The 57,671-nt window shown below is 61.2% G+C and carries 49 protein-coding genes and 1 pseudogene (2 of these 50 only partly in view); 33 read left to right on the forward strand and 17 right to left on the reverse strand.

The genetic code is table 11. From position 1 onward, the window contains the following. The 5 genes from K8U54_RS18295 to K8U54_RS18315 all read left to right on the forward strand — a co-directional run. Positions 1 to 157, forward strand: the final stretch of a protein-coding gene (locus K8U54_RS18295) for a biotin-independent malonate decarboxylase subunit beta (RefSeq protein WP_249907150.1). 695 nt of this gene lie to the left of the window's left edge; 157 of the gene's 852 nt are visible here — the last part of the coding sequence; its start codon lies off the left edge, out of view; its stop codon occupies positions 155 to 157. Positions 158 to 159: 2 nt separating this feature from the next. Then, positions 160 to 966: a biotin-independent malonate decarboxylase subunit gamma gene (gene mdcE / locus K8U54_RS18300; protein ID WP_249907151.1), complete on the forward strand. Its 807-nt coding sequence runs from the start codon at positions 160 to 162 to the stop codon at positions 964 to 966. 9 nt (positions 967 to 975) lie between these two features. Further along, positions 976 to 1,608 carry a malonate decarboxylase holo-ACP synthase gene (locus K8U54_RS18305; protein WP_249907152.1) on the forward strand — a complete coding sequence of 211 codons (633 nt, stop codon included), beginning with the start codon at positions 976 to 978 and terminating at the stop codon, positions 1,606 to 1,608. Continuing rightward, a complete protein-coding gene (gene mdcH, locus K8U54_RS18310; RefSeq protein ID WP_249907153.1) occupies positions 1,605 to 2,540 on the forward strand; it encodes a malonate decarboxylase subunit epsilon in 936 nt (311 codons plus the stop codon). Before K8U54_RS18305 ends, mdcH begins: the two co-directional genes overlap by 4 nt. A 254-nt stretch (positions 2,541 to 2,794) precedes the next feature. After that, on the forward strand, positions 2,795 to 4,141 hold the full coding sequence (locus K8U54_RS18315) for an SLC13 family permease (protein ID WP_249907154.1): 1,347 nt from the start codon (positions 2,795 to 2,797) through the stop codon (positions 4,139 to 4,141). A gap of 49 nt (positions 4,142 to 4,190) precedes the next feature. Here the strand turns inward: K8U54_RS18315 and K8U54_RS18320 are convergent, their stop codons facing one another. Together K8U54_RS18320 and K8U54_RS18325 are read right to left on the reverse strand one after the other, a co-directional pair. Continuing rightward, positions 4,191 to 5,108, reverse strand: coding sequence for a LysR family transcriptional regulator (locus K8U54_RS18320; RefSeq protein WP_249907155.1), 918 nt, complete (start codon positions 5,106 to 5,108; stop codon positions 4,191 to 4,193). A gap of 70 nt (positions 5,109 to 5,178) precedes the next feature. Then, positions 5,179 to 5,490, reverse strand: a complete 312-nt coding sequence (locus K8U54_RS18325) for an I78 family peptidase inhibitor (protein WP_249907156.1) — start codon at positions 5,488 to 5,490, stop codon at positions 5,179 to 5,181. Positions 5,491 to 5,740: 250 nt separating this feature from the next. Between K8U54_RS18325 and K8U54_RS18330 the strand changes: the two genes are divergently transcribed. The 5 genes from K8U54_RS18330 to K8U54_RS18350 all read left to right on the forward strand — a co-directional run bounded on the left by K8U54_RS18330 (position 5,741) and on the right by K8U54_RS18350 (position 8,859). Then, complete coding sequence (locus tag K8U54_RS18330; protein WP_249907157.1) at positions 5,741 to 6,667, forward strand: ABC transporter ATP-binding protein; 927 nt, start codon at positions 5,741 to 5,743, stop codon at positions 6,665 to 6,667. After that, positions 6,664 to 7,425 carry an ABC transporter permease gene (locus K8U54_RS18335; RefSeq protein WP_249907158.1) on the forward strand — a complete coding sequence of 254 codons (762 nt, stop codon included), beginning with the start codon at positions 6,664 to 6,666 and terminating at the stop codon, positions 7,423 to 7,425. Before K8U54_RS18330 ends, K8U54_RS18335 begins: the two co-directional genes overlap by 4 nt. A 93-nt stretch (positions 7,426 to 7,518) precedes the next feature. Then, a complete protein-coding gene (locus K8U54_RS18340; protein ID WP_249907159.1) occupies positions 7,519 to 8,121 on the forward strand; it encodes a CoA pyrophosphatase in 603 nt (200 codons plus the stop codon). Between the two features lie 22 nt (positions 8,122 to 8,143). Then, positions 8,144 to 8,668, forward strand: coding sequence for a gamma carbonic anhydrase family protein (locus K8U54_RS18345; RefSeq protein WP_249907160.1), 525 nt, complete (start codon positions 8,144 to 8,146; stop codon positions 8,666 to 8,668). Beyond that, positions 8,668 to 8,859 (forward strand): DUF1289 domain-containing protein, encoded by a 192-nt coding sequence (locus K8U54_RS18350; RefSeq protein WP_075961352.1) that lies wholly within the window; start codon positions 8,668 to 8,670, stop codon positions 8,857 to 8,859. Before K8U54_RS18345 ends, K8U54_RS18350 begins: the two co-directional genes overlap by 1 nt. 3 nt (positions 8,860 to 8,862) lie before the next feature. Here K8U54_RS18350 and K8U54_RS18355 read toward each other — a convergent pair whose 3' ends face one another. Beyond that, the gene (locus K8U54_RS18355; protein ID WP_249907161.1) at positions 8,863 to 9,534 is read right to left on the reverse strand and encodes a COG3650 family protein; all 672 of its coding nucleotides are present in this window, start codon (positions 9,532 to 9,534) and stop codon (positions 8,863 to 8,865) included. 65 nt (positions 9,535 to 9,599) lie between these two features. Here K8U54_RS18355 and K8U54_RS18360 point away from each other — a divergent pair, with 65 nt between their 5' ends. Then, positions 9,600 to 9,995, forward strand: a complete 396-nt coding sequence (locus tag K8U54_RS18360) for a DUF488 domain-containing protein (protein WP_249907162.1) — start codon at positions 9,600 to 9,602, stop codon at positions 9,993 to 9,995. Positions 9,996 to 10,342: 347 nt separating this feature from the next. On the opposite strand, the gene K8U54_RS18365 is transcribed toward K8U54_RS18360, so the two are convergent. The 3 genes from K8U54_RS18365 to K8U54_RS18375 are packed head-to-tail and all read right to left on the reverse strand — an operon-like array spanning position 10,343 to position 11,854. After that, positions 10,343 to 10,657 carry an NIPSNAP family protein gene (locus tag K8U54_RS18365; protein ID WP_249907163.1) on the reverse strand — a complete coding sequence of 105 codons (315 nt, stop codon included), beginning with the start codon at positions 10,655 to 10,657 and terminating at the stop codon, positions 10,343 to 10,345. A gap of 57 nt (positions 10,658 to 10,714) precedes the next feature. Next, positions 10,715 to 10,966, reverse strand: a complete 252-nt coding sequence (locus K8U54_RS18370; protein WP_249907164.1) for a hypothetical protein — start codon at positions 10,964 to 10,966, stop codon at positions 10,715 to 10,717. A gap of 12 nt (positions 10,967 to 10,978) precedes the next feature. Beyond that, positions 10,979 to 11,854, reverse strand: a complete 876-nt coding sequence (locus K8U54_RS18375; protein ID WP_249907165.1) for a LysR family transcriptional regulator — start codon at positions 11,852 to 11,854, stop codon at positions 10,979 to 10,981. 85 nt (positions 11,855 to 11,939) lie between these two features. On the opposite strand from K8U54_RS18375, the gene K8U54_RS18380 reads away from it, so the two are divergent. The 4 genes from K8U54_RS18380 to guaA all read left to right on the forward strand — a co-directional run bounded on the left by K8U54_RS18380 (position 11,940) and on the right by guaA (position 16,381). After that, positions 11,940 to 12,401 carry a multidrug/biocide efflux PACE transporter gene (locus K8U54_RS18380; protein WP_249907166.1) on the forward strand — a complete coding sequence of 154 codons (462 nt, stop codon included), beginning with the start codon at positions 11,940 to 11,942 and terminating at the stop codon, positions 12,399 to 12,401. A 90-nt stretch (positions 12,402 to 12,491) separates the two neighbouring features. Beyond that, positions 12,492 to 13,028: a sugar ABC transporter ATPase gene (locus K8U54_RS18385; protein WP_249907167.1), complete on the forward strand. Its 537-nt coding sequence runs from the start codon at positions 12,492 to 12,494 to the stop codon at positions 13,026 to 13,028. A 222-nt stretch (positions 13,029 to 13,250) separates the two neighbouring features. Next, positions 13,251 to 14,720, forward strand: a complete 1,470-nt coding sequence (guaB, locus tag K8U54_RS18390; protein WP_249907168.1) for an IMP dehydrogenase — start codon at positions 13,251 to 13,253, stop codon at positions 14,718 to 14,720. A gap of 83 nt (positions 14,721 to 14,803) precedes the next feature. Beyond that, on the forward strand, positions 14,804 to 16,381 hold the full coding sequence (gene guaA, locus K8U54_RS18395; RefSeq protein ID WP_249907169.1) for a glutamine-hydrolyzing GMP synthase: 1,578 nt from the start codon (positions 14,804 to 14,806) through the stop codon (positions 16,379 to 16,381). Positions 16,382 to 17,462: 1,081 nt separating this feature from the next. On the opposite strand, the gene K8U54_RS18400 is transcribed toward guaA, so the two are convergent. Further along, positions 17,463 to 18,185: a DUF4198 domain-containing protein gene (locus tag K8U54_RS18400; protein WP_249907170.1), complete on the reverse strand. Its 723-nt coding sequence runs from the start codon at positions 18,183 to 18,185 to the stop codon at positions 17,463 to 17,465. Positions 18,186 to 18,355: 170 nt separating this feature from the next. On the opposite strand from K8U54_RS18400, the gene K8U54_RS18405 reads away from it, so the two are divergent. Then, positions 18,356 to 20,461, forward strand: a complete 2,106-nt coding sequence (locus tag K8U54_RS18405) for a TonB-dependent receptor (RefSeq protein WP_249907171.1) — start codon at positions 18,356 to 18,358, stop codon at positions 20,459 to 20,461. Positions 20,462 to 20,643: 182 nt separating this feature from the next. Here the strand turns inward: K8U54_RS18405 and K8U54_RS18410 are convergent, their stop codons facing one another. Further along, on the reverse strand, positions 20,644 to 21,990 hold the full coding sequence (locus K8U54_RS18410; protein WP_249907172.1) for a 2-hydroxycarboxylate transporter family protein: 1,347 nt from the start codon (positions 21,988 to 21,990) through the stop codon (positions 20,644 to 20,646). 112 nt (positions 21,991 to 22,102) lie between these two features. Here K8U54_RS18410 and K8U54_RS18415 point away from each other — a divergent pair, with 112 nt between their 5' ends. Then, positions 22,103 to 23,032 (forward strand): LysR substrate-binding domain-containing protein, encoded by a 930-nt coding sequence (locus K8U54_RS18415; protein ID WP_249907173.1) that lies wholly within the window; start codon positions 22,103 to 22,105, stop codon positions 23,030 to 23,032. On the opposite strand, the gene K8U54_RS18420 is transcribed toward K8U54_RS18415, so the two are convergent. From K8U54_RS18420 to K8U54_RS18445, 6 genes are all read right to left on the reverse strand, one after another. Next, on the reverse strand, positions 23,033 to 23,728 hold the full coding sequence (locus K8U54_RS18420) for an RraA family protein (protein ID WP_249907174.1): 696 nt from the start codon (positions 23,726 to 23,728) through the stop codon (positions 23,033 to 23,035). 51 nt (positions 23,729 to 23,779) lie between these two features. Beyond that, complete coding sequence (gene leuD / locus K8U54_RS18425) at positions 23,780 to 24,388, reverse strand: 3-isopropylmalate dehydratase small subunit (protein WP_249907175.1); 609 nt, start codon at positions 24,386 to 24,388, stop codon at positions 23,780 to 23,782. 1 nt (position 24,389) lies between these two features. After that, positions 24,390 to 25,811, reverse strand: coding sequence for a 3-isopropylmalate dehydratase large subunit (gene leuC / locus K8U54_RS18430; protein ID WP_249907176.1), 1,422 nt, complete (start codon positions 25,809 to 25,811; stop codon positions 24,390 to 24,392). A gap of 381 nt (positions 25,812 to 26,192) precedes the next feature. After that, positions 26,193 to 27,230, reverse strand: a complete 1,038-nt coding sequence (locus K8U54_RS18435; protein WP_249907177.1) for an AraC family transcriptional regulator — start codon at positions 27,228 to 27,230, stop codon at positions 26,193 to 26,195. After that, positions 27,227 to 28,141: a GGDEF domain-containing protein gene (locus K8U54_RS18440; protein WP_249907178.1), complete on the reverse strand. Its 915-nt coding sequence runs from the start codon at positions 28,139 to 28,141 to the stop codon at positions 27,227 to 27,229. Before K8U54_RS18440 ends, K8U54_RS18435 begins: the two co-directional genes overlap by 4 nt. A 71-nt stretch (positions 28,142 to 28,212) precedes the next feature. Beyond that, positions 28,213 to 29,613 carry a purple acid phosphatase family protein gene (locus K8U54_RS18445; protein ID WP_249907179.1) on the reverse strand — a complete coding sequence of 467 codons (1,401 nt, stop codon included), beginning with the start codon at positions 29,611 to 29,613 and terminating at the stop codon, positions 28,213 to 28,215. A gap of 437 nt (positions 29,614 to 30,050) precedes the next feature. On the opposite strand from K8U54_RS18445, the gene K8U54_RS18450 reads away from it, so the two are divergent. The 12 genes and pseudogenes from K8U54_RS18450 (at position 30,051) to K8U54_RS18505 (ending at position 48,397) form a co-directional block, all read left to right on the forward strand. Continuing rightward, positions 30,051 to 32,525 carry a TonB-dependent receptor gene (locus K8U54_RS18450; RefSeq protein WP_249907180.1) on the forward strand — a complete coding sequence of 825 codons (2,475 nt, stop codon included), beginning with the start codon at positions 30,051 to 30,053 and terminating at the stop codon, positions 32,523 to 32,525. A gap of 80 nt (positions 32,526 to 32,605) precedes the next feature. Next, complete coding sequence (locus tag K8U54_RS18455; RefSeq protein ID WP_249907181.1) at positions 32,606 to 34,519, forward strand: phytase; 1,914 nt, start codon at positions 32,606 to 32,608, stop codon at positions 34,517 to 34,519. 89 nt (positions 34,520 to 34,608) lie between these two features. Then, on the forward strand, positions 34,609 to 35,325 hold the full coding sequence (gene tolQ, locus K8U54_RS18460) for a protein TolQ (protein WP_249907182.1): 717 nt from the start codon (positions 34,609 to 34,611) through the stop codon (positions 35,323 to 35,325). 13 nt (positions 35,326 to 35,338) lie between these two features. Next, positions 35,339 to 35,782 (forward strand): protein TolR, encoded by a 444-nt coding sequence (tolR, locus tag K8U54_RS18465; RefSeq protein ID WP_192291102.1) that lies wholly within the window; start codon positions 35,339 to 35,341, stop codon positions 35,780 to 35,782. Position 35,783: 1 nt separating this feature from the next. Then, positions 35,784 to 36,605: an energy transducer TonB gene (locus K8U54_RS18470; protein ID WP_249907183.1), complete on the forward strand. Its 822-nt coding sequence runs from the start codon at positions 35,784 to 35,786 to the stop codon at positions 36,603 to 36,605. 170 nt (positions 36,606 to 36,775) lie between these two features. Continuing rightward, positions 36,776 to 37,339 (forward strand): LemA family protein, encoded by a 564-nt coding sequence (locus tag K8U54_RS18475; protein ID WP_249907184.1) that lies wholly within the window; start codon positions 36,776 to 36,778, stop codon positions 37,337 to 37,339. 1 nt (position 37,340) lies between these two features. Next, positions 37,341 to 39,293 carry a DUF2207 domain-containing protein gene (locus K8U54_RS18480; protein ID WP_249907185.1) on the forward strand — a complete coding sequence of 651 codons (1,953 nt, stop codon included), beginning with the start codon at positions 37,341 to 37,343 and terminating at the stop codon, positions 39,291 to 39,293. A gap of 265 nt (positions 39,294 to 39,558) precedes the next feature. Further along, positions 39,559 to 39,738, forward strand: a pseudogene (locus tag K8U54_RS25390) (ATP-binding protein); the annotation flags it as partial. A gap of 182 nt (positions 39,739 to 39,920) precedes the next feature. Beyond that, on the forward strand, positions 39,921 to 40,436 hold the full coding sequence (locus K8U54_RS18490; protein WP_249907186.1) for an RNA polymerase sigma factor: 516 nt from the start codon (positions 39,921 to 39,923) through the stop codon (positions 40,434 to 40,436). A 2-nt stretch (positions 40,437 to 40,438) separates the two neighbouring features. After that, the gene (locus K8U54_RS18495; RefSeq protein ID WP_249907187.1) at positions 40,439 to 41,359 is read left to right on the forward strand and encodes a FecR family protein; all 921 of its coding nucleotides are present in this window, start codon (positions 40,439 to 40,441) and stop codon (positions 41,357 to 41,359) included. 93 nt (positions 41,360 to 41,452) lie between these two features. Then, positions 41,453 to 43,876 carry a TonB-dependent siderophore receptor gene (locus K8U54_RS18500; protein ID WP_249907188.1) on the forward strand — a complete coding sequence of 808 codons (2,424 nt, stop codon included), beginning with the start codon at positions 41,453 to 41,455 and terminating at the stop codon, positions 43,874 to 43,876. 867 nt (positions 43,877 to 44,743) lie between these two features. After that, positions 44,744 to 48,397 (forward strand): DNA-binding protein, encoded by a 3,654-nt coding sequence (locus K8U54_RS18505; protein WP_249907189.1) that lies wholly within the window; start codon positions 44,744 to 44,746, stop codon positions 48,395 to 48,397. A gap of 368 nt (positions 48,398 to 48,765) precedes the next feature. Here the strand turns inward: K8U54_RS18505 and K8U54_RS18510 are convergent, their stop codons facing one another. Next, a complete protein-coding gene (locus K8U54_RS18510; RefSeq protein WP_249907190.1) occupies positions 48,766 to 50,712 on the reverse strand; it encodes a putative bifunctional diguanylate cyclase/phosphodiesterase in 1,947 nt (648 codons plus the stop codon). Between the two features lie 543 nt (positions 50,713 to 51,255). Between K8U54_RS18510 and K8U54_RS18515 the strand changes: the two genes are divergently transcribed. Continuing rightward, positions 51,256 to 53,406: a TonB-dependent siderophore receptor gene (locus K8U54_RS18515; RefSeq protein ID WP_249907191.1), complete on the forward strand. Its 2,151-nt coding sequence runs from the start codon at positions 51,256 to 51,258 to the stop codon at positions 53,404 to 53,406. A gap of 167 nt (positions 53,407 to 53,573) precedes the next feature. Here the strand turns inward: K8U54_RS18515 and K8U54_RS18520 are convergent, their stop codons facing one another. After that, positions 53,574 to 53,945: a PH domain-containing protein gene (locus K8U54_RS18520; protein ID WP_249907192.1), complete on the reverse strand. Its 372-nt coding sequence runs from the start codon at positions 53,943 to 53,945 to the stop codon at positions 53,574 to 53,576. An 89-nt stretch (positions 53,946 to 54,034) separates the two neighbouring features. Then, on the reverse strand, positions 54,035 to 54,601 hold the full coding sequence (locus K8U54_RS18525) for a TetR/AcrR family transcriptional regulator (protein ID WP_249907193.1): 567 nt from the start codon (positions 54,599 to 54,601) through the stop codon (positions 54,035 to 54,037). A 154-nt stretch (positions 54,602 to 54,755) separates the two neighbouring features. Between K8U54_RS18525 and K8U54_RS18530 the strand changes: the two genes are divergently transcribed. The 3 genes from K8U54_RS18530 to K8U54_RS18540 form a co-directional block, all read left to right on the forward strand. Next, entirely contained in the window at positions 54,756 to 55,769 is a 1,014-nt protein-coding gene (locus K8U54_RS18530; protein ID WP_249907194.1) for an NAD(P)-dependent oxidoreductase, read from the forward strand. Positions 55,770 to 55,924: 155 nt separating this feature from the next. Further along, a complete protein-coding gene (locus tag K8U54_RS18535) occupies positions 55,925 to 56,944 on the forward strand; it encodes an extracellular solute-binding protein (protein ID WP_249907195.1) in 1,020 nt (339 codons plus the stop codon). A gap of 2 nt (positions 56,945 to 56,946) precedes the next feature. Continuing rightward, a protein-coding gene (locus tag K8U54_RS18540; protein WP_249907196.1) for an ABC transporter permease crosses the window boundary here: on the forward strand, positions 56,947 to 57,671 show its start. It continues 850 nt past the right edge of the window; only the first 725 of its 1,575 coding nucleotides appear in the window; its start codon is at positions 56,947 to 56,949; the stop codon falls past the right edge of the window.

The following is a 57,671-nucleotide window of genomic DNA, read 5'->3' on the forward strand; positions in this document are numbered from 1 at the left end:
GGCCATTCGCCGCGAGCTGCATGGGCTGTTCGCCAAGGGCAAACCGGCCCAGGAACGCAGCCGTCGCCACGCCTGGTTCCTCGAGCGCCTGCGGGCCGTCGACACCGCCGTTCAGGCCGATGCCGCTGCCGTACGCAGCGCCTACCAGGGAGCATGAGCATGACAACTGCACAGCAACAACGCGGCCTGCACTGGTTCCAGGCCCTGGCGGGCGATGCCCAGCCGCTGGGCGGCCTGCCTGCTTCATTGCGGGTCGCCGACGCGGAGCTGGCCGGCCAGCCAGTGCGCTATATCGCGGTGATCGCCGACGCCAGCAACCCGTTTCCCCGGGCCCGTAATGGCGAGGTCGGCCTGCTCGAGGGCTGGGGCCTGGCCCAGGCCGTGGATGAGGCCATCGAGGCGGATCGCGACTCCCCGAACAAGCGCGCGCTGGTCGCCATCGTCGACGTGCCGAGCCAGGCCTACGGGCGCCGCGAGGAAGCCTATGGCATTCACCAGGCCCTGGCCGGCGCTGTGGACGCCTATGCCCGTGCCCGCCTGGCCGGCCATGGGGTGATCGGCCTGCTGGTTGGCAAGGCCATGTCCGGCGCCTTTCTCGCCCACGGCTACCAGGCCAACCGGCTGATCGCCCTGCGCGATGCCGGGGTGATGGTGCATGCCATGGGCAAGGCCGCCGCCGCGCGCATCACCCTGCGCAGCGTCGACGAGCTGGAGGCGCTGGCCGCCAGCGTGCCGCCGATGGCCTATGACCTGGATAACTACGCCTCGCTCGGCCTGCTGGCGGAGGTGCTGGATGTCGAACAGGCCGCGCAGCCGACCGCTGCTGACCTGGCTCGTGTGCAGGACGCCCTGGGCCGTGCCCTGGCCGATCTGGCCAGCAGCCCGCGGGACCTGCGCAACCGCTTGGGCGCCGCCAATCGCGCGGCCTCCGCCCAGGTGCGTGAACTGCTGCGCGCGCAGTGGTAGGAGCCGGTCATGCAGCCTCCCCATCCACATGACCTGCTCTGGGGCCTGCGCCCCGAGCAGCTGCCAGAGGAGGCGCCAGCCTGGGCGCGCGCCGCTCTGGGCGAACAGGTGCCGGTGGTGGTGCGGCGAGCCCCGGCCGAGGCCGGCTGGGTGGCGGTGGGGGTTCGCGGCAGCGCCCGTGAACACCGCTATGGCACCTGGATGCGCCTGGGCGAGATCAGCCGCCTGGTCAGCCCACAGGCTATCGCCAGGGCAGGGCGCTGGCGCAACCATAGCCAGCCGCACTGGCCGGCGCTGCGCGCCCTGAGCGGGCTGGCACCATGTTTCGATGCCCTGGGCCTGGCCTGGGGCATCACCGGCAGCCTGGGTTTTGAACTGGCCAGTGGCATTGCCGCCGCGCACCCGGACAGTGATCTCGATCTGTCGCTGCGTGCACCCCGGCACCTGCCACGCGATTGGGCACGGTCGCTTTGCCGTTCGCTGGACGAGGCGCCGGCGCGTATCGATCTGCAACTGGAAACACCCAATGGCGCCGTGGCCCTGCGCGAATGGGCCGGCACGGCGCCACGTGTGCTGTTGAAAACTCAGGATGGCCCATTGCTGGTCAGCGATCCCTGGCAACTGCAGCAGGTGGCGGCGTGAGTACGCTCTGGGCCTTTCCCGGCCAGGGCGCGCAGCAGCCCGGCATGCTGCATGACCTGCCGGCTGACCCCGTCGTTCAGGCATGCCTGGCGGAAGCCGAGGGTCTGCTCGGCGAGCCGCTCGCCGGCCTGGATTCTGCCGAGGCGCTGCAAGGCACACGCGCCGTGCAACTGTGCCTGCTGATTGCCGGGGTGGCCGGTGCCCGTCTGTTGAAAGCCCGTGGCCTGGCGCCCGATTACGTTGCGGGCCTCTCGATCGGCGCCTATGCCGCGGCGGTCGTCGCCGATGCGCTGAGTTTCACCGATGCACTGCGCCTGGTCGCCCTGCGCGGCCAGCTGATGCAGCAGGCCTATCCCCAGGGCCACGGCATGACGGCGGTCCTCGGTCTCGACCTGAATACCCTCGAGGGCTTGCTGGCTGAGGTGAATGGCCCGCAGTCGCCCGTGTTCCTGGCCAATATCAATGCCGAAAACCAGCTGGTGATCGCCGGTAGCCACCCGGCGATGCAGGCGGTCGGTGAGCGTGCCCGGGCCGCTGGCGCGGGAGCGGTAAAGCCGCTGGCGGTCAGTGTGCCTTCCCATTGCGTGCTGCTTGCCGAGCCGGCGGCAAGGCTCGGCGAAGCGTTTGCCAGCGTGACCCTGCGGCGCCCCGCGGTGCGTTATCTGAGTGGCAATACCGCGCGGCTGTTGAGCGAGCCTGAGGCCCTGCGGGACGACCTGGCCAACAACATGTGCCGGGTCGTGAACTGGTCCGGCGTTCTACACGTCGCTTTTGAACGGGGCGTGCGGCTGCACCTCGAACTGCCGCCCGGCAGCGTGCTCAGTGGCCTGGCGCGGCGTGTGTTCGAGCCGGCAATGGTCGTCGCCTTTCAGGGCGCGCGCCTGGATACGTTGGAGGCGCTGCTGCGTCAGGAGGTGAACCAGAGCCGATAACGACGTCCGATTGCCGAAGCACAAGAACAATAACTTCGATGCGTCAACGAGGATAAAAGCAATGATCACCTACCGACGGATTTCACTCGCCATCCTTACCCTGGACTGCTTCAGCCGGCCGCCGGCCGGTGTGCAACGGGCGGCAATTGCCTGGGTGCGCCCATGAGCGGGCGCGCAGCATCGCAAGGCCAGGCAGTACCCATGGATGGCGCCTCGCCATCGGATGAAACCAACCAGCTGTTGGGGGAGGGTGTATGAGTCCGGAAATCGCAACGATCATCGGTCTGGTGATCATGTTCATCGTGGCCACGGCACTGCCCATCAACATGGGCGCCGTCGGCTTTGCCCTGGCCTTTATCGTCGGCGGTATCTGGGTCGGCATGGGGGGTAAGGAGGTTCTTGCGGGGTTCCCCGCCGATCTGTTCCTGACCCTGGTCGGCATCACCTATCTGTTCGCCATCGCCCAGAAGAACGGCACCATCGACCTGCTGGTGCATTGGGCGGTGAAGGGTGTGCGCGGTCATATCGTGGCCATTCCGTGGGTGATGTTCGTCGTCACCGCCGTGCTCACCGCCTTTGGCGCACTGGGCCCGGCGGCGGTGGCGATCATCGGCCCGGTGGCGCTGCGTTTTGCCAAGCAGTACCAGATCAACCCGCTGATGATGGGCCTGCTGGTGATCCACGGCGCCCAGGCGGGCGGCTTCTCGCCGATCAGCGTGTACGGCGGCATCACCAACCAAGTGGTGCAGAAGGCCGGGCTGGACGTCACGGAAATGGCCGTGTTCCTCACCAGCCTGGGCTTTAACCTGCTGATGGCCTTTATCTGCTTCTTCGCCTTCGGTGGCATCGCCCTGCTGCGCCGTGGTCGTGCGGTGGCCGATGAGCCCTTGATCGCCGGCGTGCAGGCGTCGTCCCGGCAGTTTGCCATCGAGGGCCATGGCGCGGTGGTCAGTGCCGGCGGCGGCACGTTGTCCAATAACCCGCAGGCGCTGGATGAGGTGCGCATCAACCGCGATCACCTGATCACCCTGGCCGGCCTGCTGGGCCTGGGCATCGCCGCGCTGGTGTACGACCTCAACGTCGGCCTGGTGGCGATCACCGTCGCCGTCGCCATCGCAGTGATCTCGCCGTCCGCGCAAAAGGGCGCGGTGGACGGCATCAGCTGGTCCACGGTGCTGTTGATCAGCGGCGTGGTGACCTATGTGGCCGTGCTGCAGAAGGCCGGTGCGGTCGACTTCGTCGGCCACGGCGTCAGTGCCATCGGTATTCCGCTGCTGGGGGCGCTGCTGGTCTGCTATGTCGGCGGCATCGTTTCCGCCTTCGCGTCGTCGGCGGCGGTGCTGGGCGCCACCATCCCCCTGGCAGTGCCGTTCCTGATGCAGGGCCAGCTCGGTGCGGCAGGCGTGATCTGCGCGCTGGCGGTGTCTTCTACTGTGGTGGACGTCAGCCCGTTCTCCACCAACGGCGCCTTGGTGGTGGCCTCGGCGGCGAAGGAAGAGCGCGAAGCCCTGTTCCGCCGCTTCCTGGTCTACAGCGGCCTGGTGGTGGCCTTCGGCCCGCTGCTGGCCTGGCTGCTGTTCGTGGTGCCGGGCTGGATGTAAGCCCGGCGCGGGTGGCGAACGTGGCTCGTCACCTGCCGAGCGCCCGGCCTCAGGCCGTCTGCCCCAGGCTGTACATGCGGCATTCTGCCAGCAGCGCGAGCAGGTTGGGGTCGCGCTCCTTGGCTTTCAGGAACACCACGCCGATATGTTGCTGCAGGTGATACTTGGCCTGCAGCGCAATCAGTTTCACGCGGTTCTCGTACACCGCCGCGATGCGCCCGGGCAGCAGCGCGTAGCCCACGCCGGAACTGACCATGCTGAGCAGGGTGAAGATGTCGTTCACCTGCATCGCCACGTTGGGCTCGAAGCCCGCCTGTTCGAATACCCGCACGCCGTCCTGATGGGTGGCGAAACCCTGGGTCAGGGTGATGAAGGTGGATTCGCGCAGGTCGGCCAGATCCACTTCGGCCTGCTCGGCAAAGGGCGAATCCACCGGCACGGCGAGAAAGATGTCGTCGGAGAACAGCGGCAACTGCTCGCAGTCGGGGTGCGGTTCGGCATCGTTGAGGGCGACCAGAATGGCGTCCAGCTCCATGTTCCTGAGCTTGTACATCAGGTCGACGTTGGAGCCCAGGATCAGGTCGATATTGAGTTCGCTGCGCCGCAGCTTCAGGCCCATGATCAGTTGCGGCACGGTCTTGACCGTCAGCGAGTAGAGCGAGCCGAGCTTGAAGCGCTCGGCACCGAAACCCGCGGCCTCACGGGCCAGGCGCACCATGTCCTGGGCGTCCTGGATCAGCTTCTGGGCTTTCTCTTCCAGCACGTAGGCGCTTTCCAGCGGGATCAGGTTGCGGCCCTGGTGCTTGAACAGCGGGCAACGCAGGGCATTTTCCAGGGAGTGGATGGCGCGGTGCACGCTGACGTTACTGGTGTTGAGTTCACTGGCCGCACGGGCCAGGTTGCCGCTGCGCATGAAGGCCAGAAAGATTTCCAGCTTCTTGAGCGTCAGTTCCTCATCGATCTGCATGGGCCAGATCCAATCCTTGGTGAGACGGAAGTGGCCCGATTGTGCCGCAGATGATCGGCGCCGTGGCGAATCAGCCGCAGGCGATGCGCTCGATGACTTCGGCTTCGGTGATGTCGATGTTCAGGCGCTGGGAATCGTAGTCCAGGGTCACCATGTCGCCGGGCGACAGCACGCGGGCGGTGCGCGCGCCGGACTGTTCACGGGCCTGTTCGACGATTTCGGCGGTGGCCACCTGGCCGAGCAGGTTCTGCGCGGCTTCGGCACTGCATTTGCCGTTGCTGTTGGCGGGTTTCGACGCCTGGGTGGGTGCTGTGTCGGTCGAACTGCAGCCGGCGAGCAGGGCGAGCAGAGCGGCGCCGCCAATCAGGTGTTTGAAAGCCATTGCATGATCCTTGTGTGTGAAGGGTTCGCGGTGAAGTGCATGAGTGTGCCGTGTATCGGACTCGGTTGTCGTGCCCGTGTTCCGAATTTGGCCAATGGCGGCGTGAGCCTGCGTGCGCATGGTCGGCGTTTGTAACGCGCGCAGGCGGCAGCCGCTCGCGCATCGCCATGATCGCAGTCGTCAGGCGGCTCAGCGGGCCGGGCAACATTTCTTTACAATGGCCCGCTGTTTTCAGGATCGAGGCCTATCCGTGCAAGCGGTCATTTCCATTCAGCAGTTGAACAAGACCTACGCGTCCGGCCACCCGGCGCTCAAATCCATCGACCTGGACATCCGCCAGGGCGAGATCTTCGCGTTGCTCGGCCCCAATGGGGCGGGCAAGACCACGCTGATCAGCATCATCTGCGGCATCGTCAATCCGGGCAGCGGCTCGGTGACGGTGGCCGGCCACGACATCCTGCGCGACTACCGCGCGGCCCGCTCGAAGATCGGCCTGGTACCCCAGGAACTGTTCAACGAGGGCTTCGAGAGCGTGTGGGCGGCGGTGCGTTTCAGCCGCGGGCTGTTCGGCAAGGCGCCTGACGATGCCTACCTGGAGCAGCTGCTGCGCGACCTGTCGTTGTGGGAAAAGAAGGATGCGCGGATCTTCGAACTGTCCGGTGGCATGAAGCGCCGGGTGATGATCGCCAAGGCGCTGTCGCACCAGCCCGAGATCCTGTTTCTCGACGAGCCGACCGCCGGCGTCGACGTCGAGCTGCGCCGCAACATGTGGGACATGGTGCGCAAGCTGCGCGAGCGTGGGGTAACCATCATCCTCACCACCCACTACATCGAGGAAGCCGAGGAGATGGCCGACCGCATCGGCGTGATCCGCAAGGGCGAGATCATTCTGGTGCAGGACAAGGACACCCTCATGCGCCAGCTCGGCCAGAAGCAGCTGACCCTGCACCTGCAGCAACCATTGGGCGAACTGCCGCCTGCGTTGCAGCGCGATGACCTGCAGTTGCGCGACGACGGCCATGAGCTGGTCTACAGCTTCGATGGTCAGCAGGAGGACACCGGCATCGCCGAGCTGCTGCAGGTCTTGGCCCAGCACGGCATCGCCTTCAAGGATCTGCAGTCGAGCGAGAGCTCGCTGGAAGATATTTTCGTCAGTCTCGTGAAGGAGCAGGCATGAATTTCTACGCGATCCGCGCCATCTACCTGTTCGAGCTGGCGCGCACCTGGCGCACCCTGCTGCAGAGCATCGCCACCCCGGTGATCACCACCTCGCTGTACTTCGTGGTGTTCGGCTCGGCCATCGGCTCGAGCATGACCCAGGTGCATGGCGTCAGCTATGGCGCCTTCATCATTCCCGGGCTGATCATGCTGGCGCTGCTCACCGAGAGCATTTCCAACGCCTCGTTCGGCATCTACATGCCCAAGTACTCGGGCACCATCTACGAGGTGCTGTCGGCGCCGATTTCCTACCTGGAAATTCTCGTCGGCTATGTCGGTGCGGCGGCCACCAAGTCCATCGTGCTCGGTTTGATCATCCTCGCCACGGCGCGGCTGTTCGTCGACTTCGAGATTCTCCACCCCTTCTGGATGCTGGCCTTCCTGGTGCTCACGGCGCTGACCTTCAGCCTGTTCGGCTTCATCATCGGGGTGTGGGCCGATGGCTGGGAGAAGCTGCAGATCGTGCCGGCGCTGATCGTCACGCCGCTGACCTTTCTCGGCGGCAGCTTCTACTCGATCAGCATGCTGCCGCCGGTGTGGCAGACGGTGACCCTGTTCAACCCCGTGGTGTACCTGATCAGCGCGTTTCGCTGGAGCTTCTACGGCGTGTCGGACGTCAACGTGATGGTCAGCCTGGGCATGATCCTGGGCTTTCTGCTGGCTTGCATTCTCACCGTCGGGTGGATCTTTAAAACCGGCTACCGCCTCAAGAGCTGATGCCATGGCCCTGCGCTCGATCAGGCCGCGCAGGGTTGGGCAGCGCCCTGCTTTCATGCCATTATCCGGCGCAGAAGAATGCCGAGAATGCCCATGCTGGACGAGTTACTCCAACGCGTTCGTGGTTACAGCCCACGTTTCATGGAAACCCAGGAGGGCTTTCCCGAAGCCGCGGTGCTGGTGCCCATCACCCGCAGCGACGAGCCCGAGGTGGTGCTCACGCTGCGTGCCAGCGGCCTGTCCACCCATGGCGGCGAAGTCGCCTTTCCCGGCGGCCGCCGCGACCCGGAAGACCGCGATCTGGTCGAAACCGCGCTGCGTGAGGCCGATGAGGAAATCGGCCTGCCGCCGGGGCTGGTGGAAATCGTCGGGCCGCTCAGTACCCTGGTTTCCCGGCATGGCATTCAGGTCACGCCCTACGTCGGGGTGGTGCCGGATTTCGTCGACTACCAGGCCAACGACGGCGAGATCGCCGCGGTGTTCTCGGTGCCGCTGGCGTTCTTCCGCAACGACCCCCGCGAGGTCACCCACCGTATCGATTACCTCGGGCACAGCTGGTACGTGCCGAGCTATCGCTATGGCGAGTACAAGATCTGGGGGCTGACGGCGATCATGCTGGTGGAGCTGGTCAATCTGGTCTTTGATGCCGACATCGACATGCGCCGCCCGCCCGAACATTACGTTCATCTAAAGTGAACCCGCCTGCGAGACTCCCGTCATGAAATACCGCCTGGGCAATGCCCGCGTCGACCAGCACCCGCAGAGCTGGATCGCCCCCAACGCCACGGTGATCGGCAACGTGCGCCTCGACGAGGGCGCCAGCGTGTGGTTCGGCGCCGTGCTGCGTGGCGACAACGAACTCATTCATATCGGCGAGAACAGCAACGTGCAGGACGGCGCGGTGATGCACACCGACCCGGGCTCGCCGCTGACCCTGGGTACCGGGGTGACCGTCGGCCACAACGCCATGCTGCACGGCTGCACGGTGGGCGATTACAGCCTGGTCGGCATCAATGCGGTGGTGCTCAACGGTGCGCGCATCGGCAAGCACTGCATCATCGGCGCCAATGCGCTGATCGCCGAGGGCAAGGAGATTCCCGACGGCTCGCTGGTGGTGGGCTCGCCGGGCAAGGTGGTTCGCGAACTCAGCGAGCAGCAGAAGAAACTGCTCGAGGCCGGCGCCGCCCACTACGTGCAGAACGCCCGGCGCTACGCCGCCGAACTGAGTGAGCAGGACGACTGATGCAGACCCTCGAACGTCCGGTCGCCTCGCCCTGCGTGCACGTCTGTGCGCTGGACGAGGAGGACATCTGCATCGGTTGCCAGCGCAATGTCGACGAGATCACCCGCTGGAGCCGCATGGCAAACGACGAGCGCCGTCAGGTGCTGCAGCTGTGCCACGAGCGGGCCCGCGACAAGGGCATCCTGCTCTAACCGTCAGTCGTTGCGCGCGCCACCGAACGCCGCGCAGCCGCGCATCGGCTTGCCATTGAGGCGCAGCTGGGCGCTCATGTGCTGTACTGCACCGCTCATGCTGTCCACGCAACGCTGTGGCGCCAGCCACAGCTCCACGCGTTCGCCGTTGGCTTCGCTGGTCAGGTTGATACGGCCCTCGGGCAGTTGCTCTTCCATATAGGGCAATGCCAGCGGTTCACGGTCGGGCCCGCTGAGCACCATGCCCTGATTGCTCACCGTGACGCTCCAGAACGGCTCCTGGCCGGCAGCGCGAACCAGCGTGCGTTTGAAATTGGGGTCGTCGCAGCCGTGGCCTTCGGGTTGCAGGCGGTATACCCGGCCGACCTGCATTGCGCCGTCGGCGCCGCTGATCGGGGTCGAGCCCATGACCCCACGCAGATCGGCGAACAGCGCCGAGTGGCCATCGCCCAGCAGTTCGCTGGCATCCTGGGTGATGGTGGTGCTGCCCTCGGTGATCGCGAAGCGCCGTGGGTCTTCGCAGGGCTTGAGCCACAGCTGGCCATTCTCGCGGGTCAGTTCGCCCTGCAGGCGGGTCTGGGCTTTTTCCGCGTCCACGGGTTTGCCCGTATACACCGCGCAACTGGCGAACAGGGGCAGCAGGGTGAACACTAGGAGTTTACGGCTGATGTGCATGGGGCTCTCCGACTGGCGAGGGGCCACGTTACCGAGGCCGCCGGGCAATCTCAAGGAGACCAGCGATGATTTGCTGCAAGCGGGTGTATGAACCGCGTGAGGAGAGTGATGGCTATCGAGTGCTGGTCGATCGGCTATGGCCGAGGGGCTTAAGCAGGGAGCGACTGCAGTATGACGAGTGGTTGCGCGAGGTGGCGCCATCGACCGAGCTGCGCCGCGAGTTCGCCCATCGGGCCGAGGCGTTCGAGATGTTCAGCGAGGGTTACCGCCGCGAGCTGGCAGCACACCCGGAGTATTGGCAGGGTCTGCTGGCACGCGCCGCAGCAGGCACGCTGACGCTGCTGTACGCCGCCCGCGACAGGGAGCGCAACAATGCCCGCGTGCTGCAGGAGTTTCTCGAGGATGAACTGGATCGACGGGGCACGAGCAGCTCGCCGGTCTGTTACGCCGGCGAGCTGTAGGGCTAGCAGTTGTCTACGATCATTCGCGGTAATTGCGCATGTAGTGACTGCAACGTGGCGAAAGCGGCCATTTGCAGTGGTGGGCTAAAGCCCACCCTATAGATCGTGCCAGCCTCGTAGGGTGGGCTTCAGCCCACCAATATGAGCAGGTTTACGATGGCTCCCACGCTCCAGCGTGGTAGCCCAGGCGAAGGCGCTCTGCGCCTGCTCCGGTTGCGCGCGGCATGCAACAGCGGACGCAGAGCGCCCTCGGCGGCATTCCCATGCCGAGCGTGAGGAACGATCAGTTGAATCCGCCCCTTATCGCAGTCGATTCCGGATACAAGCTCCCAGACACCCAACGATCGTTAACGCGGCTCGACGCCAACCGGTCGCATAAAGCTGCGCTCGTAGCTGAGGATGCAGCGGTTCTGTTGGGCGTAGGCGAAGGCGGCCAGGCATTCTTCGTCCTTCATGGAGCGCTCCCGATAGTCCTCGTAGGCAGCCAGGCTGGGAAAGCTGAACAGCGCCAGGGCCACATTGTTGGCACCTTCGGAGGGCAGGAAGTAGCCGTGGTGCTGGCCGCCGAATTTCTCCACCAGGGGAATCCACAAGTTGGCGTAGTGCTCGAATTCGGCCAGCTGGTAAGGGTCGATGATGTAGCGCAGGTAACAGGTGATCATGGTCTTCTCCTTGACGGGGCGAGCAGCATAACGCCGTCCCCGAATGCACCGTGAGCATCAGCCGAAAATCTGGCCGAGGCCCTGCAGCGTTTCGTGAATGTTGCGCTGGATGCTGTCCTTGGCGATCAGCGCTCCATAGATCATCAGGCCGTTTACCAGCAGCAGAAAGCCGGCCAGCCAGAGGTTGTGGCTAAGCGCGATCAGCACATGGAGCGAGCCGCCAGCGACCAGTAGCGTCAGCAGAATGTATACGCAGCGCAGGCCCGTGAAGCTGCGGCGCTCGAGATCGATCGGCGTGAAGCTGTTCATGTCCAGCCTCCGTCAGGCGCTCAATAACCGTTCCAGCAGCCATGAGGCTGCCGGCCCCAGGGGCCTGACCCGAGACCAGACGACATCGACGGCTACCTGCTTCGGCCAGCCATTGACCGCCAGCTCATGCAGGCCCTGGTTACCGTGGCTCTGCACCAGCTGGCGGGGCAGGGCGGCCCAGCCGAAGCCCAGGGCGGCCATTTCCAGCAACAGCAGGTAGTCTGGCGCCGACCAGCAGCGCCCCCCGCTGCCGGGCAGGTCGTCCAGTTCGCCGGGGTGGTCCGCCACGCTGCTCAGGCGTAGCACGCGCCAGTGCATCAGGTCTTCGAGGGTGACGCGAGGCAGTCGGCTGAGCGGATGCCCCTTGGCGACGAACAGGCCGAAGTCCGCCGCGTCCGCCAGGCTCGCGTGGGCCAGCTCGGGCGGGTAGCTGGCCTGGGCGGCAAGCAGGCCCAGGTGGGCGCGGCCCTGGCCGACCAGATCCAGCACATCGGCGTGTTCGGCGAAGAAACACTCGAACTCCAGATCCGGGTAGCGCTCATCCAGCTCGCTCAGGCGCGCCTGGTACTGGCTGGCCTGATAGGCGTCGGAGAGTACCAGGGTCAGCTTGGGCTCCAGGCCCGCCGCCAGCTGGCTGGCCTGGCGCAGGAGGCGGTCCGAGGCGGCCAGTACGTCCTGCACGCGGCTCAGCAGGCTGCTGCCGGCTTCGGTCAGGGCCAGGTGCCGGGCGCCGCGCACGAACAGGGTGACGTCGAGGTCGACCTCGAGGCGCGAAATCGCCTCGCTGATCGTCGACTGGCTTTTGCCCAGACGCCGGGCCGCGGCGCTGAACGAGCCCGTGGCAGCTGCCTGGGCGAATGCCTGCAGGGATTCGGGAGAGAGATTCATATCGGTTTAGCCGATGGCTGTTAACTTTCAGCTGGCAGTTTTGCCGATGAGAATAGCGCCATCGATCCTACCTAGCGAGTCTGAAATGAAGCCGTCCACCATTGCCCGGCGCTCCATGAAAGAGCGCGTATTGCACGCCACCCTGTTCGAACTGATCGCCGTGGTGGTGTGCGCACCGCTGCTGGCCTGGGCGATGGGCAAGTCGCTGGCGCACATGGGCGCCCTGACCCTGATGTTCTCGGCCATCGCCATGCTCTGGAACATGATTTTCAACATCCTGTTCGATGCCGCGCAGCGGCGCATGGGTTTCGAGCGCGGCCTGTGGGCGCGAATCAGCCATGCGCTGCTGTTCGAGGCCGGCCTGATCCTGGTGCTGGTACCGCTGGCGGCCTGGTGGCTGTCGATCAGCCTGGTGGCGGCGTTCTTCCTGGATATCGGCCTGATCCTGTTCTTCCTGCCGTACACCCTGGGCTACAACCTGGCCTACGACAAACTGCGCGAGCGCTACTACAGCCGGCGTCAGGCCCGCCCATTGGCGTGTTCCTGACGGGCGAGCGGGGCCGTCAGTCCCGGCCGGCTTGTGGCCGGCTGGCGGCTGCCACTAAGCTGCGCGGTTTCGTTACCCCGAAGAGGCGGTATGGCCACGCAAAGCATCATCGTCCCGCGCATTTCCAGCTTTCCCGGTCACGAGCGCAAGGCGCAGCAGATCCTGCGCTGGCTGGCCAAGCGCGATATCGTCGAGGCGCTGCCGACCACCTGCGGGCGCAGCGGCATGGCCTACGCCATCGCGCCGGGGGCGAGCCGGGTGGTGGAGGCGGCTGGGCAGTTGCCATTCGCCCAGCCGGTCAACGGCCTGGAGGTCATCTACCGGCGCTGCATCTATACGCCCACCGAAGGGTTTCTCGAGGAAGCCGGTTGCCCGGAGTGCCGGCAGGAGATCGGCGAGGCGCTGTTCGAGAGCCTGGACGAGTGGATGCCCGGCGAAACCGACAACTTCGCCTGCCCGCTGTGTGGGCATGAAGACGACATCAACGGCTTTCTGTTCCTGCAGCCCTGCGGGTTTTCCAACCTGGGCTTCATCTTCAACGGCTGGGCGCAGGCGCGCTTCACGGCAAGCTTTCTCGAAGAGTTCGCCGAACGGCTGGGCTATCCGGTGGCCGTGGTAGAGGCTTGAGTGAGGCGTCTATCCCTCGTGGAGGGCGACCAGGGGAGAGAAGGGGAGCTCTTCCTTGAGCCTGAGATAATTCAGGCTACGCGAATGCGCTTCGGTTCCCCGCTCGCCGAGAATCATTTCGGTTAGACGCCGAACGGTCGATCGCCATTCTTTACATTGAGTGACAGGGGCTGACTCGGTATAATGGCGCGCTTCCAATTTTCCCGCCTGGGAGCCCCCGCCATGCTGCGTATCAGTCAAGAAGCCCTTACCTTCGACGACGTTCTTCTCATTCCCGGTTTCTCCGACGTTCTGCCGAAGGACGTAAGCCTCAAGACTCGCCTTACCCGCGGCATCGAGCTGAATATCCCGCTGCTTTCCGCGGCCATGGATACCGTCACCGAAGCCCGCCTGGCCATCGCCATGGCGCAGGAAGGTGGCATCGGCATCATCCACAAGAACATGACCATCGAGCAGCAGGCTGCCGAAGTGCGCAAGGTCAAGAAGTTCGAGTCCGGCGTGGTCAAGGACCCGATCACCATCGAGGCCGACGCCACCGTGCGTGACCTGTTCGAGCTGACCCGCCAGAACAACATCTCCGGTGTGCCGGTGCTGAGCAACGGCGACCTGGTCGGTATCGTCACCTCCCGCGACGTGCGTTTCGAGAATCGCCTGGACGCCCTGGTGCGTGAAGTGATGACCCCCAAGGAGCGCCTCGTCACCGTCAAGGAAGGCGCCGCCAAGGAAGCCGTTCGCGAAGTGCTGCACAAGCACCGTATCGAAAAAGTGCTGATCGTCGATGACGCCTTCACGCTGAAAGGCATGATGACCGTCAAGGACATCGAAAAGGCCAAGGCCTACCCGCTGGCCAGCAAGGACGACCAGGGTCGTCTGCGTGTTGGCGCCGCGGTCGGCACCGGCGCCGATACCGGCGACCGCGTTGCCGCCCTGGCCAATGCCGGCGTCGACGTGATCATCGTCGACACCGCCCACGGTCATTCCAAGGGCGTGATCGAGCGCGTGCGCTGGGTCAAGCAGAACTTCCCGGACATCCAGGTGATCGGCGGCAACATCGCCACCGGCGCTGCCGCACTGGCCCTGGCCGAAGCCGGCGCTGACGCGGTCAAGGTCGGCATCGGCCCGGGCTCGATCTGCACCACCCGTATCGTCGCCGGTGTCGGCGTGCCGCAGATCTCCGCGGTGGCCAACGTCGCCGCTGCGCTGGAAGGCACCGGTATCCCGCTGATCGCCGATGGCGGCATCCGCTTCTCCGGTGACCTGTCCAAGGCCATCGTCGCCGGCGCCTCCGCCGTGATGATCGGCTCCATGCTGGCCGGTACCGAAGAAGCGCCGGGCGAGATCGAGCTGTTCCAGGGCCGTTCCTACAAGGCCTACCGCGGCATGGGTTCGCTGGGCGCCATGTCCCAGGCCCAGGGTTCTTCGGATCGCTACTTCCAGGATTCTTCGGCCGGTGCCGAGAAGCTGGTACCGGAAGGCATCGAAGGCCGCGTGGCCTACAAGGGCGCCATGGGCTCCATCGTCCATCAGCTGATGGGCGGCCTGCGTGCCTCCATGGGGTACACCGGTTGCGCGACCATCGACGAGATGCGTACCAAGCCCGAGTTCGTGCGCATCACCGGTGCCGGCATGGCCGAATCCCACGTCCACGACGTGCAGATCACCAAAGAGGCCCCGAACTACCGGGTAGGCTGAAAATCGATTTTTGCACTGTATGAAGAACGGGGCTGTATCGACAGCCCCGCGTTGTTTCTGCTTCCACTGACGAGAACAGAGTCATGGCCCTCGACATTCACGCTCACCGTATCCTGATCCTCGATTTCGGTTCCCAGTACACCCAGCTGATCGCCCGCCGCGTGCGCGAGATCGGCGTGTTCTGCGAACTGCATCCCTGGGACATGTCCGACGAGGACATCCGGGCCTTCGCCCCACGTGGCATCATCCTGGCCGGCGGCCCCGAGTCGGTTCACGAAGCCAACAGCCCGCGCGCGCGTCAGGCCGTATTCGACCTCGGCGTACCGCTGCTGGGCATCTGCTACGGCATGCAGACCATGGCCGAGCAACTGGGCGGCAAGGTCGAAGGTTCCGACCTGCGCGAATTCGGCTACGCCCGGGTCGACGTGGTCGGCAAGAGCAAGCTGCTCGACGGCATCGAAGACCATGTCGACGCCGACGGCGTGCTGGGCCTGGACGTGTGGATGAGCCACGGCGACAAGGTCACCCAGCTGCCGGGCCAGTTCAACGTGCTGGCCAGCACCCCGAGCTGCCCGATCGCCGGCATGTTCGACGATGCCCGCGGCTACTACGGCGTGCAGTTCCACCCCGAAGTGACCCACACCAAGCAGGGTGGTCGCATCCTCACCCGCTTCGTGCAGGACATCTGCGGTTGCGAAGCGCTGTGGACGCCGTCCAACATCGTCGAAGACGCCATCGCCCAGGTGCGTGAGCAGGTCGGCGATGCCAACGTGCTGCTGGGCCTGTCCGGCGGCGTCGACAGCTCGGTGGTCGCCGCGCTGCTGCACAAAGCCATCGGCGACCAGCTGACCTGCGTGTTCGTCGACAACGGCCTGCTGCGCCTGCACGAAGGCGACCAGGTGATGGCCATGTTCAAAGAGAACATGGGCGTCAAGGTGATCCGCGCCGACGCCGAGAAGCAGTTCCTCGACAACCTGGCCGGCGAAGCCGACCCGGAGAAGAAGCGCAAGATCATCGGCCGCACCTTCATCGACGTGTTCGATGCCGAGGCCAGCAAGCTGCCGAACATCCAGTTCCTCGCCCAGGGCACCATCTACCCGGACGTGATCGAGTCGGCTGGCGCCAAGAGCGGCAAGGCCCACGTGATCAAGTCGCACCACAACGTCGGTGGCCTGCCTGAGGAAATGAACCTCAAGCTGGTCGAGCCATTGCGTGAACTGTTCAAGGACGAAGTGCGCAAGATTGGCCTGGAGTTGGGCCTGCCGTACGACATGGTCTACCGCCACCCGTTCCCGGGCCCGGGCCTGGGCGTGCGCATCCTCGGTGAAGTGAAGAAGGAATACGCCGACATCCTGCGCCGCGCCGACCATATCTTCATCGAAGAACTGCGCAAGGCCGACTGGTACCACAAGACCAGCCAGGCCTTCGTGGTGTTCCAGCCGGTGCGTTCGGTGGGCGTGGTCGGTGACGGCCGTCGCTACGCCTGGGTCGTCGCCCTGCGCGCCGTGGAAACCGTGGACTTCATGACCGCACGCTGGGCGCACCTGCCTTACGAGCTGCTGGAGACCGTGAGCGGCCGGATCATCAACGAAATCGACGGCATCTCCCGCGTCACCTACGACGTGTCGAGCAAGCCGCCAGCGACCATCGAGTGGGAGTGATACCGAGTCCTTTTGGGCTTTTTGAGACGTATCGGTAGCAAGTGCTAACGTATTGATTTTTAAGTTAGTCCGTTGCTTTTGCTATCGGGCCCTATCGCCACTAAGCAACGCGGGTTGGCGGTAGCGGCGACGGTAATAAATGGACGGTTGGTTAAGACCGTTCCGTTTACTATCCAGTCAGAACCGGTCTGTGACGGTAATTCACTCCTCGGGAAAGCTTGCTTGGTGCGGCTTTCCCGGCATCAACAGGTCTCCTGACCCTTGACGGTAAACGCCGTCATGAACAGGAGTAAAAACCTCGATGCTTAGTGATACCAAACTTCGCAAGCCCAAGTCCAAGCCATACGATATGGTTGTTAGTTGTTAGGCCATGGGGCCGCACAAGGGTGTGTGAATTGATATGTATCCACTTGGGAAAGTAATTATATCATTCACTTTATGCCCGGCGCTGGTTGCATTCGCCATTGCATTCGATTTCGCTAGGGTTGAGTTATCTTCGAAAAACTCAAGTATGAGCTTGTTGGAAATAGTAAGCGGCGCACTTTGGCTCAGTATGCTGGGGTCGCTGGCTAGCTTGCTCTTCTACGGATTGCCAGCGTTGATTCTATCAATCATATACGCGTCTTGCGGGCTTTACAGATGTGCTCTTCATATCTTTATCGTAACCATGGCTGGAGGTTTTGGCGCACTGGCTTGGGGTACGGTTCTACCTATGGATATAAATGAGACGTTCAACTTTTTATCAGGTGCAATAACCTCGCTCGTTATGGCTATGTATGCGCTTCCCAAGCAAATGATCCGTCATCGTACGGGCGGTCCGTAAGGGCGTCGAGCGAGCCAGGTTTGTAAAACAAAAAGAATTGCCGTTGCTGCTGGTTTTGAAATATTAGAGGCGAGTCTTCTTTGACGCTGACAGAATAAGGTGAACTACTCGCGCGCACAGGGTAGAGGCCTGGCTCTACTGCTGCGGTACCAGCCTCTGTGATTGTTCCGATCGCAACGTACGGCTCGCGTTCTAGTGCAACAGTCTTAGGTGACCACCCCAACTCGTCCGGGAGACCTCTACGATGCACCGACCTGTTTAATGGTGATGTGCTTCTCCGACGAACGTCAGGGATGTGAACAGGCTGCGCTCCGATACTTCATTCTCGCCGCTGGCCGGTACCCTGGCTTGGGCCGCGATAATGTTCAGTCCAGCGTTGCGGATGATGATGCTAGCGCGCCCCTTAGCATCGGTTTTGACGCTGCTTGCATCGAGCATTCCCCGGTAGTCGTCGAGAAGAGCGATATTCGCAGCTGGTTTGCCGTCGATGGTCACCACGACCGGGAGAGCGTTACCAACTCCTACTTCTGCTGGATCTTTCAACGGACGAATGACCATCGCAATCCCCAATTGATCAGGGATATGGGCATGCGGTGCCAAAATCGCCAAGCTGTACTTGTAGCTGTGACTGGCATTCACCGCGCCTGGTACCTCTGCCATAGGCGCGTTCACGGATTTTCCGTCTTTATCTTTGCTCCACACCCCGTTGTCGAGCGTAACTGTCAGGACGGAGGGGGAGGTTAACGGCATTAGTCGAACATGATCACTTAGTCGCTGAACCGTAACAGGCACCATTTTTCCGTTCTGATTGTATGCCCGCACGGCGCCAATTTTTTTCGGTTCATAAGCTTCATCCTCCGCGCCGTGTCCATATACAACCTCAAGCTGACCATATCTCGTTTCCGTCCAGATGCCATGGGCCTGGGCTGAACCAATGGTAATTGCGCCTGCTAGTGCGGCCAGCGAAAGTGCAAGCTTCATACGTTCTTCCTGATGTAGTGACTGGAGTGAGCAAGGCTTGAGATTCGGGCGTCGGACTGGTCGATGAAAAGCCAAAACGACAAATCAACACCTTGATCGTTATCCTTTTTGATATGATATAACGTATCTTTTACTGTGTCATAGATCAACACCTCAAGGAAATTTGGTTCATGTACGGACGTGCGAATCGCGGCAGTGGTTGGGTTTTTAATGGAGCGGCATTGCTCTGCGTTGTCTCGTGCGCCTCGGTTGCTGCTGCAGATCGAGAGGATGAGGGTGTCACCGAGCTAGGTGCGATTGAAGTTGTAGGTGAGAGAGGTACACAGGGTAGAGCTACTCCGCTGACGCGCAGCAATGTGAGCAATGCCCCCGAGAGCCTTCCGACGGCGGTCACCACCATCACCGACGAGGAACTCCGGACGCTCAACGTTGGCCGAGATATCTCCAACATCTACCGCCGGGTACCAGGTGTTGTTGCCAACAATATCGACCAAGGTGATACCGGCAATGGCTTTCGTATGCGCGGTTTCACCACAAACGGTACTCACGGTGCTGACGTGGCCGTGTACGTTGACGGCGTTCCGCAGAACATTCCGTCGAGTCAAGGTGGTGCCGGGCACGGCCCGGTTTTTCTGGAATGGCTGACGCCGCAGATGATCAAACGCGTCGACGTCATCAAAGGCCCTGTATCGGCGCTGCACGGCGACCAGAACCGTGCGGGCTCGGTGAACATCGAAACGCTTGATGGCGGCGATGTGGCCTCGAGCATAGGCTTGGACATCGCTAGCTTTGATGGGCGCCGAACCGATTTGGTGCTAGGCGGTGAGCATGAAGGACTCGAATCGTTGTTCGTGGCGGATATCTACAAGACCAACGGCTATCGCAAGGCAGCAGAGACCAGGCGCGACAACTACTTCTGGAAGCTCTCTAAAGTGATCGGTGAGGCAAAATACTCAGCGCGCTTCAGCCATTACGAATCGGACTTCAAGAATGATGGCTACCTAAATTTGCCTGCATTGCGAGCCGGGACAATCAGTCGCCGCGATACTGACAACCTTTACGGGTTCGGTAACGCAAACCGAAATACCTATGTCTTCAATCGCGCACCGGCTGAAAGCGAGGAGGGTCTTTATTACACCGCGTACTTCGAGGACTTCAAGCGGGTACGCGGAATCTCAAACGGCACCAACACCCACAATTACGGCAAGGATGATCGTGATATCTACGGTGGGCGGCTGGCCTATAACTTCGTGTACGAGGGCTCCGCGTCGCTTATGGTCGGCGCCGACGTGCGCCGTGACAAGGGCGACGCCTATCGCCAGCAGTATCGCAACTTCGAGCCTACGCCCAATTTCTATTTTGACTTCGATCAGGATCTGATCACGTATGGGGTGTTCGCCCAGGGTCAATACAAACCGGTCGAGTCATTGAAGTTGTTGGGGGGCATTCGCTACGATCGTTTTGATTATGACATCGATAATCTCAAGTTCCGCAACGCTGATACCGGCTACCACAGTTCGGTCACCACACCGAAACTCGGACTGGTGTGGACGCCGACGGAGCAGTTCGAAGTGTTCACCAACGCTTCTCAGGGCTTTCGTTCGCCTGCCGCGGAATACATCAGCTCAGGCAGCAGCAGTGCTCTGCCACCAAGCGACACCGGCGGCCGAATCAATGGAAGCGTGCGGCCCAGCAAAGTCACCTCCTATGACATCGGTTTCACGGCTCGCCCAACTGAACGACTCTCCAGCACTACCGAGTTCTACTATATCCAGAATGACAGCGAGACACTGCAAACCTCTCCTGGTGTCTTTGAGCAGGTTGCCGACACAACGCGTAAAGGTGTGGAGACCAGTTTCAACTACCAAGCCACATCCACAATCAGTACCTACGCGAGCTACGGACGGATCATCGATGCGGTGATAGACAATCCGCCTGCCGGTACTGGCGACCGACTCGTAGTGCCTGAACATACCTATAAAGCCGGCATTCAATATCAGAATGCGTTCATGGCAGGGCAGTTGACGCTCAATGCCGACGCCTATCATCTCACTGGTGTCCCGTACTACGTCGGCACTGAAAGAAAAGAGATGCCGGTTTACACCCGATACGACCTCCGGGCCTCCTATGACTACAGCGATTACCAATTCACTGTGTATGGCACCTTTCAGCCTCATCGTTACGGCACTGAAACGGCTTATGGCACCAACAGCGGACTGGTGATCGTTCCGCAACCTTCGACGACGCTTGGGGCATCGGTCAGATACTTCTTCTGACGACCTGAAAAAACTGCTGAACGTCGTGCTGAGCGGTATGTAGACGCCGATCTTGATCGGCGTCTGCCTTGGGGTGCGGGAGGTCAGCCTTTTGGGGAATCACTGCATGCACAGGTAACCACCAGCTGCTTTCGAGCGGAAGCAGCCGTTAGAGGCTACTTCTCATCGTTCATAATCGCTTGTCAGTGGAAGAAACCGAGCAGAAGTGTGGCTAGGATGACGGTAGATGCGCCACCGATGCGCGTGGAAATCTGTGCGAATGGCATCAATCCCATGCGGTTGGAGGCCGACAGGATCGCTACATCGCCGGTGCCCCCCAGGCCGCTGTGGCAGCAGGTCACGATGGCCGATTCGACAGGGAACATCTTCAAGAGATTGCCGATTAGGAAACCGGCAAGGGTCATCGACACCACTACCGAGGCACATACCACCACGTAGCCGACGGAAAACACCTCCACCACGCTATCCAGGGGCACATAGAGCATGCCCAGACCGATCATCACTGGCCAGATGAATGCAACGGACACCAGTTTGTAGAACGATTTACTACCTTGTTCGAGGAGCGGCGGAATCACGCGCAGGTATTTGAACAGTACGGCGAGCAGAATCATCATCACCGGCCCCGGTATATGCACAATCTTCTCAGCCAGCCCGCCCAGGATGAAGAAGGCGCAGATCAGCAGCACACCAGCTCCCATGTAACGGAAATCGATATGGTGGGTTGATTCCTCTTTCTCACGGAACAGATCGTTTTCTTCCTTGGCACGAATCAGCATGCCGTCACCGTTCCATGCCGGCTTTTTGAGGGCGATACGTGCCAGCACTCCGGCACAGATGATGGCGATGATGTTGCCCACGACTGCAGCGGGCACCAATTGCGCTACGTACTGATCAGGCGTGCCACCGAGGATGGCGGAGTAAGCCAGCGACAACGGCAGGATCCCTTCTCCGATGCCGCCACCAATGATCGGCACGATAATGAAAAAGAAGGTGTGATAGGCGCTGTAGCCGAACAGCATGCCGACTGCCATGCCCGCAGTCACCGCAGCTAGCGTACCAGCGACCAAAGGCACAAACATGCGGATCATGCCTTGCACGAGAATGAAGCGATCCATGCCCAGGATACTGCCCACGACCAGACTGGCGATGACGAAGTACAGGAAGTTGGCTTCCTTCATCAGCATCTTGGTCGCATCGATAGTAGTCGGCCCGAAAAAGCCGTAGAACACCAGTACCGAAGGCAGCAGCAGGCAGAGAATCGCACCACCACCGATTTCCTTCAGGATTGGCAGCCGTTGCCCGAGCTGACCGAAGAAAACCCCCATGGTCATGATCACGGCAAGGCCGCCAATCATGTTCTTGGGCAGTAGTCCAAAATGCGCAGAGAGGAAAACGGTCAACGCTATCGCGAGGAAATAAGGCAGTGGTATCACGCCTATCTCGTAAGTAAGGAGAGTATGAAGTAGGCGGCGTTTAGGCGACGAAGCAGCGGCGTCCGACGCCGATCCCGAATTGGAGATCAGGCTCATGGCTAATCCTCTGTTTGTTCTTGTGAAGGAGGAATGGTCGGCGTCTGGACATCGAGTTCATCGCCGATGAAGAATGCTATCCTTCGCGTAAAGTGCAATAAACAGATCAATCATGACGCCTACAAACACGATTCGTGTCGAATCTCCCCTTCCAGATGATCTTTGTGTGTTTCTCACCGTGATCCGCAAATCCAGTTTCGCAGGAGCCGCCGACGAACTAGGTCTGTCACCGGCTTTCGTCAGCAAGCGAATTCGCATCCTTGAAGAAACTCTGCAAACCCGGTTGCTGCACCGCACTACACGCCGTATTGCGCTAACCGAAGCTGGAGAGAAGACCCAGCGATGGGCAACCCGATTTCTCGATGACATGGATGATTTCGTCAGTGAGCTAACAGAAATCCGTCAGGCACCTAGGGGCCTGTTGCACATCTGCAGCAGTTTCGGGTTCGGTCGCAATCATGTAGCACCTGCGATTGCAGAGCTGTCATCTACCTTCCCAGATCTGGAAGTCCGGCTGGATGTGTTCGACCGTGTCGTCGATATCGTCGCTGAGGGGTTCGATTTGGAAATCCGTGTTGGTGATGATTTGCCTGGTCATCACATCGGCCGCAAGCTGGTAAGCAACCAGCGGATCCTTTGCGCGACTCCAGAATATCTGGAGAGACGAGGCAAGCCATTGAGCCTGAAGGATCTTGCCCAGCATGATTGTTTGGTGCTCAAGGAGCGCAACAACCCTTTCGGGGTCTGGCAGCTGAACCATGCAGATGGTGATGAAACGGTACGTGTCAGCAGCCGATTGTCTTCTAACAACGGTGAAATAGTGCTGCAGTGGGCGCTGGGCGGCAGAGGCATCATCCTGCGCTCGCTCTGGGACGTCCAACCATTGCTCGATCAGGGCAAGCTGGTGCGCGTGCTACCGGCCTACACCCAAAGCGCTAACGTCTGGGCGGTGTATCCGACCCGATTATCGGACTCAGCTAAGCTTCGCGTTTGCGTGGAGTTCCTCGAAAACCGATTTAGGAAAATGGTGCTCACGGGCTGATCAGAGCGGGCAACCCTTGCTGCGCAGCAAGTCGTCGAATCGGGTAGGGTCCAGCGTGCCTGCCGAGATGGCCGAGATGATGCTGCGTTCGCGGTCAAGCAACTGCTGGCACCGCTCGTGCAAAGCCGGTAACTCGGCCTGGGGCACAGCGACCACGCCATCTAGATCACCGAGTACCATATCGCCGGGGCTAACCACGAGGCCCGCGCAGGAGATCGGCACATTGATTTCGCCGTTGCCATCGGTGCTCGGCCCTCTGTGAACGCTCCCCAACGCGAAAATGGGGAGCTGGCCCTCCAGGCACTCGTCTTGGTCGCGAATTGCGCCGTTTACCACCACGCCGGCTATTCCAGCCTTAAGCGCCATGGCGCGCATGATGCCGCCGAACACCGCGCGGGTCATGTCTCCGCTTCCGTCTATAACCAGAACGTCGCCTGGCCGAGCCATTTGAATGGCCTTGAGCGTCAGCAGGTTGTCGCCGGGACGCACGCGTACGGTCAGTGCGCTCCCGCACAAATGCTTGGCACCATGAAAAGGTTTTAGACCGAGCCCACCCACGTTGCGCCCCAGACAATCGCTGACGATGGCGCTGGGCATGTCGTGAAATGCAGCCAACCAGTCGGAGGGAACTGCAGATACTGGTGGATTGATCAGGTAGCCGGGTGGCCAGGAGCTGTTTGAAGTTACGTCAAGCATAACGGTTCCAATACGGGTCTCTTATGCAGAGACCCGCTGCTGAATCATAGTTTAAGCAAGCCAGGGGTTTGTGCGGTGATGCTCGGTCTCGAAGCCGCGTATCTGATCTGTACGCTGCAGGGTGCTGCCAATGGCATCCAGCCCTTGGAGTAGTGCGTCTTTGCGTAAAGGGTCGATTTCAAAGGCAATCACCTGGCCGTTGCTCAGACGAATTTTCTGGCGAGCAAGGTCGACGGTGATCTGAGCCTGGTCTGGCGAGCCTACCTGTCGACCGACTTCCAGTAACTCGGCTTCGGCGAGCTGAATGAGCAGTACCCCATTGCGCTGACAGTTGTCATAGAAGATACCGGCGAAGCTGGTACCAATCAGAGCACGAATGCCAATCTGCTTTAGACCCCAAACCGCATGTTCGCGGCTCGAACCGCAGCCAAAGTTTGGCCCTACCACGAGGAAGCTTGAGTCGTTCCAAGGGCTCTGGTTAAGAACAAACTCGGGATTCGGCGTACCGTCCTGGAGAAAGCGCAGGTCGAAGAATATGCCGCGATCTAGGCCGCTACGGTCGATACCTTTGAGAAACTGCTTGGGCATGATGACGTCGGTGTCCACATTGGCAGCGAGAAAAGGCGCTGCAATGCCTTGGACGGTAGTGAATGCTTGCATGTTAGACCTCCATCGCCAGCGTACGAACGTCGATCAGGTGGCCGCTGACGGCGGCGGCCGCGACCATGGCCGGGCTCATCAGGTGGGTGCGGGCGCCAGCGCCCTGACGGCCTTCGAAATTACGGTTGGTACTCGATGCGCAGCGGTCACCAGGCGATAGAACGTCGTCATTCATCGCCAGGCACATCGAGCAACCGGACTGTCGCCACTCGAAGCCTGCGTCTTGGAAGATCTGCGCAAGCCCTTCGGCTTCAGCCTGCTCACGTACCAACGTGGAACCCGGAACAATCATGGCACGTACGTTGGCAGCAACTTTACGCCCTCGCACCACCCGCGCGGCGTCACGCAAATCCTCGATACGTGCATTGGTGCAGGAGCCGATAAACGCGTGGCTGATCGGCACTTCTGCAAGTGGTGTGCCTGCTTCGAGACCCATGTAGCGCAAAGCGCGCTGCAAATCCTGACGGCGAATCAAGTCGCGTTCCTGGCCCGGGTCAGGCACTTGCTCGCCGATGGCCGCAGCCTGGTCGGGGCTGGTGCCCCAAGTGACCATAGGGCCCAACTCGCTAGCGTCAACTTGCACTTCCTTGTCGAACTGCGCGCCTTCATCGGTATACAACGATTTCCATTTTTCCACTGCCTGCTCCCACAGCTCACCCTTGGGTACGCGAGGCTTATCTTTGAGATACGCGTAAACCTTCTCGTCGGGCGCCATGAACGCCCCACGAGCGCCGGCTTCAACCGCCATGTTGCAGATGGTCATGCGGGCCTCAACGCTGAGTGCTTCGATGGTGCCACCGGCGAACTCGATGGCGTAGCCCGTGGCTCCGGACGCGCCGATACGCTGTATCAGCGCCATAATGATGTCTTTCGACGTCACCCCTGGGCCCAGCTCGCCCTGCACCGTGACGCGCATGGTCTTCAGGCGCTTGTACACCAGTGTCTGGGTCGCGAGCAGGTGTTCGATTTCCGAGGTACCGATGCCGAAGCCGAATGCGCCCAGTGCACCGTACGTAGTGGTGTGGCTGTCACCGGCGGCGACCACCATGCCGGGTAGTATGAAGCCCTGCTCGGGTGCGACAACATGTTCAATGCCCTGGCGTTTATCCAGAACGTCGAACAGCTCGATACCGAAATCACGGCAATTCTTTTCGAAGTAGGACACCTGCAGAGCCCCTCCGGCGTCCGGCATGGCAGCCACCCGCTGTGGAGCAGTAGGGTTGACGTGATCGACGACGCAGAGCGTCGAGGATGGTCGCCAGACCTTTCGGTCAGCCTCGCGCAGTCCGCTGAATGCTTGGGGGCTCGTGTATTCGTTGGCAACCTGACGGTCGATGTAAAGCAGCACGTGGCCATGGTCATCGAGCTTGCAGACGGTATGGGAATCAATGTGCTTGTCGTAGAGAGTTTTAGGGCAGTGCATGGCAGTTCTCGCGAGTGATTGTTATGCGAGTCAGAGACTTCACGGGAGGCTGCAACCTTCAGGCAGTCATCCCAAGCATATTTGAACGATCACGAGCATCAATGCGTCCGCTGGGCATTTTAAATTCACATATCGTGTTTAATCGGTGGCTTCTTCCGGCGGTGGATTGGAGAAAGGATCTAGGATTTCGCTGACAGCGGCTGTTCACAGGCAGCCATTCCGGCCTGTACGCCCTTTAGATAATTGTCCTAGTAACGCTTGTGTTCCCATTACCCCGGACGCTTGTTCTCCGGCTTACCGCTTTACTTCAGGCGCCCACCTGAGCGCTGGTAAATGACGCAGGCTGTCTGACTACCATGAATGCTCACCAACGGGGGCGGGTCAAGCCTTGCCATGCAGTGCGAAGGCGGCCAGGTCGCTGGGCACGAGGCCCGTCCAGCGTTTGAACGAGCGGCGGAAGTTGGTGATGTCGTTGAAGCCGAGTCGCTGCGCCACTTCATCGTTGTTGTAGCCCTTGACCTGGTAGAGGTAGAGCGCCAAATCGCGACGCGCCAGGTCGAGCCGCTCCTGAAAATGAGTGCCGTGTTTGCCGAGCTTGCGCTTGAGCGTGGCCGGGCTGGTGGCGAAGGCGCCGGCGACGCGCTCCAGGCTCAGCGGCTGACGGATATGGGCGCTGAGGTGAGCATGCAGTTCGTCGAGCAGGCTGTGCTGCCAGCCCCAGCGTTGCAGCTGCTCGGTGCAGGCCTGGCGGGCGACTCGCGCGCCCGTGGCGCCGCCATTCGGCCAGGGGCGCAGCAGGTATTCACGGGGCAGGCTCATGACCGTCGAAGGGCGGTCGAAACTCAGCGCGTCGCCCAGGTGCACCCAGTATTGCTCGACATGGTTCGGTTCGGCATAGGCGAACTGGAAGCGCCACGGCAGACGCTCGTTCTGCTTACGGCGAGAAAGGGCGACCACCGCGGTCATGCTCGCTTCGAGCAGAAAGGGCAGTCGCTCGGCGGCGCCGCAGCTGTCGCGCCAGTACAGGTGCAGGTAATGATCGTCCAGGTGCAACACGGGCGTCAGGAGCGGCGACAGCAGGGCGCGGTAGGTGACGAGATCCTCCAGCGCCTGCAGCAGATTGTCGGCCTGTTCCAGCAGATGGCTAGCCGCGCCGTAATGACCGGGCCACAGACGCTGGCCGAACAGGAAGCTGGTATCCGCCGCACTCAACAGCTTCTCGGCGTTGGCGATCAGACGCAGAAACTGGCCGGGGCTGATCCGTGCCTGGCCGGTGATGATGTCGTCATAGAACAGCTCGCAACCCCGTAGCAGGTGATGGGTGTCGATACCGCGCGAGCGCGCCAGGTCGATCAATATGGCGGGCAGGTGGTGAGCGGCGATGAAGCGGCTGTCGCACTCGTAACCGGCGGCGCTCATGCGCTGCGCGCCAGGCGCGGTTTGGCACAGGCCAGGGCCAGGTTGAGGCGCTTGAGCAGTTGCGCTTCATCTTCATCTAGGGCCATGACGGCGGCCACCGTGGCGCGCAGTTGCACGCGCTCGCCGTGGTGTTGGCTGCGATGGGCGAGGTTGGCGATGCTCTGGCGCAATTCGCCCGCCATGCTCAGCGCCTGATGCTCGCCGGTGTTGGGCAGCACGGCGACGAAGCGGTCGCCGGCCAGCCGGCAGAGCATGTCCTGCTGGCGCAGGTTGAGCAGGAGCAACTGGGCGACGGCCTGCAGCACCTGATCGCCTTCATCCTGACCGTAGCGCTGGTTGACCAGGCTGAAATCGTCCAGGTCGATGGCCACCACCGACAGCGGCTGCTGCTCGGTTCGCGCCTGCACCAGGGACTGTTGCAGGTGCTGGCGCAGGTACTGGGCGCCCGACAGCGGCGTGAGTTTGTCGAACAGGCGGTGGTCGCGCAGCCGTTGCTCGCGCTTGCGCATCTGCTCGCTGATGGCGCGCTGCTCCTGCTGCAGGTGATACATACCCAGGGTCAGCAACAGCATGCCCACGGGCATGGGCGCGGTTTCCAGCCAGTTGTCCCAGATCGCCTCGGCGGGCAGGCGGATGAATTCGTCCAGGCAATCCATCCACATCGAGAAGGCGGTGAAGCACAACCCCAGCGACAGCAGGCGGGTGACGCGCCCGGCCGGGCGGCCACGCAGCAGCATGATCAGCCAGCCGCAGAGGATCAGGCAGGTGCCGCCTTCGCCGGCCACGTCCATCCAGTTGATCTCGGCCCAGCGCTTGATGTCGCCAGCGGCCAGGTAGATCAGCAGGCCGGCGTTGGCAGCCAGCACCAGCCCGGTCAGGGTCATGGCGTGCAGTTTCAACAACGACTTCATGGGGGTCTCCTTGCAGCGCCGCTGGTGGGCGCTGCCGAGCATGCCGGGGCAATGTCTCAGAACGATGACGGTCATTTGTCCCGCGCGCTGCAGGGCAGGCCATCGGGGCCGCGCTCGGCGTTGCAGAAGCGCTCGGCCTGTTTCTCAAGCTTCGGTTCATGCAGGTATTTATTGCCCTTGGCGTCGCGCTGGATATCGAAGGCGTCGTACAGGCGGTCGTCGGCGGTGTAGGTGCGCACGCTGAGGCGGTTCTGTTCCACCGCGATGGTCTGGAACAGCTGGGTGTCCTCGGCGCTGCGGTCAGGCTGGGTGTGGGCGCGGTCGTTGAGGCCGTACATTTTCGAGCCGGTGACCGACACCAGATACACCGGGCCGATGGGCTGGTTGGCCTGATGTGCCTGGCGGGTGGCATCGCGGCCGGCGGCGTGGGTCAGGCGGCTGTAGCAATGATCGTGGCCCTGCAGCACCAAATCGACCTTGTAGCGTTCGAGCAGCGGTTGCCAGGCGGCCTTCAGTTCTTCGGTGTCCTCGGGGCGCGCGCAGGTGTAGATCGGCTGGTGCATGACCACCACGTTCCAGGTCGCCTGGCTGGTCTTCAGGGCGTTTTCCAGCCAGCGGGTCTGGTTCTCGAGGGTGCCGAGGTCGAGCGCCGAGGTGCCGTCCAGCACCACGAAACGCACGCCCTGGTAGTCGCTGACGTAGCTGGTATCGGCCACGCCCTCGGCGCCGTTGCGCGGCAGGGCGAACTGAGCGGGGAAATGCGCGCCAAGGGTGCGGCTCTCGCTACCGTCGGCCTGTACGGTGTCGATGTACTCGTGGTTGCCGGCGGCCACCAGTTGCGGGATGGCGGCATAGGCCCAGCCGCCGGCCTGGTTCCACTCGCCCCATTCGTCGTCATGGGCCAGCTCGTCGCGCGAGGCGACCAGATCACCGGCGTGCACCACCAGCGCTGGGCGGGCGACGCTGCGCAGCGCCTGGCGGATAGTGCGTGAGGCCACGGCGAGGATGTCGTTCTGGGTATCGCCCAGGTACAGGAACGTGAACGGTGCGAAGGTCTGCCTGGCGGTGCGAAACTGATGCCACTCGCTCCAGCCGGCGCTGCCCTTGACCCGATACACGTAGGCGGTATCGGGGGTCAGCTGTTCCAGGCGCACCTGGTGGTAGTTGGAGGGGCCGTTCTCGGCGTCCACTCGGCGGGTCTGCCCACTGCGTGGCTGCGCCTTGGCGGTCAACTGTGGCCCGGCCAGCGCCGGGCCGAACTCCAGCTGGGCAATGCCTTGCTGCACATCGGTGCGAAAGCTGATGGCCAGCTGTGTTGCGGCATCTGCGCCCGGCGTCAGCACGATGCGGTCGGCCAGGTTACCTGCGGCGTAGGGCTGGCCGGGCGAATGCGGCGCGGGCTGTTGGGCAAAGGACGGGGAGCAGGTCAGGGCGGTGGCCAGTAACGTGGCCAGCAGCAGGGGGCGATGCATGAGCGGTTTCCTTGGGTAAGGCTGAGGAGCGTTGGGGCGCCAAGGAAACAAAGGCGTATGACGGTTCGGTTACCAGCCAGGGGGTCGATTCGGCTCAGGTCATCGCTGCGAGAAAAGGCAAATTTTCAGGCTGATTTAAGCGTAGGTGAGTCTCGCGTCCGCCCCTGCAGAGTTCTCATAACCAGGCGCATGGCGCGCTGGCAGCAGCGCTCCGCAGCCGCCAACGCACGGTTCCGTCGCTTGCTGAAATCGGGCTGGCGACGCTTATCCCAGGGTGCAGGGGGAGGTCAATTCAGCTCAATTCACCTGGTCTACGGCCGTAAAACCGTGCTTTCAACGCCTGGCTCGCCGAGTCTGTCACGCAAGTGCCATAAAGGATTTCTAGCTTTCGCTGCCATTGCCTGGTGTCGCCAGGGTCATCGAACGAGGGAATCAAGGTGGCAAAGCCATTTCGTCATAGCCGCAATGCCGGTTTTCGCGTCAGCCTGCTGACCATCGCCATCAGCGCCGCGCCGGCCTGGGCAGAAGAAGCGATCGAGCGCGTCGAGGTGATCGGCCAGGCCGCCAGCATCGACAAGGCGCTGCGCGATCAGAAGAGCGCCGACAGCATCAAGAGCGTGGTGCACGCCGACGGCGTCGGCCAGTTGCCGGACGACAACGCCGCCGAAGCCTTGCAGCGTATTCCCGGCCTGTCGGTAGAACGCGATCAGGGCGAGGGCCGCTTCGTCAGCGTGCGCGGCATCGCCCCGGACCTGAACAGCGTGACCATCAACGGCACCCTGGTACCGGCGCCGGAAGGCGACCGCCGCGCGGTGGCCCTGGATGTGCTGCCCGCCGAACTGGTGCAGTCGCTGTCGGTGGTCAAGAGCCTGACCCCGGACATGGATGCCAACTCCCTAGGCGGCACCATCGAGGTGGAGAGCCTGTCGGCCTTCGACCATGACGGTCTGTTCTACACCCTGTCCGGTGAAGGCAGCCACGACACCAACGTCAGCAAGAACAGTCCCAAGTTGTCCGGCGCCATCAGTGACCGCTTCAGCCTAGGCGACGGTACCGACAATTTCGGTGTAGCGGCGGCGTTCAGCTGGCAGAAGCGCAAGTTCGGCTCGGAAAACGTCGAGACCGGCGGCGCCTGGGATTTCGACGATGGTGCGCGGCTGGGAGAGGTCGAGCAGCGTGACTACGAGATCACCCGTGAGCGTACCGGCTTTGGCCTGAACTTCGATTACCAGCCCGACGATTACTCCAATTACTACCTGCGCACCCTGTACAGCAAGTTCAAGGATACCGAGACGCGCAACGCCGCCGGTGTCGAGTTCGCCGATGCCCAGGCCTCGGGCGAGCGCGGTGACGCCGAAGGCTGGCGCGACCTGAAATCGCGCCAGGACACCCAGGAAATCCAGTCCTACGTATTCGGCGGCGAACGCATGCTCGACCTGTGGACGATCAGCGGCCAGGCCGGTTACAGCCAGGCCACCGAGAAGGATCCGGGCGGCATCGCCGGGGCGAAGTTCGCCGGTGATTTCACCGACGTCGGCTTCGACGGCACGCGCAAACCACACCTGAGCGTGGGCAGTGGGTTCTATGATCCGGCGGCCTTCGAGCTCGACGAAGTGGAATGGGAGAAGGTCAGCGGCAAGGATCAGGAAAAGAACATCCGGCTGGACCTGGCCCGCGACTACGACCTGGCCGGCAATGCCGCCCAGGTCAAATTCGGCGGCAAGCTCAGCCGCCGCGACAAGACCAGCGACACCGAGGTGTGGGTCTACGACGACTTCAGCGGCATCGACCTGGTCGGCCTGCAGAGCGGCAACGTCGACTATTCCCTGGGCAACTTCGGCAACGGTATCAGCGCCGGCGCCATCAAGGATCTGATCGGTGGCCTGGATCGCAGCCAGTTCTACGACGAGGAAAACTCGCGCATCAACGACTTTGACATGCGTGAGGACATCAACGCGGCCTACCTGATGAACACCCTGGATGTAGACGACTGGCGCCTCATCGCCGGCCTGCGTTACGAGGGCACCGAGTTCGAGGCCAAGGGCACTGGCCTGCGTGATGGCGTCTACGAGGACAGCCACAGCAACAACCGCTATGACCACTGGCTGCCGGGGCTGCATGTACGCTATCAGTTGTCGCCTTCCACGGCCGTGCGCGCCGCCTGGACCAACACCGTGGTGCGCCCGACCTTCGGCCAACTGGCACCGGGCTTTGCCATTGACGGCGGCGATGCGTCGTTCGGCAACCCCGATCTCAAGCCGCTGGAGTCGATGAATTTTGACCTCGGCATCGAGCACTACATGGGCCGTGCCGGCGTGGTCTCGGGCTTCCTGTTCTACAAGGACATCGACAACTTCATCTACAACACCGACCTGGCCGGCAGCGGTGCCTGGGTGGACTTCGACGAGGCGCTGAGCTTTGAGAATGGCAGCGGCGCCAAGCTCTATGGCGTCGAGCTGGCCTACTCGCAGAAATTCGACTGGCTGCCGGCGCCGTGGAACGGCGTGCTGCTGGGCGCCAACCTGACCCTGAGCAAATCCGACGCCAGTATCGAAGGGCAGGGCGCCAAGCGCACCATCGACTTGCCGAACCAGTCCGACACGGTGGGCAACCTCATGGTCGGTTGGGAGAACGATCGCTTCAACCTGCGGGTGGCGGCCAACTACAAGTCCAGCTACCTGTACGAGATCGGTTCGGTCGAGGACAAGCGCAACGACCTGTACGTCGATGATCAGCTGTTCGTCGATTTCAAAGCCGGCTACTTCATTACCCCAGAACTGCAGCTGACCTTCGAGGCGCAGAACATCACTGACGAGTCCTACTACGTGTACACCGGGCGCCACGCATACAACGCCCAGTACGAGGAGTACGGCCCGACCTACAAGGTTGGCCTGACCCTGACGCACTTCTGACGGCGCGACCCACCCATACGCCTCGCGGGCCATGCCCGCGAATGGCCTGTCACTTTTAGATATCAGGACATCCTTCTTTCATGCGTCTTTTCAATTTGTCCCTGTTGGGGCTCTGCGTCGCTCTGGCCGCCTGCCAGAGCAGTGAGTCGCGCGAGCCCGCCATGGTCGTTCCAGAGCTGACGATCAACAAAACCGTGATCGCCACCGAAAGCACCCAGTGGCTGACGCCGGTAGCGTTTCTCGCCGATGCCCAGCGCCTGCAGGTGGCGCGTAGCGGTCTGCAGGTGATCGGTCGCGACGGTCAGGTTATCAGCGAGCTGCCGGGCCGCTTCGAAACCCTGGATCACCGTGCCGATGCCCATGGCGTGCTGGTCGCCAGCCTCGACCGCAAACGCCAGCAGGCGCTGCTGACGCGCTTCGACTCCGCGCAGCAGTGGAGCGCGCCGCGTTATCTGCCGAAAACCCGTTTTGCCATCGAAGGCCTGTGCCTGTACCGCGACGGTGCGCGCAACGACTTTCTGTTCCTGATTGGCGAAGAGGGCATCGGCGAACAGTGGCTGGTGGCCGAACAGAGTCGGCCGCTGGCTGAACCGCGCCGGGTGCGCACCCTGAGCCTGCCGCCGCAGAGTGGTTTCTGCCAGGTCGATGACCGCAGCAACAGTCTTTACGTGAACGAAGAAAACGTCGGGCTGTGGCGCTATGACGCCGGCGCCGAAGCACCGCTGGTGCGTGAGCCGGTCGAGCTGGTCGCGCCTTTCGGTGAGCTTCGCCAGAACGCCGCTGGCATGGCGGTATTGCCCGATGCACTGCTGCTGCTCGATGCCGGCGCTGCCAACCTGCACCTGTATCAGCGCAGCGCCTCGCAGTGGCAGCGCGCCGGTGTGGTGAGCCTGGCGGGCCTTCATGAGCCGGAGCAGATTAGCGTGCGCTCGACTGCGCAGGGGCTCGACCTGCTGCTGGTCGACGACGCAGGCGTGCGCAGCGCTTTGTTGACCTGGACGCCTCAGCGCACCGAACCACAGCCGAGCATCCCGGTGCTTGCGCCCCTGGTGCAGACCGATGGTGTGCCCAGCCTTGGCGATGCGGCGGACGACCCGGCGATCTGGATCGACCGCGCGCACCCCGAGCGCAGCCGTGTGCTGGGCACTGACAAGAAGGGCGGCCTGCTCGCCTACGACCTGGCCGGCAAGCAGCTGCAGAGCCTGCGCGTCGGTCGTCTGAACAACGTCGACGTGCGGCCCGGCTTCCAACTGGGCGAGCGCCAGGTCGATCTGGCCGTGGCCAGCAACCGTGATCACAACAGCCTGCATCTATTCGCCATCGACCCGGTCAGCGGCGTGCTCGCCGACATTGGCCAGATCGCCACGCCGCTCAAGGAAATCTACGGCCTGTGCCTGTTCAAGGATCGCCAGGGCGCCATCCATGCCATCGCCAACGACAAGGACGGCAGCTTTCTGCAGTACCGCCTGGGCAGTGTGGACGGCAAGGCCAGCGGTCAGCTGGTGCGCCGCTTTAAGACCGACACCCAACCCGAGGGCTGTGTGGTCGATGACCGTAACGAGCGCCTGTACATCGGCGAGGAAGACGTCGCGGTGTGGGCGCTGGATGCGCGCGCCGAGGCGCCGACCACCTTCGATCAGGTGATCGCCGTCGGTGGCCCGGTCAAGGACGACATCGAGGGACTGGGGCTTTACCACGGCGAGCACCGCGACTACCTGGTGATCTCCAGCCAGGGCAACGACAGCTACGTGGTGGTCGAGGCGCAGGCGCCGTACCGGCTGCGCGGCAGTTTTCGCATAGGCCTGAACGCCGCGCGGGGTATCGACGGAGCCTCGGAGACCGACGGACTGGACGTCACCTCGGCCAACCTCGGCGGGCCCTGGAGCTCTGGCCTGCTGGTGGTGCAGGACGGCCGCAAGCGCATGCCCGAGGGTAACCAGAACTACAAGTACGTGCCCTGGACGGCGGTCGCCGCCGCGCTAGGCCTGGAGTGAGACGAACGGCGTTGCGCCTGTCATCAGTGCGCAACGTGCTGGTCTTCCAATGTGAGCCCTCGGGCTCGAGCAATTGAAGGAAATCCGTGATGCAAAACCAAGCCCACCTCGAACACATGACCGTCTGGGGCCTGATCACCGAAGCCAGCATTGTCGTGCAGGCGGTAATGCTTTGCCTGGTGCTGGCCTCGCTGGCCAGCTGGTACCTGATCGTCCAGCGCGGCGCCGTTCTGCGGCGCAGCGAGCAGTTGGCCAAGGCCTTTCTCAAGCGCTTTCGTACTGACGAGATCGGTGGCCTGTACCGCGAAGGCAGCCAGCAGGATCTGCCGGCCGACGCTGCCCTGCAACGCATCTTCCTGGCCGGCTACCAGAGTTTCAGCCAGCTTCAGCCCCATGCCGGCAACAGCGCCGAAGCCGTACTCGACGGCGTCGAGCGCAGCCTCGCCGTCGCCATCGCCGAGCAGGAAGAACGCCTGGAGAAGGGCCTGCCATTTCTCGCCACGGTCGGCTCGGTGAGCCCCTACATCGGCCTGTTCGGCACAGTGTGGGGGATCATGAATTCCTTCTTGGGCCTGTCCCAGGTGCAGCAGGCCACGCTGTCCACCGTCGCACCCGGCATTGCCGAAGCACTGATCGCCACGGCCATCGGCCTGTTCGCGGCGATTCCTGCGGTGATGGCCTACAACCGCTTCTCGGCGCGCAGCCAGACGTTGATCGCCCGCTACTACGCCTTTGGCAACGAGCTGCAAGGGCGCCTGCACCGTCGCCTGAACGGCGCGGTGCCAAGCATGGCCGCAGCAGCCTGAGGAGGAGAGCACGATGCTGGTTCGACCGAAGCACAAGCACGGCCTAAAGGCCGAGATGAACGTGGTGCCCTACATCGACGTGATGCTGGTGCTGCTGGTGATCTTCATGGTCACTGCGCCGATGCTGGTCCAGGGCGTACAGATCGAGTTGCCCAAGGTGGCCGCCGAGGCGCTGCCGACGCCGGGGGAGCAGCGCATCGTCACCCTGTCGGTCAAGGAGGACGGCAGCTTCTACTGGAATCTGGGCAGCGAGGTGAACGTCGAGGCGCAGACCGACAGCGCGGTGGACAAGAACGAAATGCGCGAGAAGATCGCCGCCCTGGTCGCCGCCAGCCCGGACACCCAGGTGTATGTGCGTGCCGACCAGAACGCCGACTATGCGTCAGTGGTGACCGGCATCGCCGAACTGCAGCGTGGCGGCGTGAGCCGCCTGGGCCTGATCACCGAGGCGCCCTGAGATGAACGGTCTGACCCTGGAAATGCCCGCATCCCGTTTCGTCTGGCCAGCCTGGCGTGAACACGGTTTTGCCTTCGGGGTGGCGTTGGCCCTGCATGCCGGCCTGGCCTACGTACTGCTTAACCTGTCCCACGAAGCGCCGATGCCAACACCGGTTTCCGCGGTGCTCACCACCCAGTTGATCACCTTGCCGGCGCCCGTCGTAGCACCGCCTGCCCCGGTGCTTGCTGAATCACTGGCACCTGCTCCTGCGCATGTCCCGGAACCTGAACCGGTGGCCCGTGCGCCGGTTGTCGAGCAGGCCGATCTCGCTTTCAAGCGGGTGGAGCAGGAGCGCCAGGAAAAAGCCCGCCAAGTGCAGCGCGAGCGCCAGCAACGTGAGCAAGCACTACGCGAGGAACGACTGGCCCGTGAGCAGCAACAACAGGCACTGAAGGAACAGCAACTGGCCCAGGCCCGCCAGGCCGAGGCCGAGCGCCTTGCTGCAGCCGAACGTCAGGCAGTGGCGAATGCTGCAGCCGCAGCAGCGGCGCGTGCCGAGGCCGAAGCTGCCAGCCGACAGTACCTGCCCATCGCCAAGCAGGCGCCGGATTACCCCGCGCGCGCCCTGGAGCGCAAGATCGAGGGCGAATGCACCGTCGCCTACACGGTTACTGCCGCTGGCCGGGTGGAAGACCCCCAGGTGGTGGGCAATTGTCACCCCATGTTCGTCAAGCCCTCGCTGGCTGCTGCCAAGACTTTTCGGTACCAGCCTCGGATGGTCAACGGCCAGGCGGTGGCCGTTGCCAATGTGAAGAACACCTTCAGCTACCGGATTCAGTGAGAGTGACCCCGGAAGACCACGCTGCCTGACCCATGGGCCGAAAGGTACGCTTTGCTTGAGGAGAGCGGTGATTTAACGCAGCCGTATGTGATCAGGCCCTGGCACAATCACCCAGATCCCCAATCTAGAGCTGTAGAATGCTGCCCGCAGTCAAATAGAGGGAGCTTTGCATGCTTGCATGGCAATGGATTGGGGTGGCGTTCGTTGCGTTGTCGGTTGGCTATACGGTCTGGTGCTACAACCGGCTGGTGTTCAACCGCCTGCGCGTTGCCGAGGCGTGGAGCGGCATCGACGTACAGCTCAAGCGGCGATCGAGTCTTGTACCTGATCTGGTACTGGTCTTGCGCGCTTACATGGCTCACGAGCGGGGGGCGCTCGAATCACTCACCGAGAAGCGCAGCCTGGTTCAGCGCGACGAGCATGCGGGGGCTTTGCAGCGAGGTCTTTCGGAAGCCGGACTGAGCAATGCCCTCACGCAGGTTTTTGTCACCGCCGAGGCTTACCCGCAACTGAAGGCTGATAGCAACTTCCTCGCGCTTCAGCACACGCTCGCTGATCTGGAAAACCAGATCCAGATGTCGCGGCGTTACTACAACGGTGCGGTTCGAGAGCTCAACGTCATGGTGCAATCGATTCCGAGCAATCTCGTTGCCAGGCTCTTCCAGTTTCGCACCGCCGAGTACTTTGCCCTGGCCGATGCACGCGAGGGGCAGAGCCCCAAACTGGGGTTGTGAGATGAGGATCTGGATTGAATCCACCCTCTGGATGGTGTTGTTGTGCGCCTCGATCGACGCGCTGGCGGCAGAGCACGAACGTATTCGCGACTATGGGGTAACCGTCCGGGTCTATGAAGACGGTCAGCTGCAGGTCACTGAAGACATCAGGGTCGAAGCTGCTGGCGATCAGATCAGCCGCGGTATCTTCCGGAATTTTCCGGTGCAAACGATCAGTCGTGAAGGTTTGCTAAAACGCGTTGGCTTCGAAGTGCTGAGCGTTCAGCGCAACGGCAAGTCGGAACCCTACCAGGTGATTACGTTGGGCGCAGTTGAGCGCATACGTATCGGGGCAGCCGCTCGCGAGCTTGAGCCTGGTCAGCATAGCTACCGAATCGTCTACCGCACCGACCGACAGCTCATCGAGCATGCTGATGAAGATGAGCTCTACTGGAACGTCACGGGGAACGACTGGGCGTTTCCGATCGACAAGGTGCGGATCACCGTGCTGTTGCCCGATGCGGTGAAGGTGACTCGCTTTGATGCCTACACTGGCCCAGCCGGTGGCCGAGGCAAGGCATTCGAAGTGGCTGGGCAGGATGCTGGTCGCATCGAGTTGGAGACCAGCGAAGCACTCAAGGCCCGCGAGGGTTTTACCATCGCCGTAGCATGGCCGGCAGGATCCATCGAGCGCCCCAGCTTCGGTCAGCGCCTGCGCTGGGTAGGCGAGGACAACCCGGGTGTTGCGATAGGTCTCGGTATCCTGGTGTTGCTGCTGACGTATTTTCTCTGGCAATGGGTGAGGGTTGGGCGCGATCCGCGCGGAGGCCTGATCATTCCTCTGTTCGAACCTCCCCAGGGAGTGACCGTTGCGGCTGCGGGCTTCATCTGGAATATGGGATTCAGGGCACGCTACAGCCCCGCCAATGCGCTGACCGTCACGCTGACTTCAATGGCGATAAAGCGCGCGCTTAGTCTGCGCGATACTCCCGGCGGGTTCACGCTGGTAGCGGGACGAAAACCATTGCCAGCCTTGCCGCCAGATGAGGGGCAGGTTCACAAGGCTTTATTCAGTGAATCGAACAGCCTCGCCCTAGAGGGCGGGTACAAACCACAACTGAAAAAGGCTCTCGACACCCTGCAGTCCGGTCTGCGTGATCGCTACCAAGCCGCCTGTTTTTGCCTGAATCGCTCACAGTGGCGGCGAGGGTTGATCCTGGCAATGCTTGGAACGCCGCTAACGCTGTTGCCCGGCTTGAACGGCGCTGACGCCCTGACGGTCTGCCTGCTTGGACTGTTCGTGCTCGTCTTCGGTGGGGTTGGCATCATTGGTCTTCGCCTCAGCTTGCGCGGTTGGAGGACGAGCCAGCCAGTCGTCATCGTCGTCGGGCTGGTGCTTTCACTGTTATTCGGAGGGGTGGCCATCGTCGCGCTGACAATGATGGCCAGTAGCATCTCGACCCTATCGATATGGAGTGTCGTGCTGGTGCTGGCCTTTGCATCGACTTGCGCGCTGTTTCGCCTGCTACTGGAGGCACCAACCCGGCATGGCCGCAAGCTGCTCGATCAGCTTGCGGGCTATCGGGATTACCTGGCGCTGGGCGAGAGCGAAATACTGGAAAGGGCGGGTAGTGCTCCAGCCATGACCATCGCGCTGTACGAGCAGCATCTGCCATATGCCATGGCCCTGGGCGTTGAAAGACAGTGGAGCCGGCGGTTCTCGGCAGCCCTGGAGAAGGGATCCGATGCATCATCTGAAACAACCTATCGCCCGCAGTGGTACGTCGGCGAAAACATGCTGAGCCCTCAAGCCTTCAGCAGCAATCTGGCGACGAACCTGGGGCGCGCGACGGCCAGCGCTTCGGTCGCCCCTTCGACATCTTCCTCCTCCTCGTTCGGGCGCTCGTCAGGGGGCGCTAGCGGTAGCGGTTCGTCCGGCGGCGGTGGGGGAGGCGGCGGTGGCGGTGGATGGTAACTGCTCTGCAGTTTTCAATCCGTCATGGCCTATGCAAAACCTTCAAAGGACGTGAGACGCTCTCTTACCTCGGAGCTCACATGCTGGATCATGCATCCACCTGTCCTATGTTTGGTCGCTGACTGAGTCGTTGAATTCCCGCTTGTACCGTTTTTCGTGAGGGCCGCATTCTGAAAAGCCTTACCCGTGAGCAGCTCGAATCCGAAAACGAGCGCCTGCGTGCTGCCCTCAGGCGAGCCGGCGTTGAGCCCAAAAAGTCTGGCATCGCTTAGACGATGCTGGCAGAGAGCTTCGTCCAGGCCTGAAGACGCTGTTTATAACGGGATACGCTGCCAATGCCGCTATCGGTGACGGGCATCTGCAACCAGGCATGCAGGTGATGACTAAGCCGTTTTCAGTGGACTCCCTCACTTCAAGAGTTCAGGAGTCGATGGCCGCTGAGTAAGCGTGGGTGTTCGAAGATCTAATGGCTCTCGATGAAATGGGTTGTCGGCTCCCGACCTAGAGGATCACATGCAGCCTCTAGGCTGTACCGCTCCCAGGCTGTACTGAGCCCGGTTGGCGCTTGTGAACGGTTCTCAACAGCGTTAGCATCGCCCGCTTCCATCTCTGTCGCCACCTCAGCCCATGTCCGATGAGCAGCAAGCCCGCAGTCTGTCGCTGCTCTATCAACGTCATCGCAACGAATTGCTGGCCTTTCTAACCCGCAAGGTGCGCTGCCGCGAAACTGCCAGGGACCTGCTTCAGGACACCTTTGTCCGTCTGTTGCACGCCGAGCATGGCGAAGTGGGGAATCTGCGCGCGTTTCTTTACCGCATTGCTACCAACCTGAGTATCGATCACGCCCGACGTACGCAAGTGCGTGGGATAAATGACGAGCAGGCGCTGGACGAGTTGCTGACCGAGGCGACACCGGAACGCAGTGCCGTGGCGGGTAGCACGCTGGCGTATCTGGAGCGGTTGATTGATGGCCTGCCATCGCCCACGCGAGAAGTGTTTCTGCTGGCCCGGGTTGATCAGATGGGCTACAAGGAAATCGCCGCACGGCTTGGCATTACCGAGCGCGCTGTCGAGCGGCATCTGAATAAAGCCCTCAGTCACTGCGCGGCGGCGGCGCTGTATGCACGTAGCAAGACCGATTAGCCATGACTAATTCTTCCGAGAACCCCCTTTCCCAGCAGCAGGCTCTGGACTGGTTTACCCGCTTGCGCGACGAAAAGGTTGATAGCGTCGAGCGTGAGGCATTCGAAAGCTGGATCCAACTGCCGCAAAATGCCCAGGCTTACGCCGAAGTGGAGCACTTGTGGCGAACTCTGGAACTACCTGCGCACAGGGTACGCAAGACGGAGCGCTCGCGCGGACGAGCATGGCCTCGCCTAGCGGCTGTCGCCTGTCTGATGTTGGCTGCTGGTGTGGCATGGATTTCAGCGCCGATTTTGCAAGGCCTGGGCAGCGATTACGTTACGGCGGCAGGCGAGCGCCGGGAAGTGGTACTCGGCGACGGCTCTCGCCTGTGGCTGGACAGCGACAGTGCGGTGGATGTGGATCTACAAGGGGCGATGCGTACGGTGTGGCTGCACCACGGGCGCGTATTCGCCGATGTGGTACACGACGGCCGGCCGTTCGTGGTCCAGGTCGATCAGGCGAAGGTCGAAGTTTTGGGCACGCGCTTTTCGGTCAGTCGGGGGGCGACGGGCGATGAAGTGGTATTGCTCAGTGGCCAAGTGCGGGTCAGTACATCCCTACAACAGCAATTGCTCACCCCTGGGCAGCGGTTAATGGTGCTGGATCAGCAGGTTCGAGCTCCTCAAACTGTGGATGCCGAGCGCTTGCTGGCCTGGCGCTCCGGCCAGCTGGTGGTACGCGAAGCCCCCCTGCAGGACGTGCTGAGGCAACTGGCCGATTACCAGGGCAAGCGCTTGGTGTTGCTCAATGAAACGGCTGGCCGGCAGCCGGTGAGCGGCAGCTTCAACCTGGATCGCGCTGACAGTGCCTTTGATGCGCTGGTCAGCAGTCGCCAGTTGCAAGCGCACACGCTGCTGGGGCAGTGGTTGATCATTCACTAAATTTTCTCTGACGCTCGGGGGGAATTTCGTTTCTGCTGCGTCTCACTTCCACACATAAGAAATATTTTCATTCTTATTTTCTGGGGAGTACACATGCAGCACCAACGCAACTGCATTTCCAAGCGCCGTCCGATCGCCAGCGCCGTACTGATCGTGGGTTTGCTTTCAACAATGCCTTCATTAACGGTGAGGGCGGCAGAGGCTAGCCCTGAGGTAGCCGAGCAGGTTCGACAGGATTTTGATATTCCGGCTCAGCCATTGCCTGACGCGCTAGATGCCTTCAGTGCGCAAAGTGGCTACCAAGTTATCTACAACGCCAACGAAGTCAGCGGCCAATCCTCTGTGACGGTTCAAGGGACGTACAGCGCTGATGAGGCTATCCGCGGGTTGCTCAGCGCAAGTGCTGCGCAGTTGAGCCGGCCCAATGCCAGCAGCTTCGTCATCATACTTCCAGTCACTGCAGGCACTAGTCTGCAGCTAGACGCCTTGAGCATTTCTGGCAAAGCGCCGGGCTCGACCACCGAGGGTACCGGGCTTTACACCACCTATTCTTCAAGCAGTTCCACTCGTCTAAACCTGTCGCTGAAGGAAACCCCACAAGCGTTGACGGTAATGACCCGCCAGCGTCTGGATGATCAGAAGCTCACCACGCTCAATGAGGTGCTGGAGCAGACCCCTGGCATCACCGCCTCGCACACCAGCATCAGCGCTGAGAACAACACCTATTGGTCGCGCGGCTTCCAGATCAACAACTTCGAGATCGATGGTGTTCCGACCTCCTCGCGGATCGACAACTCCACCCATTACACCGCCATGTACGATCGGGTCGAAATCGTGCGCGGCGCCACCGGGCTGATCAGCGGCACCGGTACGCCCTCGGCGACCATCAACCTGATTCGCAAACGGCCCACGTTCGAGCCGCAGGCCAGTGTCAGTGCCGAAGCTGGCAGCTGGGATCGCTATGGCCTGGGGGTCGATGTATCGGGGCCGTTGACTGAAACAGGCAATGTGCGCGGGCGCCTGGTGTTGGACTACAAGGATCAGAAGTACTGGGTCGACCGGATGTCCTCCGATGCCGCGCTGGTGTATGGCATTACCGAGTTCGACCTGACCGAGTCGACCTTGCTCACCCTCGGTTTCAGCTACGCCAACACGCATACCAACGCACCGCTACGAGCGGGCTTTCCCGCGTATTTCAGCAACGGCCAGAAGACCGACTTCTCGCGCTCTACCAACAGCTCTCCCGACTGGGCCTACTACGACCGTAAAGTGACCAACCTGTTTGGCTCCATCGAGCACACTTTCGACAGTGGTTGGAGCGCCAAGGCCGAACTGAGCCATACGCAAAACTCCTTCGATCAGCTTACCAGTTACCTCAACGGCAGCATCGACCAGCAGACCGGCGAGGGGGCCTACCTATACCCCAACCGCTGGACTGGAACCCCGCGCCAGGACACCCTCGATGCATACGTCACCGGCCCGTTCAGCCTGTTTGGCCGCGAGCATGAATTGATCGTTGGCACCACGCTCTCGCGTTACCGCGAGCACACTCCGGAGCGTGGCGGCTGGTACGGGCCATGGACCGGCTATGACGGGACCATCGACAACTTCTTCACCTGGGATGGTAGCGGGCCACGGCCTGACACCACGCCAGTAGGCAAAAGCCTGATCGACGAAAACCAGTACGCAGCTTTCCTGACCTCGCGCTTTCACGTTACCGACAACACCCACCTGATCCTTGGCAGCCGGGTAACCGACTGGAAGCGTGAGAACGAGTCCATTAGTTACAGCGGCGATAACCGCAAGGACAGCCAGAACCGGCACGGGATCTTCTTACCCTATGCAGGCTTGGTCTACGACTTGAACGACACTTGGTCGCTCTACGGAAGCTACACCAAGATCTTCAATCCACAGCAGTACGGCATGAAAGACACCAATAACAAGGCGCTCGACCCGCAAGAAGGCGTGGGCTACGAGTTGGGGGTGAAGGGCAGCTTCAACGACGACAAGCTCAACGCCAGCCTGGCGGTGTTTAAGATCGAGCAGGACAACCTGGCGGTGTACCTGCGAGACCCGGATATCTACACCCTCGAACAGGGCACCACCACTGAGGGTGTCGAACTTTCGTTGGATGGTGAGCTGGCGCAAGGCTGGCAGGCAATGGCCGGCTACGCCTATAGCGTCAGCACCGATCAGGATGAGCGACGCATCGTGACGAACATTCCGCGTCACAGTATCAAGACCTTCACCAGCTACCGCCTACCAGGCGCGCTGAGCAATATAACCGTAGGTGGCGGGGCGAACTGGCAGAGCAAATATGGGCAGGATTTACGCACCTTCACTCAGGGCAGTTTCGCAGTGGTCAACCTGATGACCCGCTACGACGTGACTCGCGACTTGAGCGTGAAACTGAACCTCAACAACGTGCTCGACAAAAAATACTACGGCTATGCCGACAGCTGGGTGGTATATGGCGAGCCGCGAAACTTCATGACCAGCATGGAGTATCGGTTCTGAATCTAAGATAAATGTCGGGCTTGCTGTGAACCTTAAAGCCGGTACGAGTCTGTTGGGGTAGCTTCTCCCTACGCCACTGAACTCAACCTAGGCGCTGGGCATGGAGCAGTTACGACATCCCTGCACCGCCATGGTCGCAAGCAAGCTCACCCCCACCAGGCAAGTACTCATGCGTGGGGGGAGGATGTCGAATGGACTAACAGTGAGCTGATCTGCTGAACTTTCGATGGCACCACCTGCCAATTGCTTGTGCCCTAATTCGACTAATCAGTTCATATTGCCCACCGCGGCGACCGAGAAAGCTATCGCGTGGGTATGAGGCGTAGCCTTATGCGAATGACGGTAGATAAGTCGGTATGACCGCTTCTATCGATTACCAAACCCTTTAATCATGCGGGCTCAGACGATGTGTTGATGATTGAGTGGGAGTGATCCCGTGTCTGCCGCTTAGCGGCAGCGACTGGTAAGCAACAGGAAGCCCGCTTAATTGCGGGCTTTCTTCTTTCTGACTTCCCGTTTCTTATTCCCGATGACTCCCAAGTTCCACATGATTACCAGCCCACATGTTCCGCGTTGCAACGGCGTCGAGCAGGGCGCAAGCCTTCCTGGCAGGATGGATTGCGGAGCTGTCTTTCTCATGCCGAGTGCATAGCTATGTCGGCCCTCAGGAAAGATGTGCGATATTTCCGTAATCCAGTAGTTGTAGCCAGGAGGGCATGTGATGCACGGCAGATTGTGTGGGGTACCTTTGTGCAAGGTGCACGATGCTCATTGGACGCCAAACTTGTTCAAGTCTTTGAGGGAGCGACAGCTTTCCTACCTAGTGATGACGTCGCGACGCTACTTCAATGATAAGTTGAAAGCAGCATGAGTGCTCAACAGGAGTTGGCCTCTGGGGAGTCGTGGGACCTGGTTCCGCTTACGCCTAAATACCTACAAAAGGAGCATGGCGTTTATGTCGCAGCCATCGAAGCTGCCCTTGCGGACGATCAGATCCGTAACATCGCGCTGTCGGGAAATTACGGAGTAGGCAAAAGCAGTATCTTGCGGGAAGTCTCTAGACGACAGGAAAGTCGTGTCGTCGAGATCTCGTTGTCGACACTTGCGCCGATCGAAGCATCCAAGCTTGATGAGTCGGTACCTATCCAGGCGACAACGCCGACCAACCGTATCCAGCAGGAGATCGTCAAGCAGTTGCTCTACCGAGAGGATCCGAGCAAGACACCTGCATCCCGGTTTCGACGGATTGAGCGCTTTCGATGGATACGAGAGATAGGCACTGCGCTCCTGCTGGGGCTTGCCGTCTCCGTCATCTTCTTGCTCACTGGGTGGACCGCGCAGATTGCCTCTGTGCTCACTCCGCTGGCAGATATGGGGCTCTGGGCTCACATAATTGCTTGGGGCGTGGCTGGGGGCGCTGCGCTGCTGGTGCGTTGGCGTTACTACGGAAAGCTCCACATTAAGCAGTTTTCAGCAGGGTCCGCAACGGTAACTCTCGAAGACAATTCCGTATCGTATTTCGATCAGTATCTCGACGAGATCGTCTACTTCTTTGACGTGTCAGATCGTGACGTCGTGATCTTCGAGGATATCGACCGTTTCAACGACTCACACATCTTTGAGACGCTCCGAGCACTGAACACGCTGCTAAATTCTTCGCCTCAGGTGGAGAAACCGATCCGCTTCATCTATGCCATCAAGGACAGCATCTTCGACCGCATCGGTCTGGAGGGGGAAGGGCGCAAGCTTGAGCCGAATGTGCTCGAAATGGACGATCCGGCGCAGGCCGAGACTGTGCGTGCTAACCGCACAAAATTCTTCGATCTGGTCATCCCGGTTGTTCCCTTTATCACGCACCGGAGTGCTCGCAACTTGGCGGTGCAACTGCTTGGTGAGGTCAAGTATGAGGTAGCACCGGAATTACTCGATTTGGCGGCGCGGTACGTCCCGGATATGCGCTTGCTCAAGAACGTCCGTAACGAGTTTATCGTCTTTCACGACCGGATCTTCTCCGGCGACGGCAAACAGCTCAAGCTGAGTGAGACCGACCTGTTCGCGATGATGCTCTACAAGAGCACGCACCTGACGGACTTTGAAACGATCCGGCTCGGTACGAGCAGGCTAGACATCCTCTACACGGTCAGCCGAAAGCTTGTGACCGAGAACATCAAGCGAATCGAACGCGAGCGTCGCGAGCTTCGTCAGCGACTTGCACGGATCGATGGGGCGGCTACACGCAGCGAGCAGTTGGGTGATCGTCTGATCGCGCACGTGCAACGGACGGCAGAGGCGGCAGATTTCCCGTGGCAGAACGTGACGTTCACATTCAATAGAGTCGATTGGTCGACGGATGGTCTCAAAGAGATGAGCTTCTGGACAGACTTCGTTTGTGCAAAGCCAGGCGACGCCGTACTGAAGTGGATCAATAGAGTGAACTACAACAGTTCATCTTTGACGTTCACCCGGGAGAGCATTTCAGCTGCATTAGGAGATGTGCTGGACGCTGATAGCTGGAACGAGGCGGATCGTCAGGAGCTGAATGAGCAGATCGAAGCGAGGACGGAGGACATCAAGTTCCTGCGGAGCGCCGACCTTGGCGATCTTGTAAAGCGACCGGAGTTTCTCGTCGATTATGAGGGGAGTAAGCAGTCTTTCGAGGCAATCGCGAAGGCACTGCTGAAGTCGGGACTGGCCTACCAGCTTGTGCGGGCCGGGTACATCAACTGCAACTTCACGCTGTACACGTCAACGTTCCACGGTGATCGCGTGAGCACGGCTGCGACAAACTTCATCATTCACCATGTCGAACGGGACCTGATGGACGAGCATTTCAAGCTTCTCCCGGACGACGTGGATGCCGTTGTTCGTGAGCGAGGTAAGAACGCATTAAAGGAACCGGCGCTCTATAACATCGCCATCTTCGATCGCCTTCTAGCAACCGACATTCATGCTGCCGACATAATGATCCGTTCCCTGGTTGATTTCGGGGAGAGCCAGACGAGGTTTCTGCAGGCGTACCTCGCGACTGGCGAGCAGCGCCGGCAATTTATTGAGCGATTTACAGCAGCCTCAACGCGAGTGCTTACGTATCTTGTGAGCCAAGCTGACTTGGACGATGGTTCAAAACTGGAGTTGGTAGACGTTGCCTTGGCGCACCTTTCAGCCTCAAAGCAACGAACGGATACTGCGGTATCTGAATACTTGGCGGAACACTACGCTGAGCTTTCGGTGCTTACGTCTTGCACGACTAAACCTGCCCAGGCAGAACGTATTGGCGCGCTCTTTGCGGCAGTTAGCATTACTCTGCCTCATCTGGAACCGCTAGGTCGGCAAGTTCGCCCGTCGTTCGTAGCGCGCAACCTGTACGCGGTTACGCACAAGAACCTCGCAATCGCCATCGACAATACGGTAACCGTTGCGCTCGACGTCATCAGTGCAGCTAGCGAGACGGTATACGACTATGTGCTCAAGCATGTGGGCACCTATCTGAAAGCTGTCGAGGGTGCGTCTGCGACAATCGATGCAAACGAGAACTTTCTCTCGGTGATCGAAGATGTGCTTGAGCAAGACGCGGCTAACCTTGGCGCTGTCATCGAGTGTGCAGCTCCAGATTGTGAAGTTGCTGACCTCGCAGATGTTTCTGACGGTGCCTGGCCGGCATTGGCTGCACATGAGCGAGTTCCAGCAACGTTTAGCAACGTCAGCCGCTACGTCGAGACCCTTGGATCTGTCGATGCAGCGCTGGCGACGATTCTGACTGCTGCTGGCGAGATTACAGAGATCAGCGCCGCTGACGAGGCGTCGAAGACTTCGTTGGCGGTCGCCATACTGGCGGCAACAGATCAGCTTCCATCCGCAGCGCTACGCTCAAAGCTGGTCGCGAGTATGAGCCTGGATAGCTACCTTGATGTTGATGATATAGAGGCGGAGGCAGGAGTACTCTTCCCGCTGCTACTCAAACACGACATCATTGCGGACGATGCGGATTCCTATGAGCACCTTGCACAGACGGATTGGCCGACGCGCAAAGCATTTATCCGTGAGTCGAAGAAGTTCTCCAGCTACATGACACCGGAAGTTGTGCAGCCTGATCTTGCGATGCTCCTAGCAAGCGATGAGGTCAACTCCGCAATCAAGGAGGTGATACTAAAGCAGGCCGCTGAATACGCGGAAGTGGCTGAACCGCGTGGGCTCAAAGAGTTGGCCAGATTCGCTACTCAGAATAGGTACGAACTCCCTGCAGTTGCCGTGCAGAAAATGGCGCAAGGAGGCGTCACAGCGCAGCAGATCGTACTACTACTCGAACCTCACCTGGCGTCTATCAGTCGCCAGCAGCTCTTCAAGGTGTTGATGGCGCTCGACGGCGACTATCCGAAGCTGACGGCGGTGGGGCGCGATAAGCCGCGCATCCCGAACACATCCGCCGATCGCGCACTGCTTGAGCGTCTCAAACGGGACGGAATCGTCAGTAAGTTTGACGAGCACGAGTCACCGATCAAGGTGAACAAGAAATACAAATGAGATCTGCGGGTATCCAAAACTCAACGATTGGAATCGTAGTGGTCTACTGCACCTGGACATCCATTTAGGGCGAGAATTCTAGTGTCTAATGCCAAACAACGTCGTGTGTTCACGCCAGACTTCAAATCATAATCGAATGTAAATGACCCCCGTCCGGCACTGTCCGGTACGATCTAGCAAAAATGCCCAAAGCCCGCGTAACAGCGGGCTTTTGGCTTTTTGGTGTTGGCTAATTCAGTTTGTGTTCTGCGTCGCCAAGCACGTATCTATTTCGCTACCGGCCGGGATTACTGCCGCGAGGGGACGAAGTTAAATCAGAGGCTGTTGCCAGGGCATGAGCGCGAGTTGCGCCTTGCCCTATCCTCGAATCAAACCGCCTTCACCTTGGCCAATTGCTCGCCTTCAAGCCAGGCGCCGATGTCGCAGGCAGGCATGGGTTTGGCGAACAGGTAGCCCTGGGCCCAGGTGCAGCCGAGGGTTTTCAGGGCGGCGAGTTCGGCGGCGGTTTCCACGCCTTCGACGATGCATTCCAGCTGCATGTCCTGGCACAGGGCGACCAGCGACTTGACGATCTTGAAGCTGGCCGGGTCGACGTCGATGGCGGTGACAAAGCTGCGGTCCACCTTCAGTTTGGTCAGCGACAGTGCGTGGATGTGGCTCAGGCTGGAATAGCCGGTGCCGAAGTCGTCGAGGGAAATGCCGCAGCCCAGTTGGCGCAACCGGCTGATGGTCCGCTGGGTCTGCGGCAGGTCCTGGATGGCCGCGGTTTCGGTGATCTCGAGATCGAGACGGGCCGGGTCGAAGGGGCTGCGCTTGATCAGTTCGACGATCTGCTGGGCAGCGTCCTGCGAACCACAGTCGTGGGCCGACAGGTTGAATGACAGACGGATACCCGCAGGCCAGCTGGCGGCCGTATCCAACGCCTTTCTCAGCAATGGCACCGTGAGGCGATTGACCATGCCGACGCGCTCGGCGATCGGGATGAACTCACAGGGCGGCACCTTGCCCAGCTCCGGGCTTTGCCAGCGTGCCAGTGCCTCGAAGGCGACGGTTTGCGAACGGTGAATGTCCACGATCGGCTGGAACACCACGTGAAACTCACCGTCCAGATCGGCTCTGCGCAGGGCCTGTTCGGTCAGCCCTTCGCGGTTGAGCTGCTGGCGATGGGCTGCGCTGAACAGGCACACCGTGCCGGGGCGGTGGCGCTTGCTCTGGTACAGGGCATAGTCGGCATATTCGTACACCTGGGTGGCGCTGGATGCCTGGTCCGGGAAGGTCGCGATGCCCAGTGACCCACTGATCTGGATGGGAATGTCCACCAGCAGAAACGGCTCGCGCAGGCTGGCGCAGATTTTCTCGCCAAACGCCCACAACTGGTCGTCGCTCATGGCTTGGGTGATGATCAGCGCGAACTCGTCGCCGCCCAGCCGCGCCAGGTGCACACCCTCGTCGAGCAGCCCGGTCAGGCGCTGGCCAACCTGATAGAGCAGCCGGTCGCCAACGCTATGGCCATACAGATCGTTGACCGGCTTGAAGCCATCCAGGTCGATCAGCCCCACGGCCAGGCGAGTCTGTTGCTCGCGGGCGCGGGACAATTGCGTGTCGAGGCGGGAAAAGAACTGCCGTCGATTGGCCAGCCCGGTGAGGCTGTCCTGATTGGCCAGGTGCAGGTTTTCCTCGCTGAGTTTCGCCGTGTGCGCCTGCATGTTCACCAGCCGGGTGAAATCGGCGTACTGCGCCTTGAGGATGACCAGCATGGCGATGGACACCAGCAGCACGTCAATCGCCGTGGCGACGAAGGTGATGATATTGGTCGATGCGAAGAACACCACGAACGCCGTGTTGACCACTGCCGTGGTGGCCAGGGCGGCTGGCAGCAGGTGCATCATGCAGAAGATGCAGCCGATGACGGTGATCGCCATATAGAAGGCGACATGGGCCTGGGTGTAGCCATCGCCATAAGGAAACAGCGCCAGCGACCAGGCGGTGAAGGCCACGGCCACGAACGGCGCGAGCATGTTGGTGCGTTTCAGCGCGGTCAGCATCTGCGCCGGGCTGCGCGTCCGCTTGCGCGTGCGGAACCATTCCACGGCACGAATCACGCCGAACAACGTCATGAGCAACGGGCAATACACCACCAGCCAGCGCGGCGCGACCGCAAAGTGGGTGCCTGCCAGCATCAGCGTGTTGACCAGCAGGATGAAATACATCATCGGCAGTTGGCGAGCCAGCGCGATGTATTGCGCCTTGACCAGGCCGGGGTTGTCCTTGGGTACCGACATCAACGCTCGCACGCCGAGCAGGGTTTTGTTCATCAGGCGAGGCTCTGAAAAAGACTAGATAAGTAACCGAGCGGATTATCCTTTCCAGCCTGGGCCGAGCAGGGTTGCACGCTGCTCTCATGGGATCGTGTCGGCCGATCCTCAGTTTTCTGCAATCTTTACGACTGGTGGCACTTTGATTTCGTTCCGTCAGTCGATCGTGAGGGGGGGTGAGATGGAGGGTGGCAGGTTGGAAAGGACGAACCAGGCGCTTATCCAGCCCCGCCGGGGTCGCGTCTGCCGCCTATGAGCGGTAAATCTGAAATCCCTGCTATGGCGGGCTTCGTGATGTTCGCGTGCAGAGTCTTGCTCGGACCGGCGTGATCCGCGACCTTCAAAGGTGGAGAGCGTTCGGCGATGGCAGTGTCCGGCGTCCAAGCTTTGGATTTTTATGTAACAGTCGGGAACTTTATTGTTAATGACTATCGTTGTGATAAAGGTTTTCGAATATGATTGTCGTACGACCTCTGCTGACTTCTGCAATAGCGCCGAATGGCGCGCAGGGCAGGGGGCTTCCAACAATCAAGGATCTTGAGCATGACTCACTGCAAACCCAGGGCCATTCCCACCACCGTGTCCTGGCAGCGAACCGCTACGGCCGCCCTGTTCTGCGCGCCGCTGGTTGCCGTTCCCCTGAGCGTAACTGCCCAGGAGGCCACCACCATCAGTGAAGAGGAGGCCTATCGCCTTGCGCCGATCATCGTCAACACGCAGGCGGCCGCCAGCGATGACGCCAGCACGGTGGTCGCTCAGGAGCTTTGGGTGGGGGGCAAGGTTGCGACCAACATTCTCAATACGCCGGCTTCGGTTTCGGTGATCACGCAGAAGGAAATCGAACAGCGCAGCGCCAGTACGACTGAAGAAGTGTTGAAGTACACACCAGGCGTTATTGCCGACTACTACAGCACCGATGATCGCAATGACTACTTCCAGATCCGAGGCTTCAATGCTACAACCTACCGCGATGGACTGACCCTGGGGTCGATGCGCGGCGTGCGTGAAGATTCGTTCGCCTATGAGCGTGTCGAAGTATTGCGTGGGGCCAACTCGACGCTGTTCGGCCCTGCCGACCCTGGTGGCTCGGTGAACTTCGTGACCAAGAAGCCGCGCTTCGACAAGTTCGGGCAAGTCTATGCAAGCTACGGTTCTTTCAATCACAAGGAGACGGGTATCGACGTCGGTGATTCGCTGAATGCGGATCAGACTCTCGCGTATCGATTCACTGGTAAGTTTCAGGACAGTGATCGGGAATATGACCACTCACAAGACGATAATAACTTCCTCATGGGGGGACTGACTTGGGCTCCGACGGCTTTTACCTCGGCCACGTTAGTGGTGGATCACCTGCGCCAGGACAGCACGCCGAACAGCGGCGGTTACCCGATGGACAGGGAGTATGACCGCGACGAGTTCTTTGGCGAGCCAACCTACAACTTCCATGATGTCGAGCGCACCAATGTCAGTGGCAGCTTCAGCCACAACTTTGATAATGGCTTTACGCTGAGCAGTAATCTGCGTTACAGCGATTTGTCCGATAAGTACGGCTACGCCTATATCAGTGACGCTGCCGGTCATAGCGGAACTCTGGTTGACCGGGGCTACCTGGGTTACGACAGTGAAGCTGAGCAGTTCAATGGCAACGTCATCCTGCAATACGACGCGCGTTTCGAGAACATCGATAGCAGCAGCATCGTGGGCGTGGAGTATCTCGATTCCTCAAGCAAAGGGGTTTCCGTATATGGTTCGGCAGATCCAATTGATGTAGCCAATCCGCGATATACCGGTGTTTCTGCACCGATCATTTATGAGAATAAGGACCGAGACAACAAGGTCAAGTCTGTATTCCTGCAGCAAAATCTGTCGTTCTATGAGCGTTTCATTCTCACTTTCGGTATGCGCAACGATTCCATGGACGTTTCGGAAACCGACTACCTAGCCGGAAGCAAGGCGTCTGATAGCTTTTCGGAAAACTCCTTCCGCGGCGCGCTGACTTATATTGTCACTGACGAAGTATCCACCTACATCAGCATGGTCGAGTCCGTCGCTCCACCTGAAGTGGGCACTACTCCAGAGCGCGGCACACAATACGAAGTCGGCGTGAAGTATTCACCGACAGCGATTAATGCGCTGTTCTCTGCCGCTGTCTATGAGCTGACTCAGGAAGACGTCGCCACAGCAGTCGTGCAGCAGAACGGCGTTATCGATCAGCAGACTGTGGGCGAGCAGCGTGTGCGTGGCCTTGAGCTGGAGGCCAAGACGGAGATTACTGATAACCTTAGCCTGGTAGGTGGCTACACCTATATGGACACCGAGGTGCTGCGCGGCGCGCTGCAGGTATGGAACGGCGCGGCCTATGACGTCGTATCAATCAAGGGTAACAGGCTGGTTACTGCTCCGAAGCATTCAGCCTCGCTCTGGAGTTACTACAGCGTGCCGGGAACGGACGTCAGTGTCGGCCTGGGCGCCCGTTATGTAGGTGCCTATTACTTCAATGATCTAAACAACAACGGCGAAAGCAAAGGCACCACGGTATTTGATGCTGCGTTCAACTACCAGATAGCTAAAGGTACTGACCTGGCTGTTAACGTCAGCAATCTCTTTGACGAGCAGCATGTGGTCGGTCGCGGTAGTGCGAACTACTACAATTCTGGCCGCGAAGTCACTGCCAAGGTGAGTTACAACTGGTAAGTGGCCGCGCCGTAGCCCGAGCGTTCTTGCACTCGGGCGGTGTTCATGGCTGCTGTCGCTCTACGAGGTGAGGCAGCTTTGAACGGTGTCACTGATGAAAAAGGCGCGAGTCGTTAACCGATTCGCGCCTTTTTTCATTGGCATCGACCCCTCACCGCTCGCTCACGTCAGCCAAAAACATGGGCCGAAATCAGCTTGGATATCTCCACCATCGCCGTCTTGCCGGTGAACTCGAATTTCACCTTGCCGAGTGAGGAAAAATAGATTTCCAGCTCCGAGTCCAGGTCGAAGGTGCCGGAGGTTTCGATCGAGTAGGCGACGATGTTCTTGTAGGGCAGGGAGGTGAAATCCTTCTTGCTGCCGGTAAGGCCCTGCACGTTCACCGCGATGATGCGCTTGTCCGTGAACACCACGCCGTCGCGCATGGATTTGTAGGCGTCGATGACCTGTTCGTCTTCCAGCAGCAGGTCGCTGACGCGCTGGGCGTATTCGTCGTTCTGCTTGAGTTTGAAAAAGCCCTTGTTATTGAAGTCGATCATCTACCGGTCTCTTTTGTAGGTTTGAATCGTTCTGTACGTGAAGACTGCCACGGTGCGTTTTGGCAAGCGACTCACCCGCACGAGATGGCTCAGGCAGGCTGCTGCAGCGCGCCCTGAATCAGCGAGGTAAAGGTGGCGATCACCTGCGCCTCGGCATACCGGCCGCGCACCAGCGCGCCTGCCAGCGCTTCGCCCGCGCCGACCAGGCCGGCGCAGCGCCGCTCCAGCTCGACTGCCGCCAGGTTGGCGTGGGGCTCGAGCACGCTGACGAACATCTGCACGCAGTTATCGAGCAGCTCCTGGAATACCGCAGCCTTCTCATCGCTGCCCGCCAGGGCGGCACCTACGGCGTAGAACTCGTCGGTGTTATTGGATGCGCAGTCGATATAGGCGCTGGACAACAGCTGCGCCGTATCCTCCAGGCTGCGGGTGGTGCTCGCCATCAGTTCGCGAAAGGCATTGATCCGTTCGATGTCGATCCACCGGTACAGCTCGATCAACAAGCCGGAACGGGTGCCGAAGTGGTCGTAGACCACCGGCTTGGACACGCCGGCGCAAGTGGCCAGATGGCCGAGGGTCAGGCGGTCGGCACCTTCATGGCGCACCACCTGCCGCGCGGTTTGCAGCAACTGATGTCGACGTTCGGCTTTGGACAACCGACCTCTCGATGGGGTAGTGGCAGAGTGATGGTTTTTTTGCACGTCGTCGGGTTCCAGAACATAAACCTACCAATGGTAGGTTAAAGGGGCTAGGCTCGTTTACAGGTTCCTACTAAAGGTAGGTTAAGCCAGTAAGCGGAGGACGTACAGCATGTCTATTGATCCTGTTCTGTTGATGGGTGGCTCTGGAGCCATCGGTAACCACACGGCTGCGGCGCTGCGTGCCCAGCATCCCGACCTTGCCTTGTTGATCGCTGGCCGCGATCTGGCCAAGGCTCAACAAGCCGCCGAGCGAATCGGCAATGCGCGGGCGGTGGTGATAGATCCCGCTGCCGATGACCTCGGCCTCGGCGATCAACCGGTCAGTGCGGTGGTGGTCTTCTATATGGACCATGACCTGGCCGGCCTGCGCTTCGCCCAGAAGCGCGGCGTGCCGCACCTGAGCATTTCCTCCGGGGTGTTCGAGATCGCCCCGGAAATCGCCACCTACATGCACAAACCCGACGCCGCCCCCATCGTGCTCGGCTACGAATGGATGGTGGGCGCCACCACGGTGGCGACGCTGCGCATCGCCGAGGCGTTTCGGCGGGTGGACGAGATCCGCATCAATGCCCTGGTCGATGAGCAGGATACGGGCGGGCCGACCGTCGCCACCGATTTCGAGCACCTGAACAGGATGCTTCCGGCTGCGCTGACACGGCGCGACAACCGCTACCTCTGGCGCGAAGGCGAAGAGGCGGAGGCTCGCTTCCGCGCGGTGGATGGCACGCCGATCAGCGCCAACGGCTTTTCGTCCATTGACGTCGTCGGCCTCGCGGCGGCCACGGATGCGCCGAACGTGCAATTCAACATGGCCATCGATGTCAGCTCGACGCGCCGTCAAGGCGGGGCGATGTCGACGGAGATCCTTATCGAACTGTCCGGTGAGGATCCGCAAGGCAGGCCGCTGCGCACCCGACATGCCGTGGTGCACCCCAAGGGGGCCGCGTTGCTGACGGCCCTGAGCGTGGCAATGCTCATCGAACGGTTGTTGGGCCTGGACGGCGAGGCGCCGACCAGGCCCGGCCTGTACTTTCCTTACCAGTTGCTGGACCGCGATCGTTACCTGCAACGCCTGGAGCAGGAAGGCGGCGAGCTTCGCGAACTGCAGCCGACCGACGATTGACTCGGAAACGGCGGCGCGGGGCGCGAGCGGTGCAGGCCGCTCGCGCTTTCGCATTTTCATCACGGCTGAATTCTCCAGGTGGATTTTCCTGAGAATCAGACGCAGTTGGCCCGTATAATCCTCTGGTAACTATTTGTTTCGAGGGGAACAGGCTTATGTCGGCACATCGAGTAACCGGATTGGCGCGTGTGATCGCTGCCAGCGTTCTGTCCTGCGGCCTGCTGCTCAGCGGCCTGGCCCATGCCGAGGATCCGGTGACCCTGACCCTCTACAACGGGCAGCACGAGGCCACCGGCAAGGCCGTGGCGGCTGCCTTCGAGAAGAAGACCGGTATCAAGGTGCTGATCCGCAAGGGTGGTGGCGGCCAACTGGCCAACCAGATCGCCGAGGAGGGTGAGCGCTCGCCGGCCGACATCGTCTACACCGAAGAGGCGCCGCCGCTGATCAAGCTCGGCAGCCAGGGCCTGCTGGCCGAGGTCGATGACAGCACCCTCAAGCAGATCGACGCCAAATTCTCCGATGACAACGGCAATTGGATCGGCATCACCTCGCGGGTGCGCGTGCTGGCCTACAACCCTGATCTGGTCACCGAGGCCGAGCTGCCGAAAAGCGTGCTGGAAGTGGCCGACCCCGCGTGGGCGGGCAAGATCGCCTTCGTGCCGAGCAGCGGTGAGTTCCTCGGCCAGACGGCCGCGGTCATCCGCCTCAACGGCCGTGAAGCCGCCGAGGAATGGCTGACCGGCCTCAAGGCTTTCGGCTCCACCTACACCAACAACGTGATCGCCATGAAGGCGGTGGAGAACGGCGAGGTCGGCGCCGCGCTGGTCAACAGCTATTACTGGACGGCGCTGAAGAAAGAGAAGGGCGAGCTGAAATCCAGGCTGCATTACTTCGCCGACGGCGACGCCGGCGGCCTGTCGAGCGTCTCCGGCGCCGCCGTGGTCAAGGCCAGCAAGCACCCGAAGGAGGCGCAGCAGTTTCTCGCCTTCATGATCAGCGAGGAAGGCCAGAAGGCCGTGCTCACCCAGTCCGCCGAATACCCGGTCAACCCCAAGGTGCCGGCCGACCCGCTGCTCAAGCCCTATGACCAGCTCAAGCCGCCGGCCATCACTGCCGCGCAGATCGGCCTGGCCGAGGATGCCCTGGAGCTGCAACGCGAAGTGGGTATGAACTGATCATGCAACCCCAGGCGGTCACCCCCGAACTGCCGCTGCCGGCGCCGACCCTCAGCTGCCGTCGGCGCAAGGGGCCACCGATCTGGCTGCAGTTGCCGGTGCTGGCGCTGTTGCTGCTCGCCGCGCTGCCGCTGTTCTTCGTGGTGGTGCGCGCGGCCCAGGTCGGCCCCCACGAAGCCTTTGCGCTGTTGTGGCGGCCCTTCGTGTTCGGCCTGTTGGCCAACACCCTGAAGCTGATGGTGCTGGTGACCCTGGGCTGCGCGCTGCTCGGCCTCGCGCTGGCCTGGCTGGTGGAGCGCAGCGACCTGCGCTGGCGCCGCCAGTGGAACGTGTTGCTGTGCCTGCCGTTCGCCATTCCCTCGTTCGTCAGCGGCTTCACCTGGGTGTCGATCAGCCCGCTGTTCGAAGGCCTGGGCGGCACCGTGCTGGTGATGATCCTGTCCAAATACCCGCTGATCTACCTGCCGGTGGTGGCGGTGCTGCGCAACCTCGACCCGGCCCTGGAAGAGTCGGCGCGCATGCTCGGCTGCAGTCGCCGTGAGGTGTTCTGGCGGGTCACCCTGCCGCTGTTGCGGCCGGTGCTGATGGCCACCAGTTTGCTGGTGGCGGTGCATATGCTGGTCGAGTTCGGCGCACCGTCGATCATGCGCTACCAGACCTTCACCACTGCCATCTACCAGCAGTTCGAGCTGGAGTTCAGCGGCAGCAACGCGGCCATGCTGTCCGC

It is taken from the genome of Pseudomonas fulva, assembly GCF_023517795.1.
Taxonomy (GTDB): domain Bacteria; phylum Pseudomonadota; class Gammaproteobacteria; order Pseudomonadales; family Pseudomonadaceae; genus Aquipseudomonas; species Aquipseudomonas fulva_D.

Bases quoted from the DNA above. Each gene is read 5' to 3' on its own strand.
- mdcE (WP_249907151.1), top strand. From the start codon at position 160: ATGACAACTGCACAGCAACAACGCGGCCTGCACTGGTTCCAGGCCCTG.
- K8U54_RS18305 (WP_249907152.1), top strand. From the start codon at position 976: ATGCAGCCTCCCCATCCACATGACCTGCTCTGGGGCCTGCGCCCCGAG.
- K8U54_RS18315 (WP_249907154.1), top strand. From the start codon at position 2,795: ATGAGTCCGGAAATCGCAACGATCATCGGTCTGGTGATCATGTTCATC.
- K8U54_RS18320 (WP_249907155.1), bottom strand. From the start codon at position 5,108: ATGCAGATCGATGAGGAACTGACGCTCAAGAAGCTGGAAATCTTTCTG.
- K8U54_RS18325 (WP_249907156.1), bottom strand. From the start codon at position 5,490: ATGGCTTTCAAACACCTGATTGGCGGCGCCGCTCTGCTCGCCCTGCTC.
- K8U54_RS18335 (WP_249907158.1), top strand. From the start codon at position 6,664: ATGAATTTCTACGCGATCCGCGCCATCTACCTGTTCGAGCTGGCGCGC.
- K8U54_RS18340 (WP_249907159.1), top strand. From the start codon at position 7,519: ATGCTGGACGAGTTACTCCAACGCGTTCGTGGTTACAGCCCACGTTTC.
- K8U54_RS18345 (WP_249907160.1), top strand. From the start codon at position 8,144: ATGAAATACCGCCTGGGCAATGCCCGCGTCGACCAGCACCCGCAGAGC.
- K8U54_RS18350 (WP_075961352.1), top strand. From the start codon at position 8,668: ATGCAGACCCTCGAACGTCCGGTCGCCTCGCCCTGCGTGCACGTCTGT.
- K8U54_RS18355 (WP_249907161.1), bottom strand. From the start codon at position 9,534: ATGCACATCAGCCGTAAACTCCTAGTGTTCACCCTGCTGCCCCTGTTC.
- K8U54_RS18360 (WP_249907162.1), top strand. From the start codon at position 9,600: ATGATTTGCTGCAAGCGGGTGTATGAACCGCGTGAGGAGAGTGATGGC.
- K8U54_RS18365 (WP_249907163.1), bottom strand. From the start codon at position 10,657: ATGATCACCTGTTACCTGCGCTACATCATCGACCCTTACCAGCTGGCC.
- K8U54_RS18370 (WP_249907164.1), bottom strand. From the start codon at position 10,966: ATGAACAGCTTCACGCCGATCGATCTCGAGCGCCGCAGCTTCACGGGC.
- K8U54_RS18375 (WP_249907165.1), bottom strand. From the start codon at position 11,854: ATGAATCTCTCTCCCGAATCCCTGCAGGCATTCGCCCAGGCAGCTGCC.
- K8U54_RS18380 (WP_249907166.1), top strand. From the start codon at position 11,940: ATGAAGCCGTCCACCATTGCCCGGCGCTCCATGAAAGAGCGCGTATTG.
- K8U54_RS18385 (WP_249907167.1), top strand. From the start codon at position 12,492: ATGGCCACGCAAAGCATCATCGTCCCGCGCATTTCCAGCTTTCCCGGT.
- guaB (WP_249907168.1), top strand. From the start codon at position 13,251: ATGCTGCGTATCAGTCAAGAAGCCCTTACCTTCGACGACGTTCTTCTC.
- guaA (WP_249907169.1), top strand. From the start codon at position 14,804: ATGGCCCTCGACATTCACGCTCACCGTATCCTGATCCTCGATTTCGGT.
- K8U54_RS18400 (WP_249907170.1), bottom strand. From the start codon at position 18,185: ATGAAGCTTGCACTTTCGCTGGCCGCACTAGCAGGCGCAATTACCATT.
- K8U54_RS18405 (WP_249907171.1), top strand. From the start codon at position 18,356: ATGTACGGACGTGCGAATCGCGGCAGTGGTTGGGTTTTTAATGGAGCG.
- K8U54_RS18410 (WP_249907172.1), bottom strand. From the start codon at position 21,990: ATGAGCCTGATCTCCAATTCGGGATCGGCGTCGGACGCCGCTGCTTCG.
- K8U54_RS18415 (WP_249907173.1), top strand. From the start codon at position 22,103: ATGACGCCTACAAACACGATTCGTGTCGAATCTCCCCTTCCAGATGAT.
- K8U54_RS18420 (WP_249907174.1), bottom strand. From the start codon at position 23,728: ATGCTTGACGTAACTTCAAACAGCTCCTGGCCACCCGGCTACCTGATC.
- leuD (WP_249907175.1), bottom strand. From the start codon at position 24,388: ATGCAAGCATTCACTACCGTCCAAGGCATTGCAGCGCCTTTTCTCGCT.
- leuC (WP_249907176.1), bottom strand. From the start codon at position 25,811: ATGCACTGCCCTAAAACTCTCTACGACAAGCACATTGATTCCCATACC.
- K8U54_RS18435 (WP_249907177.1), bottom strand. From the start codon at position 27,230: ATGAGCGCCGCCGGTTACGAGTGCGACAGCCGCTTCATCGCCGCTCAC.
- K8U54_RS18440 (WP_249907178.1), bottom strand. From the start codon at position 28,141: ATGAAGTCGTTGTTGAAACTGCACGCCATGACCCTGACCGGGCTGGTG.
- K8U54_RS18445 (WP_249907179.1), bottom strand. From the start codon at position 29,613: ATGCATCGCCCCCTGCTGCTGGCCACGTTACTGGCCACCGCCCTGACC.
- K8U54_RS18455 (WP_249907181.1), top strand. From the start codon at position 32,606: ATGCGTCTTTTCAATTTGTCCCTGTTGGGGCTCTGCGTCGCTCTGGCC.
- tolQ (WP_249907182.1), top strand. From the start codon at position 34,609: ATGCAAAACCAAGCCCACCTCGAACACATGACCGTCTGGGGCCTGATC.
- tolR (WP_192291102.1), top strand. From the start codon at position 35,339: ATGCTGGTTCGACCGAAGCACAAGCACGGCCTAAAGGCCGAGATGAAC.
- K8U54_RS18470 (WP_249907183.1), top strand. From the start codon at position 35,784: ATGAACGGTCTGACCCTGGAAATGCCCGCATCCCGTTTCGTCTGGCCA.
- K8U54_RS18475 (WP_249907184.1), top strand. From the start codon at position 36,776: ATGCTTGCATGGCAATGGATTGGGGTGGCGTTCGTTGCGTTGTCGGTT.
- K8U54_RS18480 (WP_249907185.1), top strand. From the start codon at position 37,341: ATGAGGATCTGGATTGAATCCACCCTCTGGATGGTGTTGTTGTGCGCC.
- K8U54_RS18490 (WP_249907186.1), top strand. From the start codon at position 39,921: ATGTCCGATGAGCAGCAAGCCCGCAGTCTGTCGCTGCTCTATCAACGT.
- K8U54_RS18495 (WP_249907187.1), top strand. From the start codon at position 40,439: ATGACTAATTCTTCCGAGAACCCCCTTTCCCAGCAGCAGGCTCTGGAC.
- K8U54_RS18500 (WP_249907188.1), top strand. From the start codon at position 41,453: ATGCAGCACCAACGCAACTGCATTTCCAAGCGCCGTCCGATCGCCAGC.
- K8U54_RS18505 (WP_249907189.1), top strand. From the start codon at position 44,744: ATGAGTGCTCAACAGGAGTTGGCCTCTGGGGAGTCGTGGGACCTGGTT.
- K8U54_RS18510 (WP_249907190.1), bottom strand. From the start codon at position 50,712: ATGAACAAAACCCTGCTCGGCGTGCGAGCGTTGATGTCGGTACCCAAG.
- K8U54_RS18515 (WP_249907191.1), top strand. From the start codon at position 51,256: ATGACTCACTGCAAACCCAGGGCCATTCCCACCACCGTGTCCTGGCAG.
- K8U54_RS18520 (WP_249907192.1), bottom strand. From the start codon at position 53,945: ATGATCGACTTCAATAACAAGGGCTTTTTCAAACTCAAGCAGAACGAC.
- K8U54_RS18530 (WP_249907194.1), top strand. From the start codon at position 54,756: ATGTCTATTGATCCTGTTCTGTTGATGGGTGGCTCTGGAGCCATCGGT.
- K8U54_RS18535 (WP_249907195.1), top strand. From the start codon at position 55,925: ATGTCGGCACATCGAGTAACCGGATTGGCGCGTGTGATCGCTGCCAGC.